Below are 57,671 nucleotides of genomic sequence, written 5' to 3' on the forward strand. Positions count from 1 at the left end.
TTGCCGGCCTGGACGGAATTTCCAAAACAACGCCCAAGAGCAGTGCCGAGTACGATGCGCTGATCGCTGAAACCCTGGTCAATCTCGATAATGCCCAGGAGTCAATCATTCTCAAGCAAACCGAGCTTGGTGGCCGGCTCAACGCAGTGGAGTCCACCACCGCGTTTCTTGAGGATTCGGAACTCTACACCAAAGAGATTCGTTCCCAGCTACAGGATGTCGACTACGCCGAGGCCATCAGCAACCTCAGTTTCCAGAGCTTCGTATTGCAGGCCGCTCAGCAGTCGTTTGCGCAGGTTTCTCAGCTGTCCCTGTTCGATCGACTCTAATTCACTGTGCCGGCGGGTGATTTTTGCCTGCCGGCTGGTTGCTTTCGGGCTCTGGCTCAGTATAATCCCTCCCACTCTCCGATGGCGGCGTGGTGAAATTGGTAGACACGACGGATTCAAAATCCGTTGGGGTAAAACCCGTGGCGGTTCGAGTCCGCCCGCCGCTACCACTTATAGGCCGCAACCTGCGGCATCGTGAATAGCCCGGCCCATGAACGTCTCCGATTTTCATTTTGATCTGCCGGACGAGCTTATCGCCCGTTATCCGCTTAAAGAACGCAGTGCTTCACGCCTGCTCAGCCTTGACGGCCTTTCCGGCCAGACCACTCATCTGAAGTTTACTGACCTTCCGGACCTGCTCCAGCCCGGGGACCTCCTGGTATTCAACAATACCCGTGTTATTCCGGCCCGGTTGTTTGGCCAGAAGGAAACCGGTGGCAAAGTTGAAATACTGGTTGAGCGTTTACTGGGTGAAAAGGAATTGCTTGCCCATACCCGTTCTTCCAAATCTCCCAAGGAAGGCCAGCGACTATTGCTGGAAGATGGAACCGCACTGCGAATGCTGGCGCGGGAGGATGCGCTCTTTCATTTCGTCTATGAAGGGGATGAGGCGTTTCTGGATGTGCTCGAGCGTATCGGTCACATGCCTTTACCGCCTTACATGGAACGGGAAGATGAGCAGTCGGATCGTGAGCGCTATCAGACCGTCTATGCCAAGGAGGCGGGCGCCGTGGCTGCACCCACTGCCGGGCTGCACTTTGATGATGTCGTGCTGTCTGCCCTGAAAGCGAAGGGCATTGAGTTTGCATACGTTACGTTGCACGTTGGCGCTGGCACCTTTCAGCCGGTACGGGTCGACAAGATCGAAGATCATGTCATGCACAGTGAAATCGCCCATGTGCCGGAAGAGACGGTAAAGGCCGTTAATCAGGCCCGCGCTCGGGGTGGCCGGGTCGTTGCCGTGGGTACCACTTCCGTCCGCTCTCTGGAGTCGGCCAGCCGGGCAGGGCGTTTGCAGGAGTTCCGGGGCGATACGGATATCTTCATCTACCCTGGTTACCGTTTCCAGACCGTGGACGCCATGATCACCAACTTCCATTTGCCGGAGTCCACACTGATCATGCTGGTCAGTGCGTTTGCAGGCTATAACAACATCATGTCTGCGTATCGCGAGGCGGTGGAGCAAAAGTACCGGTTTTTCAGCTACGGCGATGCCATGTTTCTTACCGCGCAGGAGCCCAGCCGGGGCATGATGCTGGGAACGGATTCCGCCGAGTCACATCAAACCGAATCCCGTGGAGAATCACAGTGAGTGAATCCTGTTTTATGTCCTTCGAGAAACTCGGAGAAGATGGCAAGGCCCGTCGTGGCCGACTGACCTTTCCCCGAGGCGTGGTGGAGACTCCGGCATTCATGCCGGTTGGCACCTATGGCACTGTTAAGGGAATGCTGCCCCGAGACATCGAGGAAATCGGTGCCCATATTATTCTGGGCAATACATTTCACCTGATGCTGCGACCCGGCACAGAGGTAGTGAAAGCCCACGGCGATCTGCACGACTTCACCCAGTGGCAGGGGCCAATTCTGACGGATTCCGGCGGTTTCCAGGTTTTCAGTCTGGGCGAGATGCGCAAGATTACCGAGCAGGGTGTGACTTTCCGGTCTCCGGTTGATGGCTCCAAAGTCGAGCTGTCACCGGAAATCGCGATTCAGGTTCAGCGTGATCTGGGCTCTGACATCGTGATGATTTTCGACGAATGCACGCCGTACCCGGCAACGGAAAAGCAGGCGAAAGAGTCCATGGAGCTCTCGCTGCGCTGGGCCGAGCGCAGTAAGAGAGCCCATGAGGGCAATCCGGCAGCGCTGTTTGGCATCGTGCAGGGCGGCATGTATGAGTCGCTCCGGGACCAGTCCCTGGAGGGTCTGGAAAAGATTGGTTTCGATGGCTATGCCATTGGCGGCCTGTCGGTGGGCGAGCCGAAAGAAGACATGATCCGGATCCTGGATCACCTGCCGCCGAAGATGCCGGAAGACAAGCCACGCTACCTGATGGGCGTTGGTCGCCCTGAGGATATCGTTGAGGCGGTGCGCCGCGGTGTCGATATGTTCGACTGTGTGATGCCAACCCGTAATGCACGCAATGGCTATCTGTTTACCTCCACCGGTATTGTCAAAATCCGCAATGCCAAAAGCCGTCACGACACCGGACCGCTGGACGAGCGTTGTGACTGCTATACCTGTAAGCATTTTTCCAAGAGCTACCTGCATCATCTTGATAAGTGCGGAGAAATGCTCGGGTCGCAGCTCAATACCATTCATAACCTGAGGTTCTATCAGAACCTGATGAGTGGATTGCGTGGGGCCATTGAAGCAGGTACATTGTCGGACTTTGTAAGCGAATTCTATGCCTTACGGGGTGAAACCGTTCCGCCTCTGGGCGATTCCTGAACAAATTTTGCTTTAAATCTGTCAATAAACGGAGAACCTGAATGAAATCAGTCAAATTGCTCATCGCTGGCCTGCTGTCTCTGATGCCTGCTCTGGCCTCGGCTCAGGAAGCGGGCGCTCAGGGAATGAGCGTGATGGGTCAGATCATCTTCTTCGCCGGCTTCATCCTGATTTTCTATTTCCTGATCTGGCGTCCGCAGTCCAAGCGTGCAAAAGAGCATAAGGCCCTGATGTCCGGCCTGAACAAGGGTGATGAAGTGGTTACCTCTGGCGGCGTTGCTGGCAAGATTACCAAAGTGACCGACGACTTCATTGTTCTGGAAGTTGCAGATAACGTTGAAATGAAGGTTCAGAAAGTTGCCGTTGCTGCGGCTCTGCCGAAAGGCACTCTCAAGGACATCTGAGCTGGTTTCCAGGCGCATCCATGATGCGCCTGTTCATTTTCTGACTGGCTGAAACACCAAGACCGGCACGTCTGCCGGCTCGAAGGATTCTCATGCTGAACAAGTATCCTCTCTGGAAAAACCTGGTCATCGTGTTCGCACTGGTGATTGGTTTTATCTACGCCTTACCGAACTTTTTCCCTGACGATTACGCTATCCAGATCACCGGCGCCCGTGGCAGCACCGAAGTTGAGCAGCGAGTGCTTGATCGCGCCCTTGCCAAGCTTGAGCAGGAAGGCATCGAAGTCAAATCAAGCCTGTTGGAAGAGCGGGACGCGCTGATCCGCCTCACCAGCTCTGATGACCAGCTGCGGGCACGCCCCGCTGTTCAGGCGGCCCTTGGCAACGAATACCTGGTGGCCCTGAATATGGCGCCGTCAACGCCAGGCTGGCTGCGCAGCCTTGGAGCAGGCCCAATGAAACTGGGGCTGGATTTACGTGGTGGTGTTCACTTCCTCCTGGAGGTGGATATGGAAACGGCATTGAATCAGCGTCTGGAAGCGTTGTCTGGTCAGATCAAACGAGAGCTGAGGGAAGAGCGCATCCGCTACCGCGGTGGCGACATTGAGGATCAGACCCGCATTGTACTGAGCTTCCGTGACGAAGCTGCACGTAGCGAGGCGTTTGAGCTGGTTCGCGATCAGTACAACGAATTCCTGTTGGATGAGACAACAGAAGGTGAAGAGTTTCTGCTGACGCTGACGCTGTCCGAAGCAGAAGTTCGGAACATCCAGGAATACGCTCTTGAGCAGAACCTGACCACCATCCGCAACCGGGTGAATGAACTGGGCGTGGCCGAGCCACTGGTTCAGCGCCAGGGGGCAGACCGCATTATTGTAGAGCTGCCAGGTGTGCAGGATACCGCCCAGGCCAAGCGTGTACTTGGCGCGACGGCTAACCTGGAATTCCGGATGGAGGCTCGGCAGGATGCGCCGTCCGCCGAGACCGAACAGTTTCCTTTCCGGGATAATCCACAGCGTACCGCTCGTCTTGAGCGGGATGTCATCGCCACTGGTAACAATGTTGCCAATGCCCAGCAAGCGTTCGATGAAAATGGCCAGCCGCAGGTCAATATCACCATGGACTCCGTTGGTGGTGACCTGATGAATCGGGCGACACGCAATAGCATTGGCCGCCGCATGGCGGTGTTGTTCATTGAATACCGCACCGAAACCGAGACCCGGGAAGTCAACGGAGAAATCGTTGAAACTGAAAACCGGGTCGTGGAAAAAGGCATTATCAGCCTGGCGACAGTGCAGTCAGCGCTGGGGAGCAGCTTCCGGATTACTGGTCTGGATTCCATCCCCGAAGCGGCTGAGCTCGCACTGTTGCTGAGGGCCGGTGCTCTGGCCGCGCCCATGTACTTTGTGCAGGAGCGCACCATCGGGCCAAGCCTGGGGCAGAAGAATATCGATGCCGGGATGATGTCGGTGATGCTCGGCTTTGGGCTGGTGTTGCTTTACATGCTGGTGTTCTACCGCGGCTTCGGGTTGGTGGCCAATGTTGCGCTGACGCTTAACCTGATGTTGCTGGTTGCATGCATGTCAATCCTATCTGCCACGCTGACGTTGCCGGGTATCGCGGGTATCGTTCTGACGGTGGGTATGGCCGTTGATGCGAACGTTCTGATCTTTGAGCGTATCAAGGAAGAGCTGAAGGCGGGGGTGCCGCCACAAAGCGCCATTAATGCCGGTTATGGTCGCGCCTTTGTGTCGATTTTCGATGCCAATATCACAACCCTTCTGGTTGCCGTCATTCTGTTTGCCATGGGCTCCGGACCGGTGAAGGGCTTCGCAGTTACCCTGTGTATCGGTATTCTCACTTCCATGTTCTCGGGCCTGATGGTGAGCCGCGGTATAGTGAATCTGGTTTATGGCGGTCGCAGGGTCGAGAAATTGTCCATCGGGGGGAAGCTTGAAAATGCCTGATATGGAAAAGCAGCCGTTTGATTTCATGGGCTTGCGGAAGATAGCTTCCGCACTTTCTATTGTTCTGGTGGTGGCCTCCATTGCGCTGCTGGGGGTACGTGGCCTGAATCTGGGTATGGACTTTACCGGGGGAACCTCGGTGGAGCTCGAATACGCTGAAGCTCCGAGCCTGGACGGTATCAGAAACACCCTTACCGAGGCGGGCTACGAGCAGTTTGCGGTTCAGAATTTCGGAGCCGATACCACCGTACTGATCCGGATGGCAGAGGCCGGGAATGACGAGCTGGCTCTGGAAGTGGCCGGCGTGCTGACGGCGGATGGTGCTGATCTTGAGTTGGTCAGCTCTGAATTTGTCGGTTCTCAGGTGGGCGAAGAGCTCAAAGAGGACAGTGGGCTGGGGCTGCTGATCGCGCTCGCGGTGGTTCTGATCTACGTGGGTATGCGCTTTCAGTTCAAGTTTGGTATCGCCTCGGTGATTCCTCTGGCGCACGACGTGATCATTGTGCTGGGCGTGTTCGCGCTGTTTCAGTGGACCTTCGATCTGACAGTGCTGGCGGCGTTGCTGGCGGTTATCGGGTATTCCCTGAACGACACCATTGTTGTGGCTGACCGTATACGGGAGAACTTCCGTAAGATGCGCGTGGGTGAGCCTTGGAACATCATCAACCAGTCTATCCACGAGACCATTACTCGAACCATTAACACTTCCGGTACTACCCTGGTTGTGTTGCTGGCGCTGTATTTCCTCGGTGGCGAAGCGATCAATAACTTCGCGCTTGCCCTGATTATCGGTGTCGTTGTCGGTACCTATTCGTCCATCTACGTGTCCGCGAACATGTTGATGGTGATGGGCGTGACCCGCGAAGATCTGATGGTTCCCGCGAAAGAGGGTTCCGGTGAGGAAGAAGAGGAGCAGCCGCCGGAGTGGTTGAACCGGATGTAAGCTCCGGGTCTTTTCCGGGCCACAAAAAAACCGCCATCCGTGAGGACTGGCGGTTTTTTTGTGGCCCTGTCTTTCTTAACGCGGCAGTCGACCCCGGAATGGGTGCAGCGTTTTGAGCAGTTCCCGGAACAGCTTTGGATTGGCGACGACCAGTTGCCTGGCGGCTCCAACTGCTGGGTTGCCGGAGAAGTCGCCGGTCAGGGCGCCGGACTCCATGGCCAGTGTTACGCCCAGATCAAAATCTGCTGCCTGTGGTCGGAAGATCACGGCCGCATCCAGCAGACCAGCAGACACTCGCGCGATATCCAGTGTTACGCAGCCCGAGGTGCGGAACATGGCGGTGTCGCGAGCCAGGACGGCTGCCATCTCGCCCCAGATCATCGGGTCATCGCCCTGGCGGGCCTGGTCGAGGAGGTTGGTGGCCAGTGCTGCCTTGGCGGGCACTTTTACTTCGGATGTGCGCACGCGGCGGCTGTTCAGGACAGCGCCGTGGCCTCGGCTGGCGGAGTACTCTTCGCCGGTAATCGGGTTAACCAGCAGCAGGTTTTCGGTGCGATTGTTCTTTTTCTGGGCCAGGGCAAGAACAAATTCGGGAATGCCTCGCACAAAATTGTCGCGGCCGAGAACCGGGAATATGTGCCAGCTTTTTTCGTGGTTGCCGGCGTCGGACTCGCCCAGAGGTGCGATCACATGATCCTTGTAGGCCTTTTCCAGTTGTTCGGTGAAGTTGTCGTAAATGGACTGCTCCACTCGCTCCAGTTGCCGATGGCGTTCGGACTCATCCTTACCGTTAGGCTCCTGGCGCTCGAAATGGGCTTTCAGGTAGTCAGATCCCTGGCGGGCAACGCGCAGGGCCATTTTAATTGCTGGTTGCATCTGAGTGTTCATTATCCGGGTGTGTGAAGGCCGGCCATGATAGCAAAAACTGCCCCGCCTTGTACGTTTTTTGGCTTAGCAAAAGCACGGATACCACGGGGTTGCGGCATTTCCGGAGAGCAGGTTGGCCGGTAATTCTGGTATCATGCCGCTCTTTTATCACTTTTCTTGAAGTAACAGGCCCGATGACCATGAACAAGCCCGCGCTGCCGGTGGAAAGCACTGATACCTACAATGATCAGGTTCGCATTGTCCTGGTGGAAACTACCCACTCGGGCAATATCGGCGCCGTCGCCCGCGCCATGAAAAACATGGGGCTTGGAAATCTCTGGCTGGTGAACCCAAAGTCGTTTCCGGACGAAGCCTCCTATGCCCGGGCTTCATCGGCGTCGGATGTGCTGGATCGGGCTCAGGTAGTTTCCAGTCTTGATGAGGCGTTGTCAGACTGTGTCCTGGTGATGGGTACCAGCGCACGCGGGCGGAAGGTCCCCTGGCCCGTTATTTCCCCGCCCCAGGCTGCCGTCACCGCGGCGGAAAACAGTGCTCGTGGTCCAGTCGCCCTGGTGTTCGGGCGTGAGAGCAATGGGTTGTCCAATGAAGAGCTTCAGCGCTGCCATTATCACATCCATATTCCCTCGAACCCGGACTACAGCTCACTGAATCTGGCAATGGCGGTGCAGGTGGTTTGTTATGAATTGAGGATGCATTATCTTCGTGGGCTTGAAGAGGTGGAAAGCAGTCCCTACCTTGAGTCCATGGTCGAACCCGGGGACCGCGGATGGGATGTGCCGCCCGCGACGGTGAATGATGTTGAAGGATTTTTCGGTCATCTCGAGCAGGTATTGCAGGATGTGGATTTTCATCGCCGGGAGAACCCCAGGCAGTTGATGACACGGTTGCGCCGGTTGTTTCAGCGGGCAAAGCTGGACCAGATGGAAATCAATATTCTCCGGGGTATTCTGACATCGGTTCAGAAGGCCGCCGGTGCCCGCGAAGGGGTGGGCAGGAAAACGACAGCGGCTGGCGCCGTGGATGAGGGGCAGGAATAACACCATGTTTGAGCGTTTACGGGAAGATGTAAAAAGCGTATTTCACCGGGATCCGGCGGCCAGGAACACCTTTGAAGTGTTGACCAACTATCCGGGATTGCACGCGCTGTTGTTTCACCGCTTCTCCCACTGGCTGTGGAGCATGGGGCTGAAGTGGCTGGCGCGGATGATTTCGACGCTGGCGAGATGGTTTACCGGTATAGAGATTCATCCTGGCGCAACCATTGGTCGCCGCTTCTTTATCGACCATGGCATGGGTGTGGTGATTGGTGAAACCACGGTGATTGGAGACGACGTCACGCTTTACCAGGGCGTGACGCTTGGCGGCACCAGCTGGAACAAGGGCAAGCGGCATCCAACCATCGGTAATGGTGTGGTCGTGGGCGCTGGCGCGAAGATTCTTGGGCCATTTGAGGTGGGTGAGGGTGCGAAGATCGGCTCCAACTCTGTGGTGACCAAGGCGGTTCCGCCTGGCGCAACCGTGGTAGGCATCCCGGGAAGGGTCATCGTCAAGCGTAAAGGTGAAGACGACGTGCGCCGCAAGGAGATGGAGGAGCGTATGGGCTTCGACGCCTACGGCGTAACCGAGGAAATGCCGGACCCGGTCGCAAGATCGGTCAGGGCATTGCTGGACCACATGCATGCGGTGGATGATCGGATTGAGAATATGTGCAAGGCGCTTCGCAAGGTGAACGCCGAGTATCAGAATGGCGAGCTGCCTCCCTTGCATGATGAGGATTTCGACTGCGTTCGCGATGAGTCTGATGAGCGGGAGCGTGGCTGAATACTTGACTGTTTTAGTTGGTCAATTCATACTCGCTCCAGTGAATCGAGATTCAATCCCATCATTGGGGCTGAGGTTATGAAACTGACCACGAAAGGCCGCTATGCCGTTACGGCAATGCTGGATCTTGCGCTGCATGCAGGGCAGGGGCCGGTGAGTCTGGCGGATATTTCAGCCCGACAGGAAATATCCCTTTCTTACCTGGAGCAGCTGTTCTCTCGACTGCGCAGGCAGAAATTGGTGGTAAGTGTACGCGGCCCCGGTGGCGGTTATCGCCTGAGTCGCTCCGCAGATGAGGTTTTCGTGGCCGAAGTGGTCGACGCTGTGAGTGAGTCCCTTGATACTACGCGTTGCGGTAACAAAGGTGACTGCCAGAACGGCGAGAAATGCCTTACCCACCATCTCTGGTCTGATCTCAGTGACCAGATTCATCAATTCCTGAGTGAAATCAGTCTCGGGGATCTGATGCGCAAACACGAAATCCGGCAAGTGGCTGATCGTCAGAACCGCAAGCAGTCTGATGAAAGTGCCGACGCTATCAATACCCAAAGACTGACTGACCAGGCCACGGCCTGATAACCCGACCTCTTTTGCCTATGAAAAAGCCCGTCTATCTGGACTATGCGGCGACGACGCCCGTTGATCCCGCCGTTGCTGAAGACATGATGAAGTACCTGACCCTGGATGGGGTGTTTGGCAATCCGGCTTCCCGCTCTCATGGTTATGGCTGGCAGGCCGAAGCCGCCGTTGAAAATGCTCGTCGACAGGTGGCGGATCTGATCCACGCAGACCCCCGGGAGATTGTCTGGACTTCCGGAGCCACAGAATCTGACAATCTTGCCATCAAGGGTGTGGCGGAGCTACGCGATAATCCCCATATCGTGACATCCCGCATTGAGCACAAGGCTGTCATTGATACCTGTAAGTGGCTGGAGCAGCAGGGCATTGAGGTTACCTGGCTGGAGCCGGGAGTTGATGGCAGGGTGTCCGTTGAGGCGGTCGAATCCGCCCTTCGGGATAATACGGCCCTGGTCAGCCTGATGATGGTCAACAATGAGCTTGGGTCGCTGACCGACATCCGCGCAATCGGCCGGTGCTTGAGAAAGCGTGGCGTGCTGTTTCATGTTGATGCCGCCCAGGCCGCCGGCAAGCTGCCAGTGGATGTTGCGGATCTTGAGGTGGATTTGCTCTCTCTTTCGGCTCACAAGGTTTATGGCCCGAAAGGCGTAGGGGCGCTGTATGTCCGGCGAGCGCCGGAGGTTCGCATTGCAGCACAGATGCATGGCGGCGGACATGAGCGCGGCATGCGATCGGGCACACTGGCCACGCATCAGATCGTGGGCATGGGGCGGGCCTTCGAGCTGGCACGTACCGGGCTTGATGCCGAAATAAGTAAACTGGAACAGATGCGCGCGGCGTTCCTGGACGGGCTTGAGGGGCTTGATGGAGTTCACTTTAATGGCAGTCGGGAACATCGTGTGCCGGGTATTGTCAATCTGTCGTTTGAGGGTGTTGAAGCCGAGTCGTTGATGCTCGGCCTTCGCAACCTTGCGGTGTCCTCGGGCTCCGCCTGCGCTTCAGCAACGGTCGAGCCTTCTTATGTATTGCGAGGAATAGGCGTCAGCGATGAGCTGGCTCACCGGGCGCTCAGGTTCTCCTTTGGCAGGTTCACCACCGAAGAGGAGGTTGCATTTGCCTGTTCCCAGATTGTTGAAGTTGTGGAGCGACTTCGCTCGGTGCGGTAGGCAGTTGCACCCTGACTGCGTATAATCCCACCTCTGAATTTTCAACCCTGAACTAACTGGAGAAATACCATGGCAAACGAGCGCACGCTCTCCATTATCAAGCCCGACGCAGTCGCCAAGAACGTGATCGGCGAAATCTACAGCCGTTTCGAGAAGGCGGACCTGAAAATCGTTGCTGCCAAGATGATGCACCTTACTCAGGAGCAGGCTGAGGGCTTTTACGCCGAGCACAAAGAGCGCCCGTTCTTTAATGATCTGGTTGCATTCATGACCTCTGGCCCGGTTGTGGTTCAGGTGCTGGAAGGCGAGGGCGCTATCCTGAAGAATCGTGAGCTGATGGGTGCTACCAACCCTAAAGAAGCGGAAGCTGGCACCATTCGTGCGGATTTTGCTTCCTCCATCGACGCCAACGCTGTCCATGGTTCTGACTCTGCTGCCTCCGCTGAGCGTGAAGTGGCTTATTTCTTCAACGACAACGAAATCTGCCCGCGCGGCTGAGGTTGTTGTTCCAGGGGTGCCCGGCAGGGTGCCCCTGAATTGGTTATCTGATCGAGGTTATGTGATGACGGGCGCCGCCGAAAAAGTCAATCTTCTGGGAATGCCCAAGGCAAAACTGGAGGCGTTTTTTGAAACCCTGGGGGAAAAGCGTTTCCGTGCCCAGCAGGTTCTCCAGTGGATGCATCAGCGTGGTGTTGATGACTTCGATCAAATGACCAATATGAGCAAGTCGCTGCGCGAACAGCTCAAGGAAGTTGCCGAGATTCGTGGCCCCGAGGTCGTCTATGATGAGACATCAAAAGACGGTACCCGGAAATGGGTCATGCGCATGGATAACGGCAACAGCGTTGAAACCGTCCTGATTCCGGATGGCGAGCGTGGAACCCTCTGCGTGTCCTCGCAAATCGGTTGCAGTCTCGACTGTACCTTCTGCTCCACCGGCAAGCGTGGTTTTAACCGCAATCTGACGGCCGCCGAGATCATTGGTCAGGTATGGGTTGCACGACGGGCGTTCATGCCGTTCGATCCCAATGACCGACCTATCACCAACGTGGTGATGATGGGGATGGGCGAGCCCCTGCTTAATTTTGAGAACGTGGTCGATGCCATGAATCTCATGATGGAAGATCTCGCTTACGGCATCTCAAAGCGTCGGGTGACGCTCAGTACATCCGGAGTGGTGCCGGCACTGGATCGTCTCGGCGAAGTTACCGATGTTTCACTGGCCATCTCACTCCATGCACCTAATGATGAATTGAGAAACCAGTTGGTTCCCCTGAACAAGAAATACCCGATTGCCGAACTGCTGGCCGCGACCCGGCGCTACCTTTCACGACTGCCGGACAAGCGCAAAGCCACGATTGAGTACACGGTGATTGAAGGAGTGAACGATCAACCGGAACACGCCCGGGAACTGGTCGTGTTGTTGAAAGGGTTGCCCTGCAAGATCAACCTGATTCCGTTCAACCCGTTCCCGGAAAGTGATTTCCGCCGGCCAAGCATGAACGCAACCCGGAGGTTCCAGACCGTGCTTAACGAGGCCGGTTATGTCACGACGATCCGCACCACCCGTGGGGACGATATCGATGCCGCCTGCGGTCAGTTGGTAGGGCGGGTCGAAGACCGCACGCGCAGAAGCCAGCGTTATATCGCAGTACAACAGGTCAACCCCTGATAGCCGTCGGGTGAGACCACAGGAGAAGGTGTTTGTTGATGGCAAAGGACGTTACCGTGAAACTCGTTTCCGCTGTGGTTCTGGTTATCGGGGTCATGTTATCGGGCTGTGTCACCACCACCGATAGTCGGTTCAGCCGTGAAGCCGACCGACAGAAAGCCCTCAACAATTATGTTCAACTGGCGACTGCCTATATTGGTCAGGGGAATCTGGATCGTGCCCGTGACCACCTGGAGCGGGCGTTAGAAATCGACAGCCGAAGCGCACCGGCACTTGCTGCCCGGGGCCTGGTGTTGAGCGCGGAGGGTGAGGAAAGCCTGGCGGAAAAAAGCTTCCGGGATGCCATTGCCTCAGATGGAGACTATACCCGCGGAAGAGTGTATTACGGTGCTTTCCTGTATAGCCTCAAACGGTTTGAGGAGGCCCGGGACCAGTTCCGGATAGCCTCACGTGATACGGAGTACAAAGACCGGGGAGCCGTTTTTTATAACCTCGGGCTGACAGAAGAACGGCTTGGTTCGCTGGAATCGGCCGAAGCCGCTTATCGGCGTGCTGTGGAGCTCACGCGGGGCGAGGCCCGCACCCTGTTGTCCCTCTCTCGGGTGCTAGTTGAGCAGGGTGACTTTTCTCAGGCCTCTCGATACTACAGCCGTCTTCAGACCATGATACAGCGCAATACCCGGTTGACGCATTCACCGGAGAGTCTGTATACCGGTATCCGGATTGCCCGGCATTTCCAGGACAGGGATCAGGAAGCCAGCCTGGCACTATTGCTCAGAAACGAGTATCCGGAATCTGTCGAATATCAACAATATAAGGTACTGATTGCCAATGACCGGTGAGGAGCAGTCACAGCCAGCTTCCGAGGCCTCGGTTGGCCAGCAGCTAAGGCGCGCCCGGGAAAAGCTCGGGCTCAGCGTTTCAGACATTGCAGATCAGCAACACCTGCGCCCTTCGGTAATCCAGTCCATCGAGGAAGGGGATTACAGCAAGGTTGATACCGAGTTGTTTCTCAAAGGGTATGTTCGAACCTATGCCCGCCAGGTGCAACTGAACGCAGACGCCCTGATTGCAGCGCTCGACTCGGAACTTGAGCCCCTGCGTCAACAGCGGGAGCAGGAGCACCAGTCCAATCCTCTGGTTGATATCGAGCGCAAGAAAAAACGCAAGCGGCAGATTGCCAAACTGGTTGTGTTGCTGGCATTCCTCGGGGTCGTTGGTTTTCTGGCGTATAGCTATCTCGTAAAACCGGTGTCGGAACCGGTTCAAAGTAATGCCGACGGAATCTCGGAGTCTCTGGAAGCACAGAGTGGCGAGGCCGTTAGCGATGCCAGTCCTGAACCGGAAGAGGCGCCCTCCGTTAGCGAAGAGGCTGAACAGCCGGCCGAACCGGAACAGATGGATTCAGGCACCAGTTCAGTCGGAAACGTTGAAGCAGAGAATGGCGCTGTGACGGATACTGAAGCTCTGAGCGAGCCGACCGAGGGCGGAAGCCTCGGTCAGGAAGAGTTGCTGTCAGAGCAGCCTTCGGTGGAACAGCCGCCCGTTGTTGCGCAATCCCCGGATCCCGCTCTGACTGAGTCTGAAGTGATGGAGGCCCCGGTTGAAACCGTGAGGTTGGCCATGACGTTCAGTGACGACTGCTGGATTCAGGTCACAGATGGTGCGGGCAATCGGTTGGCCAGCGCGTTACGCCGAGAGGGCGATGCCCTGGACGTGAGCGGGCAGCCACCGCTCAGAGTTGTGGTGGGCGCCATGAGCGCGGTGGAGTCCCTGGAATTTCAGGGCGAACCGATGGATCTTGGTAATTTTCGCGTCGTAAACAATCGGTCAGAGTTTACGCTCGAGCCCTGAGCAGAATTTTCTTCCCAAAGATTTCTGGTTGAATCCCATGAAACAAGAGTCTCCGATCAAAAGACGTAAATCCCGTCAGATCATGGTAGGTAATGTTCCCGTTGGCGGCGATGCGCCCATTGCGGTGCAGAGCATGACCAATACCAATACCTGCGATGTAGACGCAACAGTCACACAGATCAAGGCTATCCAGGAGGCCGGAGCGGATATCGTGCGGGTGTCGGTTCCGTCCATGGAAGCGGCTGAGGCCTTTGGCAAGATTCGCCAGCAGGTCTCGTTACCGTTGGTGGCCGATATCCATTTTGACTACAAGATAGCGCTCCGAGTTGCAGAGCTTGGTGTGGACTGCCTGCGCATCAATCCCGGTAACATTGGCCGGGACGATCGGGTCAGTGCGGTAATCAGTGCTGCCCGGGACCGCAACATTCCGATCAGGATCGGCGTAAACGCAGGTTCACTGGAAAAAGCGCTTCAACGCAAATACGGCGAGCCCACGCCGGAAGCGCTGGTAGAGTCGGCCATGCGTCATATCGACATCCTGGACAAACACGATTTTCAGGACTTCAAGGTCAGCCTGAAAGCGTCTGAAGTGTTCATGACCGTCGCGGCCTACCGCCTTATCGCCTCCCAGATTGAGCAACCGCTGCACCTGGGTATCACTGAGGCCGGTGGATTCCGCTCTGGTACGGTCAAGTCCTCCATTGGCCTGGGCATGCTGTTGATGGATGGCATTGGGGACACCATTCGGGTTTCCCTTGCCGCCGACCCGGTTCAGGAAATCAAAGTCGGCTTCGACATTCTCAAAAGTCTTCGGTTACGCAGCCGCGGCATTAACTTTATAGCCTGCCCAAGCTGTTCCCGACAGAACTTCGATGTTATCCAGACCATGAATGATCTGGAGGCCCGGCTTGAGGATGTGAACACCTCCATGGATGTGGCCATTATTGGCTGTATTGTTAATGGTCCCGGTGAGGCAAAGGTAGCGGATATCGGTCTGACCGGTGGCACACCGAAAAATCTGTTCTATATGGCCGGAAAGCCAAACCAGAAGCTGGACAACGCGACGCTGGTGGACGACCTTGAACGCCTGATTCGCGAGGAAGTGTCACGGCGCGAGGACCAGGACAGCGCAGTCATCGCCAAGTCCTCAGACTGATCAGAACCGATTTCAGAAACCTATCAGGATATTATTTTGGCAAAGATTCAGGCAATCCGGGGGATGAACGATATTCTCCCGGACCAGACACCGGTCTGGCAGTACGTTGAATCCACCGTTCGACGGGTTCTCGGGCAGTACGGCTATCAGGAAATCCGTATGCCAGTGGTCGAACATACCGAGTTGTTCAAACGATCGATCGGTGAAGTCACTGACATCGTCGAAAAAGAGATGTATACCTTTGAAGACCGCAACGGCGATAGCCTTACACTGCGGCCCGAAGGTACGGCCGGGTGCGTGCGTGCAGCGGAAGAGCATGGGCTGCTCTTTAATCAGACCCGGCGGCTTTGGTACACCGGTCCGATGTTCCGGCATGAGCGGCCACAGAAAGGCCGTTACCGCCAGTTTCATCAGATTGGTGTGGAATGCTTCGGTATGGCCGGCCCTGACATTGATGCTGAGCTGTTGATCCTGACGGCGCGCCTGTGGAGCGCCCTGGGGTTGTCCGACCATGCCAGACTCGAGATCAACTCCATCGGTACCAGCGACTCCCGGAAAGTCTACCGTCAGGCCCTGGTTGCCTATCTGGAGCAATATCAGGATAAGCTCGACGATGACAGCAAACGCCGGTTAACCACGAATCCTTTGCGGATACTGGACAGCAAGGATCCGGCCACGCGGGAGATTTTGCAGGGCGCACCGAGCCTGGACGACTATCTGGATGATGAATCGCGCCAGCATTTTGAACAACTGAAAGCGATGCTGGATGCGGCAGGCGTTGCCTACACGGTAAACCCGGCCCTGGTGCGCGGACTGGACTATTACGGCAAAACCGTGTTCGAGTGGATTACCGACAGCCTGGGTGCCCAAGGCACGATCTGTGCCGGTGGCCGTTACGATGGTCTGGTGGAGCAACTTGGAGGCAAACCCACCGTAGCGGTGGGCTTCGCCATGGGGCTGGAGCGACTGATTCTGTTACTGGAAACCCTGGAACTGGTCCCCGAACATGTGAACAATCAAGCCGATGTTTACGTTACAGCCATGGGAGACCAGGCGGTAGCCCCGGCGATGGCGTTGGCAGAAACGCTACGAAATGAATTGCCGGGCCGGATTGTCGTCTCACACTGCGGTGGCGGCAGCTTCAAGAGTCAGATGAAAAAGGCAGACCGCAGTGGCGCACGCTTTGCGGTGATTCTGGGTGAAAACGAAATCGCTCAGGCCACGGCGGGGCTCAAGCCGTTACGTGACGATCAGCCCCAGCAGGAAGTTGCTCAGGCAGACCTGGCAGCTGTGCTTGCCGGTTTGTTGTAAGCAGAGTCTATATAAACAGGCAGTTTAACGAATAACAGGAGTTTTCATGGCGGAGTTGCGCACCGAAGAAGAACAGGTCCAGGCAATCAAGGACTGGTGGAAAAATAACGGAAGCTCGCTGCTCATCGGTATTGGTGCGGCTCTGGCCATCGTCTTTGGATGGCAGGCCTGGCAGAACCATCAGGCGCAACAACGCGCCGAAGCCGCTAATCAGTTTGCCAACCTGCTGAACGCGTTCTCCTCCGCAGATGATGAGTCGGCCGACACTGTGGGTTTTGTGGCGGAGACACTGCGAGACGAACACGGCGACAGCGCCTATGCCATCTATGGCAATCTGGTTCTGGCACGGCAGCAGATGGTTGAAGGTGAGGATCCCGCGGCCGCTGTTGAATCACTGAACTGGGCGCTGGAGAAATCAGCGGGTCATCCGGCTCTGGAGCTGGTGATTCGTAACCGTCTTGCCCGAGCCCAGTTTGCCGCTGGCGAACACGATGCCGCGCTTGCCACTCTGGACAATGCAGTAGACGCCGATGCCTTTGCGGCCATCTTCTCCGAGCTGAGAGGCGATGTTCTGTTGGCCAAGGGCGACCGGGACGGTGCGCGTGAGGCGTACCTGGCGGCACGTGAGCAGAGCCAGCAGGGTCGTAGCGGTGTTCTTGAACTGAAGCTGTCAGACCTCGGTGTCGGGGAGGACGCCTGATGTTCGTTGGGCGCGCGCTCAAGGTCGGGGTTGGCTCCGTTTTTTGTGGTCTGTTGGTCGGAATCTCCGGGTGCAGTAGTACAGACACTTTTGAGCAACCTGCTCCGGTGCCTGAAATCAGCGAAACCGTTGAACTGGATACGGTATGGAGTATGTCTGTTGGCGATGGTCATGACGATCAGCTGCTTCAGATCGCGCCTCTTTACGCCGGCGACGTGATTTACGCCGCTTCCGCTGACGGGATTGTTGCGACAGTCAGGCCGGCGGATGGCGAGATCATCTGGCAGAAAGACTACGATGAACAGTTTTTCGCCGGACCGGGCGCTGATGCCCGGCATCTTTACATGGTCACCCGGGATGCGGAACTGGTGGCCGTGTCCTCGGAGGACGGCACCGAGGCCTGGCGGGTACCTCTGCCCACGGAAGTTCTGGCTGCGCCTCAATCCAACGGTAACCTCGTGGTGGTGCAAACCACCGATGGCCGTGTGATTGCCCACGACGCAGCGACCGGAGAACGCCGCTGGCAATATGAGGCTCAAGTGCCGGTGCTGACCGTGCGCACCGCAGCTGCACCTTTGGTTGGCGGCGACATTGTGATCTCCTCGTTTGCCAACGGTCGTGTCATTGCACTCACCGCCTCGGACGGACAGCCAGTGTGGCAGTATGAGGTCGGTCAGCCCCAGGGTCGTACCGAACTGGAACGCCTGGTGGATATCGGCGGCCAGCCGCTGGTTCTGGATTCGGCCATTATGGTCGTCGGTTATCAGGGTAAGCTGGCGCTGGTGGATATTCGTTCCGGGCAGGAAATCTGGAGCCGTCGGGCATCAAGCTTCTACTCGCCCGCGATTGGTAACGGCAATATCTTTCTGTCCTCCGCCAATGGCGATATCGTAGCGCTCCGTGGCAGCGACCGGCGAGAGCTTTGGGTTCAGGATAGCCTGTCCTGGCGCCAGCTGACCCGGCCGGCTGTTTCCGGTGATTACCTCGTGGTAGGCGACTTTGAAGGCTACCTGCACGTGCTGTCGACCTCCGATGGCAGTCTGCAGGGCCAGCGTGAGTTCGATAGTGACGGTATCCGCGTACCAGTTCAGGTGATCGAAGATGGTAACCTGCTGGTTTATGGAAATGGCGGAAAGATGGCCGTCCTGAGAATTGAACAGGACGACTGAGTACGCCCCGACAAGTTTATGCCCGGCCCAGGCTTTAGCCTGCGTGCCGGGTTTCTGGTTTCTTGAATAGCAGATCAATATGACCCCAGTTATCGCCCTTGTAGGCCGCCCCAACGTTGGTAAGTCCACGTTGTTTAACCAGATGACCCGCTCCAGGGATGCTCTCGTAGCGGACTTCCCCGGGCTGACCCGGGACCGAAAATACGGTGAGGGCAACTACGAAGGCCAGAAGTTCATCGTTATCGATACGGGCGGCCTGACTGGTGACGAAGCCGGTATTGACGCCGAAATGGCTCGCCAGTCAATGCAGGCGGTAGAAGAAGCGGACATTGTCCTGTTTCTTGTGGACGGTCGGGCAGGACTGACCGCCGGCGATGAAATGATCGCGGATTATCTGCGTAAATCGGGCAAACAGGCCCACCTGGTGGTTAACAAGACCGATGGCCAGGATCCGGACGTGGCGGCGGCGGACTTCTACAGTCTGGGGTTTGAATCCACGTTTCTGATTGCGGCGGCCCATAACCGCGGCATCCTGTCTTTGCTGGAAGCGCTGCTGCCGGAACCGGAAAATCCGGAAGACCAGGATAGGGCGGATCGTTACCCGGGTATCCGGATTGGTGTGGTAGGGCGGCCGAATGTGGGCAAGTCTACGCTGGTTAACCGCATGCTCGGTGAAGATCGGGTGGTGGTGTACGACATGCCAGGAACTACCCGTGACAGCGTTTACATTCCCTATGAGCGCCAGGGGCATGAGTATACCTTGATCGACACTGCCGGGGTTCGTCGCCGAAAGAATGTTCGCGAGGCGGTGGAGAAGTTCTCAATTATCAAGACACTGCAGGCGATTGATGACGCCCATGTCGTGATTCTGGTGATCGATGCCCGGGAGGGGCTCGTGGACCAGGATCTGCACCTGATCGGGTTTGTACTGGATGCGGGCCGCTCACTGGTGATCGCCATCAACAAATGGGACGGCATGGATCCGGAAGACCGTGACCGGGTAAAAGAGCAGGTGGCCAGGCGCCTGGATTTCCTGGATTACGCGGACAAGTATTATATCTCGGCACTGCACGGCACGGGCGTGGGAACCATGTATGAGTCGGTCCAGGCCTGCTATGAATCCGCGATGTCAAAGTGGCCAACCAACCGGTTGACTGCAATCCTCCAGGATGCCGTTGCTCAACACCAGCCGCCGATGGTTCATGGTCGCCGCATCAAGCTGCGATACGCTCACCAGGGTGGCTCCAACCCGCCGGTTGTGGTGGTGCATGGTAATCAGGTGGATTCACTACCCGGTGCTTACAAGCGTTACCTTGAAAACACCTTCAGAAAGGTGCTGAAAGTCGTGGGCGCGCCGATACGGTTTGAATTCAAGTCAGGCGAGAACCCCTTTGCAACCAAGGTCGACCGTCTGACGCCTCGGCAAAAGGTCAAGAAGGACAACGACCTGAAGAAAGGCCGTCGGATCAAGAAGACCCGGCAGAAAAGCGTTAAACGCTGATCTGCCGGGGCTAGTCCCTGCCAGGAGCCCTGATCAGGCGGCTCCTGCATCCGCGACCTGTTTTGCCTGTACTGCCGTCAGGGCAATGGTGAAGACAATGTCTTCCACCAGGGCCCCGCGGGACAGGTCGTTTACCGGTTTTCGCAAGCCCTGGAGCATGGGCCCCACGCTGACGACATTGGCACTGCGCTGCACCGCCTTGTAGGTGGTGTTGCCCGTGTTCAGGTCCGGGAACACAAACACGGTAGCCTTGCCGGCCACCTTGCTGCCCGGGGCTTTGGATTTTGCCACGCTCTCAATCGCCGCAGCATCGTATTGCAGCGGTCCGTCAATGAGTAGATCCGGGCGCCGTTCCCGGGCAATGCGGGTGGCTTCGCGAACCTTGTCGACATCCTCACCGCTGCCGGACTCGCCGGTACTGTAGCTGATCATTGCAACCACAGGTTCAATACCAAAGGCTTCAGCAGATTCGGCACTCTGTATGGCAATATCGGCCAGTTCCTCGGCATTCGGGTCTGGGTTGATGGCGCAGTCGCCATATACCAGCACCTGTTGCGGTAACAACATGAAGAATACCGATGACACCACCTTGGCGTTGTCATGGGTCTTGATCAGCTGGAGGGCAGGGCGCACGGTGTTGGCCGTGGTATGAATAGCGCCGGAGACCAGTCCGTCGGCTTCGTCCATGGCCACCATCATGGTACCCAGAACGACGTTATCCTCCAGCATGGCTTCGGCCATATCAGGTGTCAGGCCCTTGTGTTTCCTCAGCTCCACCATGGGCGCCACATAACGCTCGCGCACCGATTGCGGGTCTATGATTTCCAGGTCATTTGGCAGTTCCACGCCCTGGGAGGCGGCGACTGAGCGAATCTCGTGTGGATCACCGATCAGCGCGCAATGAGCCAGGTTACGTTGATGGCAGATAATGGCTGCCTGAATAGTTCTGGGTTCACTGCCTTCTGGCAAGACGATCCGCTTGGCTGCAGCCCGGGCTCTTTCCGATAGCTGATAACGGAATGCCGGAGGCGAGAGCCGACGTTGGCGCTGAACTTTCAGATGCTCCTGCAGCCACTGGGTATTGATTCGCCGGGCCACGGATTCCATGGCTTCTTCAATACGCTCCGGGTCGTCAATGGGAATGGCTGAAGACAGATTTGCCAACAGGTGGGCGCTCTCGTAGGTATTGGTTTCCGAGCTCAGCACTGGCAAGCCGGTGTCCAGTGCCCGTCGACACAACTCTATAACCCGTTCGTCCGGCATCAGGCCGCCTGTCAGCATCAGTCCGGCAAGCGGGACACCATTGAGAGCGGCAACGGCCGTGGCCACTACGATATCCTCGCGATCACCAGGGGTGACCATCAGGGTGCCTGGCTTGAGGGTGTCGGTCATGTTACGGATGGATCTGGCGCACACTGATACCCGCTGCACCCGCCGTGAATGCATTTGCCCTTCGTGCAGTACCGGAACACCAAGCTCTCGCGCTACATCAGAGACCCGGGGTGCCAGCAGTTGGGGTTGCCAGGGAATCTGCGCCAGCAACTGGAAGCGGCCGTTCGCGAATACTTTGCAGGAGGTGTGATAATCCGTTTCGGTGGCTTCACTTGCCGGCGGATGATCCAGTGCCATACCGGACTTCTGTGGTTCTCCCACCTTGTTAAGAATGACCCCAATCACGTCCGGATCCGACGGTGCCGCAAACAGGCGCGAGGAGAAATCCAGGTCATCATCGAGCTCGCTGGCAGTACAGCTCTTCGGTGTGCTCACCAGGATCACTTCGGAACCGAGATTGCGGGCGACTTCCACGTTCAGCCGCGCGATATAGGCTTCGGTTCTGTCCGGAACCAATCCTTCAATGATGACCACATCCGCTTCGTTGGCGACTTTCTGGTATTCACCGACGACGTTCTCCATCAGCAGGTCGGCTTTGCCGTGGTTCAACAGCTGCTGGGCTTGTTTCAGAGGAATCGGGTCGGGTGGTTCGAGGTGGCTGCGGGCACGCACAAAGGCCACCGAAGAATCCTTGCCGTCGTTATGAAGCGCTTCGCCTCTGTGTACGGACTGACTGAATGGTTTGTAAAAGCCGACGCTCACTCCTTCCCGTTCCAGGGCACGCAGAAGACCAAGGCATACGGATGTCAGGCCGGAGTCAAGAGAGGTTGGGGCTATGAAAAGACTTTTTGCCATGATTGTTCCAGGTTTCATTCTTCGGAGTGTTCGGTGCCGGCAGCGGCCAGGCGGGCGGCTTCTCGGGCAATCACCAGTTCTTCATTTGTGGGAATGACCAGCGCCGGATAACGCGAGTCCGGAGAACTGATGCGGCCATCACTCCAGCGGCCGTGATGCTCGTTGAGGTCCGGATCCAGCTCAATCCCAAGCAGGTGCAGATGTCGGGTTGTGTCCTGGCGAATGCGGGCACTGTTTTCACCGATGCCGCCAGTAAAGACCAGAGCGTCCAGTTTTGTCAGGGACGCGGTCATCGCTCCAATATACCGCGCCAGGCGGAAGCAGAATACGTCAATTGCCAGCTGTGAGGGTTCGTGGCCATGGTCAGCCAGCTCACACAAGGTTCGCATGTCGTTGGTCTGGCCTGAGAGTCCCTGTAATCCGCTTTCTTTATTCAGCATCTCGTGGACGTCACCGGCACTCATACCCCGGCTTGCCAGGTAGTCGAACAGCCCGGGGTCCACATCCCCGCTGCGGGTGCCCATCACGAGTCCCTCAAGCGGAGTCAGACCCATGCTGGTATCAACGCTGAGCCCATTCTGGATCGCTGTGATGCTACAACCGTTACCCAGATGGGCAGAGATAATTGAGGTGGTGGCCGGTGTCTTGTCCAGCAGACGAGCGGCCTCGTGTGCCATGAAATAATGACTGGTGCCGTGGAAGCCGTAACGACGCACTCCCCAGTTGCTGTAGCACCGTTCCGGTAGTGCGTATCGGTAAGCGCGCTCGGGCAGGGTCTGATGGTAAGCGGTATCAAACACCGCGACCTGTGGAACGTTCGGGAACAGCGCCTGCATGGCGCGAATGCCCGCGAGGTTTACCGGATTATGCAGAGGTGCCAGCGCAGCGCAGGCTTCAATGGCGGACACCGTTTGATCATCAATCAACGAAGCTTCACGGAATGTTTCGCCCCCATGCACCACTCGATGGCCAACAGCCATGGGTTCGCCCGTCATCAGAGCCCGGTCTTTAAATGCGTTGACGAGCGCCGCCAGCGCCTGGCTGTGGCTGGCACCGGAAGGTAAGTGAACCGGTGTTTCATCGCCATTGATGCGTGCAAAGGCATCGGATTGATTAAGTCTTTCCGCCAGGGCGGAGGTGATTTTCTGGTGGTCGTGATCAAACAGCGCGAGTTTCAGTGATGAACTGCCGCAGTTCACGACCAGGATTGAGTCGTCCATGGTTGTGCCGTATTGATTACTTTAGATTGGCCCGCTCATTGGTTTCGAGCCAGTGAATGAAGTCCTGCTCGGGCAGGGGGCGACTATAGAAGTAACCCTGGGAGTAGTCGCAATGCTCCGCTTTCAGGAAGTGAGTCTGGTCCTCTTCCTCAACCCCTTCGGCAACCACTTTCAGGCCTAGGCTGTGGGCCATGTTGATGATCGCGCGGACAAGGGAAGCATCTTCGTTTTCTTTCAGGACATCCTGAACAAATGACTTGTCGATTTTCAGGGTATCGAACGGATAGCTTTTCAGATAGCTGAGTGCCGAATAGCCAGTTCCGAAATCGTCGACCGACAAGCGGATTCCAACTTTGTCGAGTTGTTTGAGGATATCAGCGGTTTCGATGGAATTGTCCAGAATCAGCCGTTCCGTGATTTCCAGTTCCAGCAGTTCCGGCCGTAAATTGCTGTCGTTCAGCGCGCGCATGATGGCGTCGGTAAACCCGGGGTCCCGGAACTGGCGTGGTGATACATTGACGGCAATGCTGATCTCACGCCCGGTCATCGCCTGCCAGCAGTACGCGGCTTGACAGGCTTCCTTGACGACCCATTCGCCGATCGGAATGATCAGGCCGGTTTCCTCGGCCAGCGGAATAAAGCGATCTGGCATCACCATGCCCATGGCCGGATTGTTCCAGCGAAGCAGGGCTTCAGCCGCCACCAGGCCACCACTGGCGGTGTCGACAATGGGCTGGAAGTAGAGCTCGAATTCACCCAGCTCCAGGGCCTTGCGCATGTGAGATTCCATTTGCAGACGCTCGTGAGAAACCTCGCTCATCTCCGGAGTAAAACGGGCATAGGCGCTCTTGCCTTTGTGTTTCGCCTCGTACATGGCCGCATCGGCGTGCTGGAGCAGGGTGCCGCTGTTATCCGAGTCGTCCGGGAAGGTGGCGATGCCAATACTGGTTGTGACAAACACTTCCTGGCCGCTGAGCATGAACGGCGGTGCGAAGGTTTTCAGAATACGTTCGGCAACCTGGGAAGAGGCGTCCGGCCCGTTCAGCCCCGGCAGCACCACAAGGAACTCATCACCACCCAGCCGCGCAACGGTACTGGTGCCGCGCAGGCAGCTGGAGATCCGGCGTGCGGCTTCAATCAGCAGGGTGTCACCGGCGTCGTGGCCGAGGGTATCGTTGATGTGCTTGAAGTTGTCCAGATCCAGGAACATTACCCCAACCTTGGACTCATCACGCCTTGCCTGGGCCAGCGCCAGTTTCAGGCGGTCCAGCGCAAGCATGCGGTTGGGAAGCCCGGTCAGGATGTCGTAATTCGCTTGCCGCAACAGCTGTTGCTCGTAACGTTTTCGGATGCTGATGTCTTCCCCGAGTATCAGGTAACCGGTGGTTTCACCGTTATTGTCCTTGATAGGGGTGACCACAAGCTGTTCCCAGTAGCGCTCGCCATTTTTCCGTGTGCTGTTGACTTCGCCTTGCCAAACGCCCACGCGCTGTACCTGAAGCCTGATGGATTTCCATAGTTGTCTGGCTTCGTGGGAATCCACACCGGGGTCAATAAGTGACGAGGGATGCTTGCCGATGATTTCAGACGGGCTGTTCCCCGTCAGTTGGCTGAATTTCCGGTTCGCATATTCAATGCGCCATTGCCGGTCGCAGATCAGAACCGAAGACGGGCTCTGGTCGATGGCTTTGGAGAATTTCCGGATTTCGGCTTCATCCCGTTCCCGCCTTGCAACGTCATCGGTGAGCCGTTCGCGCATCTGGTTGATGGCTTCGGTCACCATACCCAACTCATCGCGCTGGTAAGCAGGAGTATCCGGCCTATCCAGCTCCAGCGGGCGTGAAAGATTTCGCAATGACAGATCCCGGGTGTAGTCGGCCATGTCCGCCAGGTGGCGAGTGACCAGATGGCGGAATATCCACAGAATCAGAATGGAAACAACAAATATGATCAGGAACTGAGTGGCAAGAATGAAGCCCACCCGGCGCCTTAGTTCATCATACACCCGTTGCAGACTGGCGGTGATGGTGAGCTCGCCCAGCCGGAATTCCGCATCGTCCCGGTAGATCAGCTCGAAACTGTGGGTGAGGGTATCGGTGTCTCGTGGGAGTTCGCCCATGACCAGTTCGGAGTCTGGTTCAATTCTGAGCCGTAGATGTTCGATATCGGGCAGGCTGAGAATGCCGTCCATCTGGGTTTGCAGGTGTTTTTGATCCAGCGCCCACAGACTCTGGGCAAGACTGGAGCGGTAACCGGACTCAATTACCTGCATCCGCTGTTCTATCTTGGACAGGTCCTCGCGGTAGTCTGAGTAGATCTGAATGCCGGACGCGAGCAATGTAAAGGCAGAGCTGAACAGAAGGATCCATGCCACCAGCCGGAATGATAAAGGAGAGGCTGCACGAAAACGTTTCAAACGCGTCGCAATGTCTGGCATGTCTTTGATTTTTCGACCATCCAAGGAAGTATCGGACATAGCAATTACAGAAGCGATCCCTGAAGTTGTTACCTGTATTCCCTTGCCTACGACTATAGCAGCAGTTTACGGCAAATGCGCTGCAAACTCAGGATAAACCGAGAGAAATGGGGCAGGGCGTCTCACTTTGGCAATTATTGCAATGACGAAATGAGCTTGATGCAGATCAATACGGGGCAGGCGGTGCCGGCGTAACCTGAGCTTAATCAAGTTTTACAGGTACAGGAGACATAGCCATGTATATGGACGCAGTTGTAATCGCCGGAATCGCCACAGTATTGCTGATGATTGGCTTCTTCGTCGGAGTCGGCATCTTCGTCATGAAGGATCAGAAGAGCCATGCTGCTAAAGGAGGAAAGCACCACCAGGGTGGTCATGGCAGCTGACGAGCAGACAGCTTTGAAATTGGCGTCCCCTAGGGGGTTCGAACCCCTGTTGCCGCCGTGAAAGGGCGGAGTCCTAGGCCACTAGACGAAGGGGACGCAACGTTTTCAAAAGCTTGCCTCGTCGAGGTGGCGCGTATATTAAGTAAGGTGCCTGGGGCTGTCAACGCTTTTTCTTAAAAAAATTATGTTCCCACACTTTCCCTCAACGCGGCTTCCAGTTCCGCAAGCCGGAATTCAAAACCTTCACGTTTGAGCCGTTCCGGTATCGCCTTCTGACCGGTCAGTAACAGCCCGGCCATTTCCCCCAGCATCAGTTTCAGTGCAGGCGCTGGAGCCGGTATAACGGCAGGGCGGTGTAGAACCTGTGCAAGCGTTCTGGTGAATTCCGCATTGGTGACCGGGTTCGGGCTGACCATATTGTAGGGGCCGCTTGCCGTTGGCGTATCCAGCATCCAGAGCAGGCCGGAAACCACGTCGTCCCTGTGAACCCAGGGCATGTATTGCCGTCCGGAGCCCAGCTTTCCGCCAAGTCCGAGCTTGAAGGGCAGGACCATGCGTTGCAGAAAACCGCCGTTACGGCCGGCCACCACCCCGGTGCGGGACAGGCAAACGCGTACGCCATCAGCTTCAAGTTTCAGTGCCTCCTGTTCCCAGTCCCGGCACAGTTGGTGTGTGAACTCATCATGGGGTTCTGTGTCTTCGGTAACCAGGTGATCCCCCTGGTTACCATAAAAGCCAACGGCAGAGCCGGATACCAGAACCTCCGGCATGTTGCTCCAGGTTCTTACCACTCCGACCAGGGTGCGGGTGAGATCAATGCGGCTGGCACGCAGCTGTTCCTTGCGGGCATGGCTCCACCGTTTGTCGGCAATGCCTTCCCCGGCCAGATTGATAACTGCATCGAAGCCCGGGTGTGCGCGCAACTTTTCCAGATCATCCGTGACTTCTACCCGGCCGCAGATGGAGCGCACGGCATCCGGCTTCTGACGGCTGAGAACCGTTAGCCCATAACCGCGTTCAATTAGCTCACGGCACAGTATGTGGCCGATAAACCCTGTGGCGCCGGTAACCAATATACGTTTGTCCATGGGTTCCCTCCTGCGATCGGAATCCGTCGTTGGTTCTTTGTCAGTGTTCAGAGCGCTCGAGTTCCTCCTTAACCACATCACGGATGGCCAGTCCAAGCCTCGGATTTTTCCCGATTGGTTCAGCCAGGCGGATAGTAACGCCGTGTTCCGCCTCCAGCCTTTCGATCATGGCCGGGACATCTTTTCGCAAGTGGCGGCCCGCAGCGAGAAATAACGGGACGACCGTGAATTGCTCCACGCCTTGCCCTTTGGCCCGGTTCACAATGGTATCCAGTGAGGGTTCTGCCAGTTCCATGTAGGCAATGGCTGCATTCTCGATTGACTCTACGGTCGGTTCGGCCAGTTTCTCGAAGGTCTCGCACCAGCGTGCGTCGCTGCTGCCGTGGGCCAGTAAAATAATCTGGTGTGGTTGGGTCATAACATCTCCGATCTGGTCGTTTGTGTCGGTGCGACCGTAAACTTGACGACAGTGGGTCGTTTAAAGTGATCCTGACAATCAATGTATCAGGGAGTTGTCAGATGTTCGATTGGAAAGAGCTTCTGGATTTCTGGTTCGGTGAATTAGATGAAAACGGTATTCCTGATCGCGATCATCGCAACCGTTGGTTTCGCAGTGACCGTGCCTTCGATCAGGAAATCCGGCGCAGGTTTCTGTCTCTGGTGCTGTTCGCCTCAGAGCAGGGGTTGGATCACTGGCGCATAGCCGCCGGAGGCTCGCTTGCTGAGATTCTTTTGTTGGATCAGTTCACCCGCAATATTTTTCGCGGGGGCGCCATGGCCTTCGATAACGACCGTCTGGCCCGGCAATTGTGTCGCGGCGCGATGCAGCGAGGGCAGGATCTGGAGTTGCCGCCGGTTCAGCGTGCTTTCATCTATATGCCGTTACAACATTCCGAAAAGCTGGCGGATCAGGATCTTTCGGTAGAATGCTATCAGCAATTGTCTGCCACCACAGATGGCGTTCTGGGAGACTTTCTGGGCAGTTTTCTTCAGTCGGCTCGCGATCATCGGGATATTATTGCCCGTTTTGGCCGATTTCCTCATCGCAACAAAGCCCTGAAGCGCGCGTCGTCGCAGGATGAACAGGCTTATCTTGAGGGCGGGCCGCGCTTTGGCCAGTAGAGCTTGCCAGTTTGATGATCGGTTCAACGAATTGACTGTCGATAACGGGCACACTCCCTTACAGCGATAACAAGAAAAGCAGCGGAGCAAGAACAGGATGTCATCTACCAACCCGGCGGTGAGCGATAACCCGGGCGCTAATAAACCTATCTCCAACAATAACAGGGCCCCAGGGCGGGGTGGCAGAACCACTCGTGCGAAAAGTGAAATCCGGCGTCATGCCATTCTCAAGGCAACCATCCGGGTAGCGGCGAAGGACGGTATCAAAGGTATCAAGCATCGTTCCGTCGCCAGGGAAGCAGGCGTACCCCTGGCAGCAACCACCTATTATTTCCGAGACATCAACGAGTTGATCAGCGACGCCTTCATGCTGTACGCGAAGGAAGCCGGTGCGGAACTGAAAGCCTTCCACGACACCCTGAATCTGGTGCTCGATGGTGTGCCTGCGGAACAATTGCGCCGCGGCGCTGAGTTCCGTCCGGAGCTGTGTCAGCGCCTGACCGACTTTGCCCGGGCCTGGATGCAGGAGCAGTTTACACGCCGGAGGGAGCAGGTGCTGGCAGAGCAGGTGTTTTTGATGGAGGCCCTCAGAGATGACCGTCTGGCCAGGGTGGCTCGTCGGTATCGGCAGTCCTGGATTGATGGTCTCGAGCAGCTCCTGGTACGACTGGATTCGCCGTGCCCTCGTCAGGACGGTACCCTGATCGTCAATGTAGTGCTGGGTATGAGCTACGATCTGCTGCTGGAAGTGCCCGGCACCGAGGCTGAGGTATTGAGTGCATCCGTGGCCAGAATTGTGCAGTTGGCCCTAGGGGTGGAACCCGAAGACCTGCGAGCACCATGATTATCAGCGGTTGTTAAATTTTTTCACGAAAGTGTTGACGGCCCCCGAGTTATCAGTAGAATACGCAGCCGTTGTCAGGCAACGCCCGGCAGCAATCAGCGGGAATAGCTCAGTTGGTAGAGCACAACCTTGCCAAGGTTGGGGTCGCGAGTTCGAATCTCGTTTCCCGCTCCAGAATTCGGAAACCCGGCCTAAGGCCGGGTTTCTTCGTTTATAGCCTCGCAAAATCACTCACTACCTCTGTCTCGTCAGTTATACTCGGCAGCCATTTCCTGAATAATCCGGCAACTGAGGAAGGCGAAGCCATGAAGGTGAAAACCCTCTATATCTACCCGGTCAAATCGTTGGCTGGAATCGAAGTGTCCCGTTTCAGCTTGGATGATTTCGGCCCGCAAGGTGATCGCCGCTGGATGATTGTTGATGGGGATAACCGCTTCGTCACTCAGCGTCGGTTGCCTCAGCTCGCCAATGTTTACACTGCTCTGCAGGAGGGTGTGGTGGTTATTGATGTGCCTGGCGAGGGGCTTTTCCCGCTTACGGCCGGCACAGACGCCGTGGAAGTAACGGTTTGGAGAGATCAGGTGGTTGCCACTGCCGGAGCTGATCGTGCTGCCGAGGCCTTGAGCCGCTATTGCGGAGAAACGCTCAGGCTGGTTTATATGCCTGATAGCTGTTTCCGGCGGGTGGATCCTGGTCGTGTCAGTGCTGAACGCCGAGTGGGTTTTGCCGATGGCTTCCCGTTGCTGGTGGTTAACCAGTCGTCTCTGGATGAGCTCAATTCCCGTCTCGAATCCCCGGTCGATATGCGTCGCTTCAGGCCGAACATTGTGGTTGAGGGGGCGGGGGCCTGGGCGGAAGACACCTGGCGGAGCGTCAGCGTTGGTGAAAGCCGGCTGGATCTTGTCAAACCCTGCTCCCGTTGTGTGATGACCACGGTCAACCCGGATACTGGCGAGAAAGATTCCGCCACTCAGCCCCTCAAGACTCTGGCCAGCTATCGAAAGACCCGGGACGGCGTTATTTTTGGGCAAAATGCCGTGCACCAGAAGCCCGGCGAGATATCTGTGGGCGATGAGGTAACCGTTTTGAATCAGGAGAATTGATACAGTGCCACTGTTAACGCTAGACAGGATTTCGCTCGCCTATGGCATGCATCCATTGCTGGATGAGGCCAGCCTGACCATCGAGCCCGGTGAACGGGTGTGTCTGTTGGGGCGAAACGGTGAGGGGAAATCCACGCTGCTGAAGATCGTCAGCGGGGAAGTGACGCCGGACGGCGGTGTGGTGCGCATGGAAGATGGCTCAGTGCTGTCGGTGTTGCCTCAGAGTTTGCCATCGGACGACACTCGTACGGCCTATGATGTGGTGGCTTCCGCATTTCCGGAAACCGGTGACCTGTTGGCGGAATTCCACCGGCTGTCTCAAAGGGCGGACGAATCCAGTCTTGAGCGTTTGATGAAGGTTCAGGAACGGCTGGAATCTCTGGATGGCTGGCGGCTTGACCAGAAGGTAACCACGATTCTGGGGCAGTATGGAGTGGATCCGGATCGGGTACTGAATACGCTTTCCGGGGGGTGGCAGCGGCGAGTGCTTCTGGCCAGGGCGTTGGTGGCAGACCCGGATATTCTGTTGCTGGATGAGCCAACCAACCATCTGGATGTGCCCGCCATTGCCTGGCTGGAAGAGGCGTTATCGCAGTTCCGGGGGGCCATGTTGTTTGTCAGTCATGACCGTGCCTTTATCCGGCGAATGGCCACTCGCGTCGTGGAGCTGGACCGGGGGCAGCTGGTGAGTTTTGCGGCCAGTTATGACAGATATCTGGAGCTTAAGGAAAAAGCGCTGGAGGAAGAGGAGCGCCAGAACGCGCTTTTCGACAAGCGCCTGAAACAGGAAGAGGCCTGGATCCGCCAGGGTATCAAGGCTCGCCGCACCCGGAATATGGGGCGGGTGAGAGCGCTCAAAGCGATGCGGGAAGAGCACAGGCAACGCCGGGTGAGGGGTGGCACCGCCAGTTTTGCCGTAGAGCTGGCGGATATTTCGGGCAAGCTGGTTGCGGAAGCGAGCAATGCCGGATTCTCTTATGTCGATGGCGAGCCAGTGGTTCGCAATATGGATCTCACCATTCTCCGGGGCGACAAGATCGGACTGGTTGGTGAGAACGGCACGGGCAAGACGACCCTCGTGCGCCTGTTGTTAGGTGAGCTGACACCCACTGAGGGAAGTATTCGGCTGGGAACGAATCTTCAGGTCGCCTACTTTGACCAGCTTCGGGGAGAGCTGGATCTCCAGAGAAATGCGTTGGATAACCTGGCTGAGGGCCGGGAATTCATCGATATCAATGGTCAGAGCAAGCATGTTTTGGGTTATTTGCAGGAATTTCTTTTTACCCCGGAACGGGCACGCTCTCCTGTGCGTGTGTTCTCCGGTGGTGAGCGGGCGAGACTGTTGCTGGCCAAATTGTTCAGTAAGCCAGCCAATATTCTGGTACTGGACGAACCTACCAACGATCTTGACGTCGAAACCCTGGAATTGCTGGAAGAACAGCTTTCAGAGTTCAAGGGTACCGTGATTGTTATCAGTCACGATCGGGAATTTCTCGATAACGTGGTGACCGATACCATCTTCCTGGACGGTTCCGGGGCGGTGATGGAATACGTGGGTGGATACACCGATTGGCGTCGGCAAGGCGGTCGTTTTCCCTCTGAAACATCGGGAAGCCGACTGGACAAACAGGATAAGCGTGATAAACCCGACAGTTCCGCTAAAAAGCCAGGTCAGGATGGCGGTACTGTGGGGCAGTCGGCAAAATCAAAGCCCGTCAAACTGAGCTACAAGCTTAAACTTGAGCTGGAACAATTGCCCGGCAAAATCGAACAACTGGAGCAGCAGGTAGCTGAGCTTCAGGATAAAATTTCTGCACCGGATTTTTATTCAGGCCCACCGGAAGATGTATCGGCCACTCTGGAACAGCTGGCGGAAACGGAGTCTCGCCTGGAGTCGGTGATTGAACGGTGGATGGAGCTGGAAGAACAGGCGAACCAATGAACATAAATTACAATTTCAAATTTCAGGATGGCCGTGATATCGAGTTCAAGGTAACTGGGGAGTCCTCCTCGCCGCCGCAGGGTCAGTCACTGCCGGCCTGGGTTCGTCTCGAACACTGTCAGTGTTCGAACTGCCCGCTGAAGCCTGGCGAGACCCCGTATTGCCCGGCGGCAACCGAGATTCTGCCGGTCGTAGAGGCGTTTCAGGCGGAAGACGCGTATCAGAAAGTGGATGTAACCGTGACGGATGAGCGCCGCTCCTATTTCAAGCAGACGACGCTGGAAGAGGCGTTGCGTTCTCTGCTGGGGCTCAAGATGGCTACCAGTGGCTGCCCTGTGCTTTCGGAGCTCAAGCCGATGGCGCTCCACCACCTGCCGTTTGCCAACAGTGACGAATTTGTGATGCGCAGTGTGGGGTATTATCTGCTTCAACAGCTTTTCGCAAAGCGGAATCAGCAGGAAGCGGACTGGGAACTGAAAGGTCTGGTGGAGCGTAATCAGCGATTACAGCTGGTGAATCAGGCGCTCTGGCAGCGGATACATGCTGTTTGCAAGGGCGACAGTAATCTGAAGGCACTGCTCAACTTTTTCTCAATGGCCTCCAGTGTCAGCGTTTCTCTGGAAAGCCAGCTCAGGAAGCTTCAGGCCAGGATGAAGGGGGAGGGCTAGGGCCGTCCCCCTTCCATCACGAGTCTCAATGAATACGAATGGCCAGTACATCGCACTCCGTGCCGTGAAGAACGCCGTTGGCAGTTGAGCCAAGCAGTAACTGGAAGCCTTTACGGCCATGGCTTCCCACGATCACCAGGTCAACGTTGTGCTCCTTGGCCAGCCGGTGGATTTCCGATTCTGGCCGGCCGACGGTTACCACCTGGTTGGCCGCCGCAATACCATATTCATCCCCATACTTGCCCAGCTGTTCACGAGCGGCTTTGTCCAACTGATCCTGCAGTTCAGACAGATCCATAGGAATATCGCCACCATAGGCGTAGCCAACCGGCTCAACAACGTGAACCAGCAGCAACTCGGCTCCCTGGGCATCGCACATCGCCTTGGCTTTGTTCAGAACCTGTGGTGCCTCTTCAGTCAGATCAATGGCAACCAGCATTTTCTTATAGGTGGACATAACTTAGCGCTCCTTCGTACTTGGGGAATATGTTCAGAATAGTACCGAGAGTATACCGGGGAAAGTGTTTTGTCATGCTGACCGGTATCAACCGGGGGAGGGATTTGGCTGGGGTGAGCTGGCCGCTCACCCCGGAAGAGCGTCAGGCGCTGGCGCGTAGCAGGTCAATAGCGTTGGTCAGGCCTTCAATGATGCCTTTCGAGTAGCGATCAATCACAAAGCCCACGTTGTTCTCGTTGTAGTTGATGTACGAGCCACGGATGAATTGCCATTTGGAAGCGACATCGTCCAGGGCAGTCTTGAGTTCGCCGTTTGTTGAGCCGGCCCTGAGTGAGGAAAGGAGTTGATCGAAAGTCTTGGCCTGCTCGTCGAGCGGAACTTCGCTGGAAGCTCCCTGGAAGGTCTGGGCGACGGGCGAGTGCGTTCTGGCGGCATAACGGGCCATCATCTGGGCCATGACTACAGCGGCTGAACGAGCCGACTCAATACGGGTATCCGCCTTAATTCCGCTGCTTTCCTGTGCTACCGAATAGAGCTCGGTAGCCAGGTTATTCATACTTAGGGCCTGGTTTGCCAGGTCGGCCATCAGGCGAAGATCCGGATAGCCCCGGTCGCGTACCTCATTGATGTTGCCGCGCATCAGATTCTTGAACTGGTCGAAGGCCTGGTTCAGTTCCTCAATCTGCTGTTCAGAAAGAACGCCGCTGGTGCTCGCCACTACGGAATTCATGGCGTCGTTGGAGTTATTGATTCCGACAACGATCCGGTTCAGTGTGTCGGTATCGCCGATCGCACTGAAGCTGTAAAAGGCATCGAGAGCAAGGTAGTTATTGACCCGGAAATCGTGGAGGTCAGACAGAAACTCTGCCCCGGTTTCCTGGGCCTTTGCGCTCAAAGCCGTCAGGGCGAGTAGAATGAACGCGGCAATCAACGACTGGATCCGCAGGCGGGCGTCTTTCATCGGATGAGTCTCCGTAATGCAGTTTTATTATTGTGGACTAAAGTCGTAACCCGAAGTTAAAGTAAGTCTGCCGGCTAATCAAGTAGTTTCCGGCGCTTACAGAGTCAGCTCCCTTTTTTCTGCAGGTTTCATTCAGAAACAAATTGACAAACGCGTCTTTTTTTTTCATCGTGTGCCCTCACGATTCAAACGACTGTATGAATTTTTGGATCGGAAGATCGGGCAGTGACCGAAATCTCGCTGCACAAACAGCCGGCATGGTGGCCAACGCCCGCCGGTTGTCAGCAGTTCCAAACACAGACTGGAGATCAGTTGATGATTTACGAAGGTAAAGCCATCACGGTTAAAGAGATCGAAGGCGGGATCGCTCAGTTGGACTTCGACTTGCAAGGCGAGTCAGTCAACAAGTTCAACCGTCTCACCATCGAAGAACTGGGCGCCGCAGCTGAAGCACTCAAATCCCAGAAGAACCTGAAAGGCCTGGTAGTAACCAGCTCCAAGGACAGCTTCATTGTCGGTGCCGATATCACCGAGTTTACCGAGCTGTTTGCTGGTTCCGAGGAAGACCTCGTGGCCAACAACCTCAGGGCCAACGAAGTATTCAACGCCATTGAAGACCTGCCGTTCCCGACGGTTACCGCTATCAACGGTATCGCTTTGGGTGGCGGTTTCGAAATGTGCCTGGCGACCGACTATCGTGTCATGGCTCCCAAGGCCAAGGTAGGTCTGCCGGAAGTGAAGCTGGGTATCTTCCCGGGCTTTGGCGGTACGGTTCGCCTGTCCCGCCTGGTCGGTGTGGACAATGCGGTTGAGTGGATTGCTGGTGGTACTGAAAACCGCGCTGATGCCGCTCTGAAAACCGGTGCTGTTGACGCTGTTGTTGGCGCTGACAAGTTGGTTGAAGCTGCCGTTGCGATCATCAAGCAGTGCAATGAAGGCAAGCTGGACCACATGGCTCGCCGTGAAGAAAAGAAAGGCAAGATCAAGCTCAATGCCATGGAAAGCATGATGGCATTCGAGATTTCCAAGGCGTTCGTGGCCGGCAAGGCTGGCAAGAACTACCCGGCGCCGGTGGAAGCGATCAAGACCATGCAGAAGCATGCCGGCATGACCCGCGACAAGGCGATTGAGGTAGAGGCCAAAGGCTTTGCCAAGATGGCCAAGACCAACGTTGCCGCGTGTCTGGTTGGTCTGTTCCTGAACGACCAGGCCCTGAAGAAGAAAGCCAGTGCCTGGGAAAAAGAAGCTTCTGATGTGAATCTGGCCGCCGTACTGGGTGCCGGAATCATGGGTGGCGGTGTTGCGTTCCAGTCTGCACTGAAGGGCACACCGATCATTATGAAGGACATCAATCAGGACGGCATCAAGCTGGGTCTGAATGAAGCCAAGAAGCTGCTGTCCAAGCGTGTTGCCAAAGGCAAGATGGACGCCGGCCAGATGGGCGACGTGCTGAACGCGATCACTCCGACCCTCAACTACGGCGACTTCAAGAACGTCGACCTGGTGGTTGAAGCGGTTGTTGAGAATCCGAAGGTGAAAGATGCTGTTCTGCGTGAAACTGAAGATGCAGTTCGCGAAGACACCATTCTTACCTCCAACACCTCCACTATCTCCATCAACCTTCTGGCCAAAAACCTGAAGCGTCCGGAGAACTTCTGTGGCATGCACTTCTTCAACCCGGTGCACATGATGCCGCTGGTTGAGGTTATCCGTGGCGAGAAGACCAGTGACCGGGCTATCGCGACTACGGTTGCCTACGCCAAAGCGATGGGCAAGACCCCGATCGTCGTCAACGACTGCCCGGGCTTCCTGGTTAACCGTGTTCTGTTCCCGTACTTCGGTGGTTTTGCCGCGCTGGTACGTGACGGCGCCGATTTCCAGAAGATCGACAAGGTGATGGAAAAGTTCGGCTGGCCCATGGGCCCGGCTTATCTGCTGGACGTTGTCGGCATGGATACCGCCAAGCACGCCAACGAAGTTATGGCTGACGGTTTCCCCGAGCGCATGAAGGCCGACTTCAAGTCTGCCATTGACGTGATGTTCGAGAACAACCGTTACGGCCAGAAGAACGACAAGGGCTTCTACAAATACGAAGAAGACAAGAAGGGCAAGCCGAAGAAGGTTGTCGACGAAGAAACCTACAAGCTGATCGAGCCTGTGGTTGACGGCAGCAAAGACTTCGATGAAGAAGAAATCATCGCCCGCATGATGATTCCTCTGTGCCTGGAAACCGTTCGCTGCCTGGAAGACAACATTGTTGAAGACCCGGCCGATGCAGACATGGGCCTGATCTACGGTATCGGCTTCCCTCCGTTCCGTGGTGGTGCATTGCGCTACATCGACGACATGGGCGTCGACAAGTTCGTCGAACTGGCAGACAAGTACGCAGATCTTGGCCCGCTGTACGCGCCGACCGAGAAGCTGCGTGAAATGGCCAAGACTGGCAAGAAGTTCTTTGGCTAACCCTAACGAGATTTCCGAACGGAGAAAGATCTATGAGCCTTAATCCGAGAGACGTTGTCGTCGTCGATTGCGTGCGGACTCCGATGGGTCGTGCCAAAAACGGCTGTTTCCGCAACGTACGTGCCGAGACTTTGTCGGCTGCGCTGATTGAAGCACTGTTTGAGCGCAACCCGAAGCTCGACCCGAAAGAAGTAGAAGATGTGATCTGGGGCTGTGTAAACCAGACCAAGGAGCAGGGCTTTAACGTGGCGCGGCAGATTTCCCTGCTGACCCGTATCCCGCACGAGTCTGCTGCCCAGACCGTAAACCGTCTGTGTGGTTCCGCCATGAGCGCTATCCACACCGCGGCGCAGGCTATCCAGACTGGTAACGGTGATGTGTTCCTGGTCGGTGGTGTTGAGCACATGGGCCACGTACCCATGACCGAAGGTTTCGACCACAACCCGGCTGCTTCCAAGTACTCCGCCAAGGCGTCCAACATGATGGGCCTGACCGCGGAAATGCTGGCCAAGATGCACGGTATCACCCGTGAGCAGCAGGACGAGTTCGGCGCCCGCTCCCATCGCCTCGCCCATGAAGCCACTCAGGAAGGTCGTTTCAAGAACGAAATCGTTCCGATTGAAGGTCACGACGAGAACGGCTTTGTGAAGCTGATCGAAGAAGACGAGACCATTCGTCCGGAAACCACAGCTGAGTCCCTTGGCCAGCTGCGCCCGGCGTTCGATCCGAAAAATGGTACGGTGACTGCCGGTACCTCTTCCCAGTTGACCGATGGTGCGTCTGCCATGGTGCTGATGTCCGCCGAGCGGGCAGAAGCTCTGGGTCTGACCCCGATTGCCAAGATCCGCAGCATGGCCGTGGCTGGTTGCGATCCCGCGATCATGGGTTACGGCCCGGTACCGGCCACCAAGAAGGCCCTGAAGCGTGCAGGCCTGAAAGTTGAAGATATCGACTTCTGGGAACTGAACGAGGCCTTTGCTGGCCAGTCCCTGCCGGTTCTGAAAGACCTGAAACTGCTGGGCGTCATGGAAGAGAAGGTGAACCTGAACGGCGGCGCGATTGCTCTTGGCCATCCGCTGGGCTGCTCCGGTGCCCGTATCTCCACCACACTGCTGAATATCATGCAGGCCAAAGGCGGTAAGCTTGGTGTATCCACCATGTGTATCGGTCTTGGTCAGGGCATTGCCACTGTGTGGGAGCGTATCTGATCAGGAGTATCTGATTAGTGAGCTCAGTCAGGAGGCCCGGCATATGCCGGGCCTTCCTGTTTCCGGACGCGCAAAATGCGACGGAACCCGGAAAAAAGGCTGATTGAAATCAAAGAATGGGTTGTCTTGCCAATCTTGACCCTGTAAAACAGTGAGCCTATACAGAATGGCAGCCTTTGTGTTTTCCAGTTGCCTGATTTTTATGCGAGTTTACGGTTCTGTTCAGATATTGACCGATTGATCGCCAAGGATACAGATCTCCGATATGGGTAAAAGTCTCGTTATTGTCGAGTCGCCAGCGAAAGCGAAGACCATCAACAAGTACCTGGGCTCGGATTTTATCGTGAAGTCCAGTGTTGGCCACATCCGTGACCTGCCCGTAAGTGGCAGCGGCAGCCAGTCAGACCCGAAAGAACGGGCGAAACAGGCGGCGGCCACGCGCAAGATGAGCCCGGACGAGAAGGCCGAGCACAAGAAGCGTAAGGCCCGGGAGCAACTGGTAGCCCGCATGGGTGTTGATCCCGACCATGACTGGAGCGCCCGTTACGAGATTCTGCCTGGCAAGGAAAAGGTGGTCAGCGAGCTCAAGCGTTTGGCCAAGTCTGCCGACCACATCTATCTGGCAACGGATTTGGATAGAGAAGGGGAGGCGATTGCCTGGCATCTTCAGGAGACCATTGGCGGCGAGCCGGACAAATACCGTCGTGTGGTGTTCAACGAGATTACCAAACGGGCGATTCAGGAAGCTTTCAAGGATCCGGGCAACCTCGATAACAACCGGGTTAACGCTCAGCAGGCCCGACGGTTCCTGGACCGCGTTGTGGGTTATATGGTCTCGCCGCTGTTGTGGGCAAAGATTGCCCGCGGTCTGTCAGCGGGCCGTGTGCAATCCGTCGCCGTACGACTGATTGTGGAACGGGAACGGGAGATCCGTAAATTTGTGCCGGAAGAGTTCTGGCAATTGCATGCAGACCTTGCTGCCGAGGGCGCCAAAGACCCGGTCCGGTTCGAAGTAACCCGCTATAACGACAAGCCCTACCGCCCTGTCAACGAAGCTCAGAGCAAGGAGCACGTTGAGCGGCTCAAGGCTGGCGGCTTCAAGGTGGCCAAGCGCGAAGACAAGCCGACCCGATCCCGTCCGTCTGCACCCTTTATTACCTCCACGCTGCAGCAGGCGGCCAGTAACCGCATGGGTTTCAGCGTCAAGAAAACCATGATGCTGGCCCAGCGATTGTACGAGGCCGGTTTCATTACCTACATGCGTACGGATTCCACCAATCTGAGCCAGGATGCCGTATCCAGCTGTCGTGACTTCGTCCAGAAGCAGTTTGGCGAACGTTATCTGCCTGAGAAGCCGCGGGTCTATGGCAGCAAGGAGGGCGCCCAGGAAGCTCACGAAGCGATTCGCCCGACCGATGTTGCTCGCAGGCCAACGGATATTACCGGCCTGGAAAAAGACGCAGAGAAGCTCTACGACCTGATCTGGCGCCAGTTTATTGCCTGTCAGATGGCAGATGCCGAATTCCTGAGTACGTCTATTGTGGTGGCCAACGGCGACTACGAGCTGCGCACCCGGGGTCGAATCGTCAAGTTTGACGGCTTCCTGAAGGCTGCGCCGCAGTCCACCAAGAAAGATGAAGACGTGGCATTGCCGGATATCAAGGTGGATCAGCCCCTGGATCTCAAGAAACTGGATCCAACCCAGCATTTTACCAAGCCGGCGCCCCGGTACACCGAAGCCAGCCTGGTCAAAGAGCTCGAAAAGCAGGGGATCGGCCGGCCGTCCACCTATGCCTCCATCATTTCTACTATTCAGGATCGGGGCTACGTAAAGCTTCAGAATCGCCGCTTCTACGCGGAGAAGATGGGGGAGATAGTGACCGAGCGACTGGCGGAATCCTTCCCGAATCTGATGGATTACGATTTTACCGCGCGCCTCGAAGATGAGCTGGACGAGATCGCCGAGGGTGAGGTTCAGTGGAAAAAAGTGCTGAACGACTTCTATGCCAAATTCCGTAATCAGCTGGAAAGAGCTGAAAAGACGGATGGCGGTATGCGCGCGAATACTCCCACGGAAACCGATATACCGTGCCCGAGCTGTGGCCGGAATATGCAGATCCGGGTGGCCAGTACCGGGGTATTCCTGGGCTGCTCCGGCTACTCGTTGCCACCCAAGGAACGCTGCAAGACCACCATTAACCTGGTGTCTGGCGACGAAGTGGTGAGTGCTGATGACGATGTGGAAGGGGAGGGTGAAACCCGGCTGCTCCGGAAAAAACGCCGCTGTCCGAAATGCGGCACCGCCATGGACAGCTACCTGATCGACGAGAAGCGCAAGCTGCACGTGTGTGGTAACAATCCGGACTGCTCAGGGTACGAGGTTGAAGAGGGTACGTTCCGTATCAAAGGTTACGATGGGCCGACGCTGGAATGTGACAAGTGTGGCTCCGAGATGCAGCTCAAGACCGGCCGATTCGGCAAGTACTTCGGTTGCACCAACAGTGAATGCAAGAACACCCGTAAGTTGCTGAAAAATGGTGAGCCGGCACCCCCTAAAATGGACCCGGTGCCAATGCCAGAGCTCAAGTGCGATAAGGTGGACGATACCTACGTACTGCGTGATGGGGCGTCCGGCCTGTTTTTGGCAGCCAGTAAATTCCCGAAAAATCGGGAAACGCGGCCGCCATTAGTGATGGAAATCAAGCCACACCGTAAGGAAATCGATCCGAAATACGATTACCTGATGGATGCCCCTGAAAAGGACCCTGAAGGCAATCCGACGGTGATACGTTACAGCCGAAAATCAAAAGAGCAGTACGTCATGTCGGAGAAAGACGGCAAGGCTACGGGGTGGTCAGCGTGGTTTGAAAATGGTCGCTGGGTCCCGCGCGACAAGAAAAAGTAAGATGGTCGGTGGCGCCCCCTCGCCTTTGAGAAGGCGAGGGGGCGTTATTCTCGTATACGCTGGCGCGTTAACGGAACTTGCGTAGTCGCTGTATGAGAGACGATGTGTCCCAGCGTCGTCCGCCCATGGATTGCACATCCGCGTAGAACTGGTCTACCAGTGCGGTAACCGGCAGCGATGCATTCACTTTTCTCGCTTCCTCCAGGCAGATTCCCAGATCCTTTCGCATCCAGTCAACCGCGAACCCGTGATCGAACTCACCGTCAATCATGGTTCCCGAACGGTTTTCCATCTGCCAGGACTGGGCCGCACCTTTGGAAATCACATCTACCACTTTGCGTACATCCAGCTCTGCCTGTTCGGCAAAGTGCAGCGCCTCTGAAAGCCCCTGAACCAACCCGGCAATTGCAATCTGGTTAACCATCTTGGTTTTCTGCCCGCTGCCCGCCGGGCCCATCAGGTTGAGCGCACGAGCGTAGTGCGCCATGACCGGCCTGGCTTTTTCGAACGCCTGCTCGGCGCCGCCACACATGATGGTGAGTGCGCCATTCTGGGCGCCTTGCTGACCACCCGAAACCGGCGCATCGATAAAAGCCTGTTTGCGGGCGCCAGCGGACTCGGCCAGGCGTTCGGCAATCCCCGCAGATGCCGTCGTGTGGTCAATCAGGATGGCGCCCTCTGGAGCGTTTGCGATGATTCCCTCGTCGCCTTCAAATACTTCGATCAGATCTTTGTCAGCGCCAACACAGGTTATGACAAAATCTGCGTCTCTGACAGCGATTGCGATCGAATCACAGGCAGCGCCTGAATGTTCTGACGCCCATTGTGTTGCCTTCTCGCCAGACCGGTTCCAGACACGGACAGAAAGTCCTGCGTTTGCCAAATGCCCCGCCATGGGATAACCCATAACGCCCAGGCCAATAAACGCTACCGTTGTTGTCATTGATTTACTCCAGTCGGTGAGTGTCAGTGTGCTTTGATTATGAAATCGAGCCGAAAGGATTGAAACCCTTTTCGACCGTTCGCGGGGTATCCATTGGTCTGGGCTCACAGAATGCTCAACGCAGGCATGACGCCAATCACAGACCGGTAAACTATCTGCCTATTTCAGGCGCATACGATAGCAGGCGCTTCCAGGCATTCTTATACTTAGCAGGCTAGCCGCATGGATGCTTACAGGCCGTGAGAAACCAGTTTTTAGGTCTCCCGGTGCTTCTTATCCTTGTTGTTCAGCGAATGGGGGAGGCCGTGATGCCGCCTGTAGTTTATTCGTGAGGGAAGTAAATGAATCTGGTATACAAACATGAAAAACCGTTGTTGCTGGTGACGGCGGTGCTTGCTGTGGCCATCTGGCTGGCTCTGATACTGGGGACGCTCGGTATTGTATTGCTGTATCTGTTGGTGGGGTACGTGTTCTTTCTCTTTGCCCATTCGGCTTTCATCTCACACCTGAAGGGGTCTGGGGTGCGGATCAGTCGCGAGCAATATCCGGATCTCTATGACCGGCTTATTCGTTGTTGCGAAAAGGTTGGGGTAAAGGAGGTGCCGGAAGCCTACCTCCTGCGGACGGACTTTTTCAATGCACTTGCGACCAAGTTTCTTGGACGGCATTTTGTTGTGCTGTTCACGGATGTTGTTGATGCGTTGGAAGAGCGCCCGGACGCTATTGATTTCTACATCGGTCATGAGTTGGGTCATATTCACCGGCGCCATCTTTCCTGGGGGCCGGTGCTGGCACCCGCTGCCTGGCTGCCTGTAATCGGGCCGGCGTTGCGGCGTGCCGAAGAATACACGTGTGATCGCTACGGTGTAGCCTGCTGTCAGTCACCGGAGGACATCAAGGCAGCGCTGGCAGCAATCGCTGCTGGCGATACCCGCTGGCAAACCATCAACGTGGACGCATTTGTAGGGCAAGTGGCTGTGACCAACGGCTTCTGGATGTCCTTTAACGAAATAACGGGAGACTACCCCTGGCTCACCAAGCGGATGGCAGCGGCCATTGCCCTGTCGGAAGGGCGTGAAGTATCTCACCCGGGGCGGAGCAAGTTAGCCTGGTTTTTCGCTCTGTTCGTCCCGAGGCTCGGGGTTGGGGGAGGGGCTGCGTCCTTGCTCGTGATGGTTGCCATTGTCGGCATACTGGCCGCTGTTGCGATTCCTCAGTATCAGGAATACGTAGAGAGAAGTCGTTATCAGGATGCTTACCTGGAAGGCTTGGGGGTTACGGATTCTGTCGATTCCTATGTCAGTGAACACCAGGCCTGGCCGAGCTCGATGGCGGAGCTTGGTTATGGCGGTACCTTCGGGGGCTCTGGCGAAAACTATACTATCGATGTCTATGACGGTGGTGTGATCGGCATTGAGATGGGGGTTGATGAAACCGGAGAGTCGGAATACATCGTTCTGGAGCCGGAGGTCACCGATAGCGGGTTATTCTGGAGTTGCTATGGTCAGAACGCTGTTGAAAAACTACTGCCGGCGGACTGTCGTTAGCATGGTGAAAGACTGACCGGGAAATGAAAAAAAGCCGCTGAAGTCAGCGGCTTTTTTCTGGTTGAAGGCAAGTGGTGTGCTTACTTCTTCGGGTAGTCCCGCTTCGGCGAGCCGGTGTACAGCTGGCGCGGGCGGCCGATACGGTTGGCACCGCTGACCATTTCGTTCCAGTGGGAGAACCAGCCGATGGTACGGGACATGGCGAAGATAACGGTAAACATGGAGGTCGGAATACCGATGGCCTTCAGGATGATGCCGGAGTAGAAGTCGACGTTCGGATACAGCTGGCGCTGAACGAAGTACTCGTCTTCCAGGGCGATCTTTTCCAGGCGCTGGGCAATTTTCAGCAGCGGATCGTTTTCCAGGCCGAGTTCGCTCAATACTTCGTGGGCAGTCTGAGCCATGACTTTGGCGCGTGGATCGAAGTTCTTGTAAACCCGGTGGCCGAAGCCCATCAGGCGGAACGGATCGTCCTTGTCTTTTGCCTTGGCAATGAACTTCTCGATGTTGGACTCGTCGCCGATCTCGGCCAGCATGTCCAGTACCGCTTCGTTCGCGCCGCCGTGAGCCGGGCCCCAGAGTGCGGCAATGCCGGACGCAATACAGGCGTATGGGTTGGCGCCGGTAGAGCCTGCAAGGCGAACGGTGGAGGTGGACGCGTTCTGTTCGTGGTCAGCGTGCAGAATGAAGATCTTGTCCATGGCGTTGGCCAGAACAGGATTTGGCTTGTACTCTTCGCACGGAGTGCCAAACATCATGTGCAGGAAGTTCTCTGCGTAGGACAGGTCGTTCCGTGGATACATGAACGGCTGTCCCATGGAATACTTGTAGCACCATGCCGCAATGGTCGGCATTTTCGCGATCAGGCGATGGCCGGTGATTTCACGTTGCTTGGGATCGGAAACGTCCATCTGGTCGTGATAGAACGCAGACAGCGCGCCCACAACGCCACACATGATGGCCATTGGATGCGCGTCACGGCGGAAGCCGTTGAAGAAGTTGCGCATCTGGTCGTGCAGCATGGTGTGGTTTTTGATGGTGTCGTGGAACCGCTTGTTTTCTTCTTCGCTGGGCAGTTCGCCGTTCAGCAGCAGGTAGCAGACTTCCAGGAAGTCGGAGTGCTCGGCCAGCTGGTCAATGGGGTAGCCGCGGTGCAGCAACACACCGTTGGCGCCATCGATGTATGTGATGGCCGATTCGCAGGCTGCGGTGGATACAAATCCGGGGTCGTAAGTGAAAACGCCTTCCTGTACCAGGCCGCGTACGTCAATAACGTCAGGGCCGACGGTGCCGGAATAAACCGGTAGCTCAATGGACTTATCTCCCACCGAGAGCGTGGCTTTCCTGTCGGTCATGGTGCTCTCCTGTCTGATTAGCTATAACAGCTTTTCTGCATGTGTAGATGCGCCAGAAAGCGCGTATTATCGCAAAACTGGCGGCAAAATATAGGGCGTCAGCTTTTTTTGTCAATGCACTGGCGGAGAAAACGGCAAATTTCTTCCCGTTTGTAAATGAGGGATATCCGGAATATCGGGCCCCTAGGGCGGAAATTGGTTTTGTCAATAAGCCTTATAGATGGGTAGAGGCTGCAAGCTGCAAGGCCTGGAGGGCGATTGCAAGTTTGTAATTACCGGGGTGTCTCCTTATAATCCGTAGCCCGGAATCGGGGATGCACCGGCTTATGGGCTTGAGTATAGCAAGCTACCGGGTAGTCATCCGCCCTCCTGAACCAATCGGTTATCGGTATCGTACCGATTCTCCGGTCCCAACATACCAACCATCCGCCACCGTTTTGCGGTCCCGCGGAACCAAGAGAGAGTGTGAGAGCGCTGTGAATAGCAAACGACCAGTAAATCTCGATCTCGGCAAGTTTCATTTCCCGCTGCCAGCCATTACTTCGATCCTGCATCGCATCAGCGGCATCATCATCTTCGTAGGTGTTGCCTTCCTGATGTACGGCCTGGATCTCTCCCTTTCCGGAGAAGATGGCTTTAACCGGGTGAATGAGCTGCTGGACAGCTTCCTGGCGAAGCTGATCATCTGGGGCATCCTGTCTGCTCTGCTGTACCACCTGGTTGCAGGTATCAAACACCTGTTGATGGACGCTGGTATTGGCGAAGAGCTTGAAAGCGGGCGCCTCGCCGCGAAAGCCACGATTGCGGTTTCCGTTGTTCTCATCGTTCTGGCAGGAGTCTGGGTATGGGCATGAACAGTGTAACGAATATTGGTCGTAACGGTATTCAGGACTGGATCATCCAGCGCGTAACAGCCTACGTATTAGCTCTGTACACGCTGTTCCTGCTTGGCTTCTTTGTGACCACCGATGTTGACTACCAGGCGTGGTCTGCATTGTTTGCTCAGGGATGGTTCAAGATCTTCAGTCTGCTTGCGCTGCTGTCCATTGCCGGGCACGCGTGGGTTGGCTTGTGGACAGTTTCTACCGACTACATCAAATCCGCGATGCCGCGTTTTCTGCTTCAGGCAGCCTGTGTGCTCGTAATGTTTGTATATGTCGTGTGGGGCATTCAGATTCTTTGGGGGCTTTAATCGATGGCTAACATCAAGACCATGTCGTTCGACGCGATTGTTATCGGTGGTGGCGGTGCCGGTATGCGAGCCGCCCTCCAGCTGACCGAATCCGGTCTCGATACCGCGTGTATCACGAAAGTATTTCCGACCCGTTCGCACACGGTATCCGCCCAGGGCGGTATTACCTGTGCGATCGCAAGCGCTGATCCCAACGACGATTGGCGCTGGCACATGTACGACACTGTGAAAGGTTCTGACTACATCGGTGACCAGGACGCGATTGAGTATATGTGCTCGGTCGGTCCGCAGGCAGTGTTCGAGCTCGAGCACATGGGCCTCCCGTTCTCCCGTACCGAGCAGGGTCGTATCTATCAGCGTCCGTTCGGTGGTCAGTCCAAGGACTACGGTAAGGGCGGTCAGGCTGCCCGTACCTGTGCCGCAGCCGACCGTACCGGTCATGCTCTGCTGCACACGCTATACCAGGCTAACCTCAAAGGCGGCACTTCGTTCCTGAACGAGTGGTACGCCGTGGACCTGGTCAAGAACAGTAAAGACGAAGTGGTCGGTGTTGTCGGTATCGAAATTGAGACCGGTGAAGTCTGCTACATCAAGGCCAAGGCGACCGTTCTGGCAACCGGTGGCGCCGGTCGTATCTATGCGTCAACCACCAATGCCCTGATCAACACCGGTGACGGTATCGGTATGGCCCTGCGTGCCGGCTTCCCGGTTCAGGACATGGAGATGTGGCAGTTCCACCCGACCGGTATCCACGGTGCCGGTGTGCTGGTAACTGAGGGTTGCCGGGGTGAGGGTGGTTACCTGATTAACTCCGAAGGTGAGCGTTTCATGGAGCGTTATGCTCCGAACGCCAAAGACCTCGCTGGTCGCGACGTTGTTGCCCGCTCCATGGTTCTGGAAATTCTGGAAGGCCGCGGCTGTGGTCCCGACAAGGATCACGTACTGCTGAAGCTGGATCACCTGGGCGAAGAAACGCTGAACCTGCGTCTGCCGGGTATCTGTGAGCTGTCCCGTACCTTTGCTCACGTTGATCCGGTCAAAGAGCCCGTGCCTGTGGTTCCGACCTGTCACTACATGATGGGCGGCATTCCGACCAACGTTGGTGGTCAGGCGTTGACTCAGGATGAAAACGGCAATGACAAGCCGATTCCGGGCCTGTTTGCCTGCGGTGAAGCCGCTTGTGTGTCTGTACACGGTGCCAACCGTCTGGGTGGCAACTCTCTGCTGGATCTGGTGGTCTTTGGTCGTGCGGCTGGTCTGCACATTGAGGAGCAGCTGCGTGGTGGTTTCGAGGTCGACGGCGCAAGCGACGAAGACATCAAGCGTGCCATGGCTCGTCTGGAGCGTCTGGACAGTGCAAGTGAGGGTGAGGATGTGGCTCAGGTTCGTAAAGACCTGCAGAACTGCATGCAGCTCTACTTCGGCGTGTTCCGTGACGGCGAAAGTATGGAGAAGGGTCTGAAGCTGCTGGAAGAAATCGGTGAGCGGGTTCGTAAGACCAAGCTGACTGATACCAGCAAGGCATTCAACACCGCCCGTATCGAAGCACTGGAGCTGGACAACCTGTACGAAGTTGCCTATGCGACCGCCAAGTCTGCGATTGAGCGTAAAGAAAGTCGCGGTGCCCATGCCCGTAACGATTTCACCGAGCGTGACGACGAGAACTGGCTGAAGCACTCCATGTACTTCCCGCTGGACAAGCGCGTTGGCAAGCGTGACGTGAACTTTGCACCGAAAACGGTTCCGACCTTCGAGCCGAAGATCCGGACCTACTAAGGGGGTATCCTGAAAATGTTGGTAAGTCTGTACCGTTATAACCCGGAAACTGACAACGCCCCTTACATGCAGGACGTTGAGATTGAGTTGCCGGAAGGCAAAGATCTGATGGTTCTGGATGTTTTGGCGCTGGCCAAGGAAAAGGACCCGACTGTCGCATTTCGCCGTTCCTGTCGTGAGGGCGTTTGCGGCTCAGATGGTATGAACATGAATGGCAAGAACGGCCTGGCTTGCATCACACCGGTTTCCGATGTGGTCAAGAACAACAAGCTGGTTTTGCGCCCGCTGCCTGGTCTTCCGGTCATTCGTGATCTGGTGGTTGATATGGGCCTGTTCTACAAGCAGTACGAAAAAGTGATGCCGTACCTTGTGAATGACAACCCCGCGCCAGCCATCGAGCGTCTGCAGTCTCCGGAAGATCGTGAGAAGCTGGACGGCCTGTACGAGTGTATTCTCTGTGCCTGCTGCTCTACCGCTTGCCCGTCTTTCTGGTGGAATCCGGACAAGTTCATCGGTCCGTCTGGTCTGTTGCAAGCTTATCGCTTTCTGGCCGACAGCCGTGATACCGCCCAGGCAGAGCGTTTGGCGAACCTGGACGATCCATTCAGCGTGTTCCGCTGCCGTGGCATCATGAACTGTGTCAGTGTGTGTCCGAAGGGCCTGAACCCCACAAAGGCAATTGGCCATATCCGGAACCTGTTGCTGCAAAGAGCCACCTGACCGGCAAAATTCGCAGCACCAGCTATACTGGTGTTCTGACACCAGTTAGTACCCCTGAAGGCCTCGCTATATGCGGGGCCTTCAACCAAAGGCTTATAGTCAAAAGTCTTACCGGGGTGCAAACTTATGCACGCTGTTTCGGTGCGCTTATCCAGTCACCGGACAGTATTGCTGAGTATAAAAATCACTGGGGACGGAAAACATCCTTGCCGGGTGTGGTGGCCAAAGTCATGCCGTAATAACCCGTATTGACTGAGAATTACCCCTGGCCGACCATACTGGCTCCCCCGCACCAGCCCAAGGTGAGCTATTCAAAATGCACGAAAGCATCATGGAGCAGTTATGGCAGACTTCCCACCTGCAGGGTGGCAATCTTGCCTATGTTGAACAGCTTTTTGAAACCTACCTGACAGACCCCAATGCAGTTCCAGAAGAGTGGCGGAGTTACTTCGACAAACTCCCGAGCGTCGATGGCTATCAGGGCCGCGACATCGTTCACTCCACCATCCGCGAGCAGTTTGAGCACATCTCCCGCAATCAGCGTTTTCTGGCGACCAATGGCGTGCCTGCCAGTGCTACGTCCGACGCTGATAAAAAACAGATCCGTGTTCTGCAGCTGATCAACGCTTTCCGTTTCCGCGGTCACCAGGAAGCAAAGCTTGATCCTCTGGGTGTCTGGCAACGTCCTCAGGTAGAAGATCTGGACCCGCGATTCCACGAATTGGGCGAATCCGATCTTGATCTGGAGTTCCAGACCGGCTCTCTGAACTTTGGTTCCGAGAGCATGAAACTCGGCGATATTGTCCAAGGCCTGCGCCAGACCTACTGCGAGAGCATCGGCGCTGAATACATGCATGTGGTAGACACGCGCATCAAGCGTTGGTTCCAGCAACGTATGGAGCCGGTTCGTTCCCGTCCGGAATACGAGACCGAAACCCGCAAGCATATTCTTGAGCGCCTGACGGCTGCCGAAGGGCTGGAAAAATACCTGGGTTCCCGTTATCCGGGCGTCAAGCGTTTTGGTCTCGAGGGCGGTGAAAGTCTGATCCCCTGCCTGGACGAGCTGATTCAGCGTGCGGGCTCCTATGGCGCCAAAGAGATCGTGCTGGGCATGGCCCACCGCGGTCGACTGAACGTGCTGGTCAACACCCTGGGCAAAAATCCGAAAGAACTGTTTGATGAATTCGAGGGCAAGAAGCTCGCGGATTCCGGCTCCGGCGACGTGAAATACCACCAGGGCTTCTCCTCAAACGTGATGACGCCAGGTGGCGAGGTTCACCTGGCCATGGCCTTCAACCCGTCTCACCTGGAAATCGTATCCCCGGTAGTGGAAGGCTCGGTACGCGCCCGTCAGGACCGTCGTGGCGATACCGATGGCAGTACCGTGGTACCCATTGTGATGCACGGCGACGCTGCGTTTGCCGGGCAGGGCGTAGTGATGGAAACCTTCCAGATGTCCCAGACCCGGGGCTTTGGTGTTGGCGGTACCATCCACATCGTGATCAACAACCAGGTTGGCTTCACCACTAGCAAACAGGAAGATGCTCGTTCCACCGAGTATTGCACCGACGTTGCCAAGATGGTTCAGGCGCCGATTCTGCATGTGAACGCCGACGATCCTGAAGCGGTGATGTTTGCCACCCAGATGGCGATGGACTACCGCAACGAATTCAAGCGCGATGTAGTGATTGATCTGGTTTGCTACCGTCGTCGTGGCCACAACGAGGCGGATGAGCCGGCAGCGACCCAGCCGCTGATGTACGACAAGATCCGCAAGCTGAAGACCACTCGTGCGATCTACGCGGATCAGCTGGTTGAAGCCGGTGTGATCACCGAAGATGAAGCCAAGCAGATGGAGACTGATTACCGGGACGCCCTGGACAAGGGTGATCACGTGGTCAAGTCCCTGGTTAAAGAGCCTAACAAAGAGCTTTACGTGGACTGGGCTCCGTATCTGGGCCATGAGTGGACAGCGAAGTGCAAGACCAGCGTTGCGCTGAAAACCGTCCAGAAACTGGGCAAGAAGCTGACTGAAGTGCCGGAAGGGTTCAGCATACAGCGCCAGGTTTCCAAGATTGTTAATGATCGCGAGAAGATGACGGCTGGCGCGCTGTCCCTGAACTGGGGCTACGGCGAAATGATGGCCTATGCCACTTTGCTGAACGAAGGCCACCCGATCCGCCTGACTGGTCAGGACGTGGGCCGGGGCACCTTCTCGCACCGTCATGCTGTTCTGCATAACCAGAAAGATGGGTCTACTCATATTTCCCTGCAGAATCTGAAAGACGATCAGCCGAAGTTCGACATCTATGACTCACTGCTGTCTGAAGAAGCGGTGATGGCGTTCGAATACGGTTATTCCACCACGACGCCGAACGCGCTGATTGTCTGGGAAGCCCAGTTTGGTGACTTCGCCAACGGTGCCCAGGTGGTGATTGATCAGTTCCTGACCAGTGGTGAGCATAAGTGGGGTCGACTGTGTGGCCTGACACTGCTGCTGCCACACGGTTATGAAGGGCAGGGGCCGGAACACAGTTCCGCCCGTCTGGAGCGTTTCCTGCAGCTGTGTGCCGAACACAATATTCAGGTCTGTGTGCCGACTACACCGTCTCAGGTATTCCACATGTTGCGTCGGCAGGTGAAGCGTCCGTTGCGCAAGCCGTTGGTTGCCATTACGCCCAAGAGCCTGCTGCGCCATAAGGAAGCCATTTCGGGTCTGGACGACCTGACATCCGGTACATTCCAGACAATTCTGCCGGAGAAAGAGCCGTCCGATCCGAAAAAAGTGACTCGCCTGATCCTCTGCAGTGGCAAGGTCTACTATGATCTTCTGGAGAAGAAGAAGGCGGATGAGCGGGACGATGTCGCGATTGTTCGTATCGAACAATTGTACCCGTTCCCGAGCGATGACCTGGACGAACTGCTGAGCCAGTACAGCAAGCTCAAGCATGTGGTCTGGTGTCAGGAAGAGCCGATGAACCAGGGAGCCTGGTATTGCAGTCAGCATCACATGCGGAACGCACTGCAGCGCCTGAATCCCAAGCTATATCTCCAGTATGCCGGTCGTGAGGCTTCTGCTGCTCCTGCCTGTGGACACATGTCTGTTCACATTGAAGAGCAGAAGAAACTGGTTAACGACGCGTTTGAAATCTGACGAGCTACCGAACTAAGGATCCGTAATGTCAACAGAGATTAAAGCCCCCGTTTTCCCTGAGTCGGTTGCCGAAGGCACCGTCGCGACCTGGCACAAGCAGCCGGGTGAGGCCTGTTCCCGTGACGAGCTGATTGTCGATATCGAAACCGACAAGGTTGTGCTCGAAGTGGTTGCGCCGGCGGATGGTGTGATCGAAGAAGTTCTCAAGAACGAAGGCGACACCGTGGAAAGCGGTGAGGTGATCGGCAAGTTCAAAGAAGGCGCGGCAGGTGAATCCAAGCCAGCCGAGAGCAAGTCCGAAGCGAAAGCCGAAGCACCGAAAGCCGAAGAGAAATCCGAAGCTGCTTCCGGTGATGCCATTCTAAGCCCGGCTGCCCGCAAGCTGGCCGAAGAAAACAACGTTGACCCGAGCGCGGTAAAGGGCACCGGTAAAGACGGCCGTGTTACCAAGGAAGACGTTCAGAACTACGTGGACAGCAACAAATCTTCCGGTGGAGCGGCTGCCTCCAAGCCGGCAGCGATGCCTGAGGTGAACGTTGCCCAGGGCGAGCGCGCCGAGAAGCGGGTTCCGATGACCCGCCTGCGTGCCAGCATCGCCAAGCGTCTGGTTGATGCCCAGCAGACAGCAGCCATGCTGACCACCTTTAACGAGGTGAACATGGCGCCGATCATGGAACTGCGCAAGCAGTACCAGGACAGCTTCGTGAAGCGCCACGGCATCAAGCTGGGCTTCATGTCGTTTTTCACCAAAGCGGCTACCGAAGCTTTGAAGCGCTTCCCGGCAGTAAACGCCTCCATTGATGGCAACGACATGGTGTACCACGGTTACCAGGACGTAGGTGTGGCGGTATCCACCGACCGTGGCCTGGTGGTACCGGTTCTGCGTGACACCGACGCTATGGGTCTGGCCGACATCGAGAAGAAGATCGTCGAGTACGGTACCAAGGCGAAGGAAGGCAAACTGGCCATTGAAGATATGACCGGTGGCACCTTCACCATCACCAACGGTGGTATTTTCGGGTCTCTGATTTCCACGCCGATCCTGAATCCGCCCCAGACTGCCATTCTGGGTATGCACAAGATCCAGGAGCGCCCGATGGCGGTAAATGGCAAGGTTGAGATTCTGCCGATGATGTACCTGGCGCTGTCATACGATCACCGTATGATCGATGGCAAGGAAGCGGTGCAGTTCCTGGTGGCCATCAAGGAAATGCTGGAAGACCCGGCACGTATCCTGCTGGATGTGTAATCTGACACTCAACGAATTCGATAACAGGAAAGATTATGTCCGATAAGTTCGACGTTATTGTCATTGGTGCAGGCCCCGGTGGTTACGTTGCTGCCATTAAAGCCGCTCAGTTGGGTCTTAAGACCGCCTGTGTTGAGTCCTGGACTGGTAAAGACGGCAAGAGCCAGGTGCTCGGTGGCACCTGTCTGAACGTAGGCTGTATCCCGTCCAAGGCCCTGCTGGAAGTGACTCACAAGTTTGAGGAAGCCAGCCACGATTACGATTCCATGGGCATCCTGGCCAAGGACGTGAAAATCGACGTTGCCAAGATGATGGAGCGCAAGGCTGGTATCGTTAAGCAGCTGACCGGTGGCATTGCTGGCCTGTTCAAGGCCAATGGCGTCACCTCGATCCACGGCCACGGCAAGCTGTTGGCCGGTCGTAAGGTGGAAGTCACCGACAAGGATGGCAAAACCAAGACCTATGAAGCCGACAACGTGATCATCGCCACCGGTTCCCGGCCGATCGAGATTCCGCCGGCGCCGTTCGACGGTGAGTACATCGTCGATTCCGAGGGTGCGCTGGAGTTTACCGAAGTGCCCAAGCGTCTTGGTGTGATCGGTGCCGGTGTTATTGGTCTGGAGCTGGGTAGCGTCTGGGCCCGCCTGGGTTCAGAAGTAACCGTGATCGAAGCGCAGGACAGTTTCCTGCCGGCGGTTGACCAGCAGTGTGCCAAGGATGCGTTGAAGCAGTTCCAGAAGCAGGGCCTGAACATCGTGATGGGCGCCCGCATGACTGGCGCGGAAGTCAAGCGCAAGCTGGTTAACGTCAGCTACGAAGACTCCAAGGGTAAGCAAGACGCCAAGTTTGACAAGCTGATCGTGGCTGTTGGCCGTCGTCCGTACACCGATGGTGCACTGGCTGAAGACTCCGGCGTGACCATGGATGAGCGGGGCTTTATTTTCGTAGACGACAACTGCAAGACCGAAGCACCGGGTGTCTGGGCCATCGGTGATGTGGTTCGTGGTCCAATGCTGGCCCACAAAGCGTCTGAAGAGGGCGTGATGGTTGCTGAGCGTATTGCCGGGCATAAGCCTCAGGTCAATTACGACTGCATCCCGAATGTCATCTACACCTTCCCTGAGGTTGCCTGGGTCGGCAAGACCGAAGAGCAACTGAAAGCTGAAGGCGAAGAATATAACGTGGGAACCTTCCCGTTTGCGGCGAACGGTCGTGCCATGGCTGCCAATGCCGCTTCCGGTATGGTCAAGATCATCGCAGATGCGAAGACCGACCGTATTCTTGGCTTCCACGTGGTGGGTCCGCAGGCGTCTGAAATCGTTGCCCAGGGCGTGATCGCCATGGAATTCGGTTCAAGCGCAGAAGATCTGGCCCTGACCTGTTTCGCGCACCCGACTCTGTCCGAGTCTGTGCACGAAGCGGCCCTGGCCGTTGCTGGCGGTGCGATTCACGTCGCCAACCGTCGCAAGAAGAAGTAACGCATTGCCGGAATACGGGGCGCCAACTGGGGCGCCCCGCTGCCATCATAACGGCGGCTTTTCGCATGCGTGACCGGCAGGCCGAGGCGATCCCTGGCCTGCCAGAACGAATTCGTTCCAGCTGCACCAATGGCGGTGCACTGACGGGTTCATTTCCGTACGTGGTTATCCTCCATCAATAGACGGGACATTAACTATGAATTTGCACGAATATCAGGGCAAGCAGCTGTTCGCTGAGTACGGCCTGCCCGTATCCAAAGGCATTGCCTGCGATACTCCCAAGGAAGCCGTAGCAGCGGCAGACGAAATCGGCGGTGACGGCTGGGTAGTGAAAGCCCAGGTTCACGCCGGTGGTCGCGGCAAGGCCGGCGGTGTAAAGCTGGTCAAGAGCAAAGAAGAGATCCGTGAATTCGCCGAAAAGTGGCTGGGTAAGAACCTGGTTACCTACCAGACCGACGAAAACGGCCAGCCAGTCAGCAAGATTCTGGTTGAATCCCTCACCGACATCGATCAGGAACTTTACCTGGGCGCTGTGGTAGACCGTGGTTCCCGTCGTATCGTTTTCATGGCCTCCACTGAAGGTGGCGTGGAAATCGAGAAGGTTGCCGAAGAAACTCCGGAAAAGATCCTGAAAGCCGAAATTGATCCGCTGGTCGGCGCGCAGCCGTACCAGGGTCGTGAACTGGCATTCAAGCTTGGCCTGGAAGGCAAGCAGATCGGTCAGTTCACCAAGATTTTCCTGGGCCTGGCCAAACTGTTTGAAGAGTGCGACCTGGCTCTGGTTGAGATCAACCCGCTGGTGATCACCCCGGCTGGTGACCTGCACTGCCTCGACGCCAAAGTAGGTGTAGACGGCAACGCACTGTACCGTCAGAAGAAAATCCACGAGATGCACGATCCCTCCCAGGAAGACTCCCGGGAAGCGGAAGCGGCCAAGTGGGAGCTCAACTATGTTGCGCTGGAAGGCAACATCGGCTGCATGGTTAACGGTGCTGGCCTGGCCATGGGCACCATGGACATCATCAAGCTGTCCGGTGGCCAGCCTGCCAACTTCCTGGACGTAGGCGGCGGCGCAACCAAAGAGCGCGTATCCGAAGCGTTCAAGATCATCCTGTCTGACGACGCGGTACAGGCCGTTCTGGTTAACATCTTCGGTGGTATTGTTCGCTGCGACATGATCGCAGAGGGCATCATCGGTGCGGTTAAAGAAGTCGGCGTTAAAGTGCCTGTTGTGGTTCGTCTGGAAGGCAACAACGCGGAGCTGGGTACCAAGGTACTCGCCGAAAGTGGCCTGAACATCATCGCCGCCACCAGCCTGGCGGACGCCGCAGAGCAAGTCGTTAAAGCCGCAGGGGGTAAATAATGAGCATCCTGATCAACAAAGACACCAAGGTTATCTGCCAGGGCTTTACCGGCGCACAGGGTACCTTCCACTCTGAGCAGGCCATTGCCTATGGCACCAAGATGGTAGGTGGTGTCAGCCCCGGTAAGGGCGGCACTGAGCATCTGGGTCTGCCGGTGTTCAACACCGTACGTGAAGCGGTAGAAAAGACCGGCGCTGAAGCGACCGTCATCTACGTTCCGGCTCCGTTCTGTAAAGACGCCATCATCGAAGCGGCCGACGCCGGTATTCAGCTGATCGTTTGTATCACTGAAGGTATTCCGACCATCGACATGCTGTACGCCAAAGAATACGTTGATCGTAAAGGCGTTCGCATGATCGGCCCGAACTGCCCGGGCGTGATCACTCCGGACGAGTGCAAGATCGGCATCATGCCTGGCCATATCCACAAGAAGGGTAAGGTTGGTATCGTGTCCCGTTCCGGCACCCTGACCTATGAAGCGGTCAAGCAGACCACGGACTTCGGCTACGGTCAGTCCACCTGTATCGGTATCGGTGGCGACCCGATTCCTGGCTCCAACTTCATCGACATTCTGAAGCTGCTGCAGGAAGATCCGGAAACCGAAGCCATCGTCATGATTGGTGAGATCGGTGGTACCGCTGAGGAAGAAGCGGCTGCGTTCATCAAAGAGAACGTCACCAAGCCGGTGGTTTCCTACATTGCCGGTGTCACTGCACCTCCGGGCAAGCGTATGGGCCATGCTGGCGCCATCATCTCTGGTGGTAAGGGTACTGCGGACGAGAAGTTTGCCGCCCTGGAAGACGCCGGTGTTAAAACCGTGCGCAGCCTGGCCGAAATCGGCAAGGCCCTGAAGGAAGTGACTGGCTGGTAAAGCAGCCCTGAGCTTCACCAAAACCCCCGGATTCGCGAGAATTCCGGGGGTTTTGCGTTCTAGGGCTCCGGTTTTGTGCCGCATTGCTTAACGCCGGCGAGTGTAAAGACTATAATGCCCGGTCAGCCTGATTTCAGCGGCCGGTTTAGGCGCTGATCTCCGGCGCTCTATAAACAGAAAGAAGGAGTTCGTGCTTTGAGTTCTGTCGATTCCCAGCAAAGAGTGTTGTCCGGCATGCGTCCGACCGGCAAGCTGCACCTCGGCCACTACCATGGTGTGCTGAAAAACTGGGTCAAGCTCCAGCACGAGTATGAGTGCTTCTTCTTTGTGGCGGACTGGCACGCCCTGACCACGCAATACGATGATCCCTCAGGCATTGAGCAAAGCGTATGGGATATGGTCATCGACTGGCTGGCGGCCGGAGTTAATCCGGGCTCGTCCACCATGTTTATCCAGTCCCAGGTTCCGGAACACGCCGAGCTGCACCTGTTGTTGTCTATGATCACGCCCCTGGGCTGGCTGGAACGCATTCCCACCTACAAGGATCAGCAGGAAAAGCTGCGGGAAAAGGATCTGGCCACCTACGGCTTCCTCGGTTACCCGTTGCTCCAGACTGCGGATATCCTGATGTATCGTGCCGGCAAGGTGCCGGTTGGTGCTGATCAGGTATCCCACGTTGAGATTACCCGTGAAATCGCCCGCCGGTTTAACCATATCTATGGTCGCGAGCCCGGTTTTGAAGAGCAGGCCGAGGCCGCTATCGTCAAGATGGGCAAAAAAAACGCGAAACTCTATCGCAACCTGAAAAAACGGTATCAGGAAGAAGGCGATTTTGAGGCGCTTGAGACCGCACGGGCCCTGCTGAAAGAACAGCAGAACATTTCGCTGGGTGACCGCGAGCGGTTATACGGTTTCATTGAAGGCGGAGGCAAGGTGATACTGCCGGAGCCGCAGCCGTTGCTGACGCCGGAATCCAAGATGCCGGGGCTGGACGGACAGAAGATGTCCAAGTCCTACAACAATTACATTGGCTTGCGTGAAGATCCGGACAGTGTTGCGCAAAAGATCCGGACCATGCAAACCG

At 56.3% G+C, this 57,671-nt stretch carries 50 protein-coding genes and 3 tRNA genes (2 of these 53 only partly in view); 42 read left to right on the forward strand and 11 right to left on the reverse strand.

Going from position 1 to position 57,671, the window contains the following annotated elements:
• The 7 genes from flgL to secF form a co-directional block, all read left to right on the forward strand.
• Positions 1-329, forward strand: partial view of a flagellar hook-associated protein FlgL gene (gene flgL / locus ACSSVV_RS05210; RefSeq protein WP_023008197.1) — the 3' end only. It extends 961 nt beyond the left edge of the window; the window shows 329 of its 1,290 coding nt (coding positions 962-1,290); its start codon lies off the left edge, out of view; it ends in the stop codon at positions 327-329.
• 83 nt (positions 330-412) lie between these two features.
• Positions 413-499 (forward strand) — tRNA-Leu (locus tag ACSSVV_RS05215).
• A gap of 41 nt (positions 500-540) precedes the next feature.
• Entirely contained in the window at positions 541-1,641 is a 1,101-nt protein-coding gene (gene queA, locus ACSSVV_RS05220; protein WP_454105692.1) for a tRNA preQ1(34) S-adenosylmethionine ribosyltransferase-isomerase QueA, read from the forward strand.
• A gap of 14 nt (positions 1,642-1,655) precedes the next feature.
• Entirely contained in the window at positions 1,656-2,777 is a 1,122-nt protein-coding gene (gene tgt, locus ACSSVV_RS05225) for a tRNA guanosine(34) transglycosylase Tgt (RefSeq protein ID WP_454105731.1), read from the forward strand.
• Between the two features lie 41 nt (positions 2,778-2,818).
• Positions 2,819-3,181, forward strand: coding sequence for a preprotein translocase subunit YajC (yajC, locus tag ACSSVV_RS05230; protein ID WP_011784624.1), 363 nt, complete (start codon positions 2,819-2,821; stop codon positions 3,179-3,181).
• A gap of 92 nt (positions 3,182-3,273) precedes the next feature.
• Positions 3,274-5,148 (forward strand): protein translocase subunit SecD, encoded by a 1,875-nt coding sequence (secD, locus tag ACSSVV_RS05235; RefSeq protein WP_022992496.1) that lies wholly within the window; start codon positions 3,274-3,276, stop codon positions 5,146-5,148.
• A complete protein-coding gene (gene secF, locus ACSSVV_RS05240) occupies positions 5,141-6,091 on the forward strand; it encodes a protein translocase subunit SecF (protein ID WP_022992495.1) in 951 nt (316 codons plus the stop codon). Before secD ends, secF begins: the two co-directional genes overlap by 8 nt.
• Positions 6,092-6,166: 75 nt before the next feature.
• Here the strand turns inward: secF and ACSSVV_RS05245 are convergent, their stop codons facing one another.
• The gene (locus ACSSVV_RS05245; protein WP_023008201.1) at positions 6,167-6,967 is read right to left on the reverse strand and encodes an inositol monophosphatase family protein; all 801 of its coding nucleotides are present in this window, start codon (positions 6,965-6,967) and stop codon (positions 6,167-6,169) included.
• 191 nt (positions 6,968-7,158) lie between these two features.
• Here ACSSVV_RS05245 and trmJ point away from each other — a divergent pair, with 191 nt between their 5' ends.
• The 13 genes from trmJ (at position 7,159) to der (ending at position 19,908) form a co-directional block, all read left to right on the forward strand.
• Positions 7,159-8,016 (forward strand): tRNA (cytosine(32)/uridine(32)-2'-O)-methyltransferase TrmJ, encoded by an 858-nt coding sequence (gene trmJ / locus ACSSVV_RS05250; protein WP_114434904.1) that lies wholly within the window; start codon positions 7,159-7,161, stop codon positions 8,014-8,016.
• 4 nt (positions 8,017-8,020) lie between these two features.
• A complete protein-coding gene (gene cysE, locus ACSSVV_RS05255; protein WP_454105693.1) occupies positions 8,021-8,800 on the forward strand; it encodes a serine O-acetyltransferase in 780 nt (259 codons plus the stop codon).
• A gap of 78 nt (positions 8,801-8,878) precedes the next feature.
• Complete coding sequence (gene iscR, locus ACSSVV_RS05260; RefSeq protein ID WP_011784630.1) at positions 8,879-9,376, forward strand: Fe-S cluster assembly transcriptional regulator IscR; 498 nt, start codon at positions 8,879-8,881, stop codon at positions 9,374-9,376.
• A gap of 20 nt (positions 9,377-9,396) precedes the next feature.
• Positions 9,397-10,545, forward strand: a complete 1,149-nt coding sequence (locus ACSSVV_RS05265) for an IscS subfamily cysteine desulfurase (protein WP_014421740.1) — start codon at positions 9,397-9,399, stop codon at positions 10,543-10,545.
• A gap of 69 nt (positions 10,546-10,614) precedes the next feature.
• Positions 10,615-11,043: a nucleoside-diphosphate kinase gene (gene ndk / locus ACSSVV_RS05270; protein WP_011784632.1), complete on the forward strand. Its 429-nt coding sequence runs from the start codon at positions 10,615-10,617 to the stop codon at positions 11,041-11,043.
• A 64-nt stretch (positions 11,044-11,107) separates the two neighbouring features.
• Positions 11,108-12,217, forward strand: a complete 1,110-nt coding sequence (gene rlmN / locus ACSSVV_RS05275; RefSeq protein WP_011784633.1) for a 23S rRNA (adenine(2503)-C(2))-methyltransferase RlmN — start codon at positions 11,108-11,110, stop codon at positions 12,215-12,217.
• A gap of 38 nt (positions 12,218-12,255) precedes the next feature.
• Positions 12,256-13,059, forward strand: coding sequence for a type IV pilus biogenesis/stability protein PilW (gene pilW / locus ACSSVV_RS05280; RefSeq protein ID WP_114434902.1), 804 nt, complete (start codon positions 12,256-12,258; stop codon positions 13,057-13,059).
• Positions 13,049-14,071 carry a RodZ domain-containing protein gene (locus ACSSVV_RS05285; protein ID WP_113879658.1) on the forward strand — a complete coding sequence of 341 codons (1,023 nt, stop codon included), beginning with the start codon at positions 13,049-13,051 and terminating at the stop codon, positions 14,069-14,071. Before pilW ends, ACSSVV_RS05285 begins: the two co-directional genes overlap by 11 nt.
• Positions 14,072-14,108: 37 nt before the next feature.
• Positions 14,109-15,227 (forward strand): flavodoxin-dependent (E)-4-hydroxy-3-methylbut-2-enyl-diphosphate synthase, encoded by a 1,119-nt coding sequence (ispG, locus tag ACSSVV_RS05290; RefSeq protein ID WP_011784636.1) that lies wholly within the window; start codon positions 14,109-14,111, stop codon positions 15,225-15,227.
• Positions 15,228-15,260: 33 nt separating this feature from the next.
• Complete coding sequence (gene hisS / locus ACSSVV_RS05295; RefSeq protein ID WP_200861803.1) at positions 15,261-16,538, forward strand: histidine--tRNA ligase; 1,278 nt, start codon at positions 15,261-15,263, stop codon at positions 16,536-16,538.
• 46 nt (positions 16,539-16,584) lie between these two features.
• Complete coding sequence (locus tag ACSSVV_RS05300; protein WP_141067669.1) at positions 16,585-17,238, forward strand: YfgM family protein; 654 nt, start codon at positions 16,585-16,587, stop codon at positions 17,236-17,238.
• Positions 17,238-18,407, forward strand: a complete 1,170-nt coding sequence (bamB, locus tag ACSSVV_RS05305) for an outer membrane protein assembly factor BamB (protein ID WP_454105694.1) — start codon at positions 17,238-17,240, stop codon at positions 18,405-18,407. The genes ACSSVV_RS05300 and bamB overlap by 1 nt, the downstream gene beginning before the upstream one ends.
• Before the next feature lie 79 nt (positions 18,408-18,486).
• Entirely contained in the window at positions 18,487-19,908 is a 1,422-nt protein-coding gene (gene der, locus ACSSVV_RS05310; RefSeq protein ID WP_011784640.1) for a ribosome biogenesis GTPase Der, read from the forward strand.
• A gap of 33 nt (positions 19,909-19,941) precedes the next feature.
• Here der and pta read toward each other — a convergent pair whose 3' ends face one another.
• The 3 genes from pta to ACSSVV_RS05325 are packed head-to-tail and all read right to left on the reverse strand — an operon-like array spanning position 19,942 to position 25,791.
• On the reverse strand, positions 19,942-22,095 hold the full coding sequence (pta, locus tag ACSSVV_RS05315) for a phosphate acetyltransferase (RefSeq protein WP_454105695.1): 2,154 nt from the start codon (positions 22,093-22,095) through the stop codon (positions 19,942-19,944).
• Positions 22,096-22,109: 14 nt separating this feature from the next.
• Entirely contained in the window at positions 22,110-23,315 is a 1,206-nt protein-coding gene (locus ACSSVV_RS05320; protein WP_454105696.1) for an acetate/propionate family kinase, read from the reverse strand.
• 16 nt (positions 23,316-23,331) lie between these two features.
• Positions 23,332-25,791, reverse strand: a complete 2,460-nt coding sequence (locus tag ACSSVV_RS05325) for a bifunctional diguanylate cyclase/phosphodiesterase (RefSeq protein WP_014421733.1) — start codon at positions 25,789-25,791, stop codon at positions 23,332-23,334.
• A gap of 236 nt (positions 25,792-26,027) precedes the next feature.
• Between ACSSVV_RS05325 and ccoM the strand changes: the two genes are divergently transcribed.
• A complete protein-coding gene (ccoM, locus tag ACSSVV_RS05330) occupies positions 26,028-26,177 on the forward strand; it encodes a cytochrome c oxidase subunit CcoM (protein WP_022992482.1) in 150 nt (49 codons plus the stop codon).
• A 20-nt stretch (positions 26,178-26,197) separates the two neighbouring features.
• Here ccoM and ACSSVV_RS05335 read toward each other — a convergent pair.
• From ACSSVV_RS05335 to ACSSVV_RS05345, 3 genes are all read right to left on the reverse strand, one after another.
• A tRNA-Glu gene (locus ACSSVV_RS05335) sits at positions 26,198-26,273 on the reverse strand.
• An 86-nt stretch (positions 26,274-26,359) separates the two neighbouring features.
• Positions 26,360-27,265, reverse strand: coding sequence for a TIGR01777 family oxidoreductase (locus ACSSVV_RS05340; protein WP_454105697.1), 906 nt, complete (start codon positions 27,263-27,265; stop codon positions 26,360-26,362).
• A gap of 40 nt (positions 27,266-27,305) precedes the next feature.
• Positions 27,306-27,683 (reverse strand): sirohydrochlorin chelatase, encoded by a 378-nt coding sequence (locus ACSSVV_RS05345; protein WP_011784645.1) that lies wholly within the window; start codon positions 27,681-27,683, stop codon positions 27,306-27,308.
• 101 nt (positions 27,684-27,784) lie between these two features.
• Between ACSSVV_RS05345 and ACSSVV_RS05350 the strand changes: the two genes are divergently transcribed.
• The 6 genes from ACSSVV_RS05350 to ACSSVV_RS05375 all read left to right on the forward strand — a co-directional run bounded on the left by ACSSVV_RS05350 (position 27,785) and on the right by ACSSVV_RS05375 (position 32,944).
• Complete coding sequence (locus ACSSVV_RS05350; protein ID WP_454105698.1) at positions 27,785-28,387, forward strand: DUF924 family protein; 603 nt, start codon at positions 27,785-27,787, stop codon at positions 28,385-28,387.
• A gap of 97 nt (positions 28,388-28,484) precedes the next feature.
• Complete coding sequence (locus ACSSVV_RS05355; protein WP_121206358.1) at positions 28,485-29,231, forward strand: TetR/AcrR family transcriptional regulator; 747 nt, start codon at positions 28,485-28,487, stop codon at positions 29,229-29,231.
• Positions 29,232-29,329: 98 nt separating this feature from the next.
• A tRNA-Gly gene (locus tag ACSSVV_RS05360) sits at positions 29,330-29,405 on the forward strand.
• A gap of 131 nt (positions 29,406-29,536) precedes the next feature.
• Entirely contained in the window at positions 29,537-30,334 is a 798-nt protein-coding gene (locus ACSSVV_RS05365) for an MOSC domain-containing protein (protein WP_022992477.1), read from the forward strand.
• 4 nt (positions 30,335-30,338) lie between these two features.
• Positions 30,339-32,276 carry an ATP-binding cassette domain-containing protein gene (locus ACSSVV_RS05370; RefSeq protein WP_031209832.1) on the forward strand — a complete coding sequence of 646 codons (1,938 nt, stop codon included), beginning with the start codon at positions 30,339-30,341 and terminating at the stop codon, positions 32,274-32,276.
• Entirely contained in the window at positions 32,273-32,944 is a 672-nt protein-coding gene (locus ACSSVV_RS05375; RefSeq protein WP_022992475.1) for a DUF6901 family protein, read from the forward strand. Before ACSSVV_RS05370 ends, ACSSVV_RS05375 begins: the two co-directional genes overlap by 4 nt.
• 25 nt (positions 32,945-32,969) lie before the next feature.
• Here ACSSVV_RS05375 and ACSSVV_RS05380 read toward each other — a convergent pair whose 3' ends face one another.
• On the reverse strand, positions 32,970-33,401 hold the full coding sequence (locus ACSSVV_RS05380; protein WP_011784651.1) for a universal stress protein: 432 nt from the start codon (positions 33,399-33,401) through the stop codon (positions 32,970-32,972).
• A 142-nt stretch (positions 33,402-33,543) separates the two neighbouring features.
• Positions 33,544-34,362 (reverse strand): hypothetical protein, encoded by an 819-nt coding sequence (locus ACSSVV_RS05385; RefSeq protein ID WP_454105699.1) that lies wholly within the window; start codon positions 34,360-34,362, stop codon positions 33,544-33,546.
• Positions 34,363-34,677: 315 nt separating this feature from the next.
• Here ACSSVV_RS05385 and fadB point away from each other — a divergent pair, with 315 nt between their 5' ends.
• From fadB to topA, 3 genes are all read left to right on the forward strand, one after another.
• Positions 34,678-36,825: a fatty acid oxidation complex subunit alpha FadB gene (fadB, locus tag ACSSVV_RS05390; RefSeq protein ID WP_014421724.1), complete on the forward strand. Its 2,148-nt coding sequence runs from the start codon at positions 34,678-34,680 to the stop codon at positions 36,823-36,825.
• Between the two features lie 32 nt (positions 36,826-36,857).
• The gene (gene fadA / locus ACSSVV_RS05395; protein ID WP_011784654.1) at positions 36,858-38,033 is read left to right on the forward strand and encodes an acetyl-CoA C-acyltransferase FadA; all 1,176 of its coding nucleotides are present in this window, start codon (positions 36,858-36,860) and stop codon (positions 38,031-38,033) included.
• Between the two features lie 265 nt (positions 38,034-38,298).
• On the forward strand, positions 38,299-40,938 hold the full coding sequence (gene topA, locus ACSSVV_RS05400) for a type I DNA topoisomerase (protein ID WP_454105700.1): 2,640 nt from the start codon (positions 38,299-38,301) through the stop codon (positions 40,936-40,938).
• 67 nt (positions 40,939-41,005) lie between these two features.
• Here the strand turns inward: topA and ACSSVV_RS05405 are convergent, their stop codons facing one another.
• The gene (locus ACSSVV_RS05405; RefSeq protein WP_454105701.1) at positions 41,006-41,881 is read right to left on the reverse strand and encodes an NAD(P)-dependent oxidoreductase; all 876 of its coding nucleotides are present in this window, start codon (positions 41,879-41,881) and stop codon (positions 41,006-41,008) included.
• A gap of 341 nt (positions 41,882-42,222) precedes the next feature.
• Here ACSSVV_RS05405 and ACSSVV_RS05410 point away from each other — a divergent pair, with 341 nt between their 5' ends.
• Positions 42,223-43,428, forward strand: coding sequence for a M48 family metalloprotease (locus tag ACSSVV_RS05410; RefSeq protein ID WP_023008219.1), 1,206 nt, complete (start codon positions 42,223-42,225; stop codon positions 43,426-43,428).
• A gap of 80 nt (positions 43,429-43,508) precedes the next feature.
• On the opposite strand, the gene gltA is transcribed toward ACSSVV_RS05410, so the two are convergent.
• Positions 43,509-44,783, reverse strand: coding sequence for a citrate synthase (gltA, locus tag ACSSVV_RS05415; protein WP_011784657.1), 1,275 nt, complete (start codon positions 44,781-44,783; stop codon positions 43,509-43,511).
• Positions 44,784-44,830: 47 nt separating this feature from the next.
• On the opposite strand from gltA, the gene ACSSVV_RS05420 reads away from it, so the two are divergent.
• The 11 genes from ACSSVV_RS05420 to ACSSVV_RS05470 form a co-directional block, all read left to right on the forward strand.
• On the forward strand, positions 44,831-45,055 hold the full coding sequence (locus ACSSVV_RS05420; RefSeq protein WP_222180635.1) for a hypothetical protein: 225 nt from the start codon (positions 44,831-44,833) through the stop codon (positions 45,053-45,055).
• A 204-nt stretch (positions 45,056-45,259) separates the two neighbouring features.
• Complete coding sequence (sdhC, locus tag ACSSVV_RS05425; RefSeq protein WP_011784658.1) at positions 45,260-45,637, forward strand: succinate dehydrogenase, cytochrome b556 subunit; 378 nt, start codon at positions 45,260-45,262, stop codon at positions 45,635-45,637.
• Positions 45,634-45,975 (forward strand): succinate dehydrogenase, hydrophobic membrane anchor protein, encoded by a 342-nt coding sequence (gene sdhD / locus ACSSVV_RS05430; RefSeq protein ID WP_011784659.1) that lies wholly within the window; start codon positions 45,634-45,636, stop codon positions 45,973-45,975. The genes sdhC and sdhD overlap by 4 nt, the downstream gene beginning before the upstream one ends.
• A gap of 3 nt (positions 45,976-45,978) precedes the next feature.
• A complete protein-coding gene (gene sdhA / locus ACSSVV_RS05435; protein ID WP_011784660.1) occupies positions 45,979-47,751 on the forward strand; it encodes a succinate dehydrogenase flavoprotein subunit in 1,773 nt (590 codons plus the stop codon).
• 15 nt (positions 47,752-47,766) lie between these two features.
• The gene (locus ACSSVV_RS05440; protein ID WP_011784661.1) at positions 47,767-48,471 is read left to right on the forward strand and encodes a succinate dehydrogenase iron-sulfur subunit; all 705 of its coding nucleotides are present in this window, start codon (positions 47,767-47,769) and stop codon (positions 48,469-48,471) included.
• Positions 48,472-48,787: 316 nt separating this feature from the next.
• Positions 48,788-51,625, forward strand: coding sequence for a 2-oxoglutarate dehydrogenase E1 component (locus tag ACSSVV_RS05445; protein WP_011784662.1), 2,838 nt, complete (start codon positions 48,788-48,790; stop codon positions 51,623-51,625).
• Between the two features lie 25 nt (positions 51,626-51,650).
• Positions 51,651-52,874, forward strand: a complete 1,224-nt coding sequence (gene odhB, locus ACSSVV_RS05450; RefSeq protein WP_014421717.1) for a 2-oxoglutarate dehydrogenase complex dihydrolipoyllysine-residue succinyltransferase — start codon at positions 51,651-51,653, stop codon at positions 52,872-52,874.
• Between the two features lie 35 nt (positions 52,875-52,909).
• Complete coding sequence (lpdA, locus tag ACSSVV_RS05455) at positions 52,910-54,352, forward strand: dihydrolipoyl dehydrogenase (RefSeq protein ID WP_011784664.1); 1,443 nt, start codon at positions 52,910-52,912, stop codon at positions 54,350-54,352.
• A gap of 196 nt (positions 54,353-54,548) precedes the next feature.
• On the forward strand, positions 54,549-55,715 hold the full coding sequence (sucC, locus tag ACSSVV_RS05460; protein ID WP_011784665.1) for an ADP-forming succinate--CoA ligase subunit beta: 1,167 nt from the start codon (positions 54,549-54,551) through the stop codon (positions 55,713-55,715).
• Positions 55,715-56,587, forward strand: coding sequence for a succinate--CoA ligase subunit alpha (gene sucD, locus ACSSVV_RS05465; RefSeq protein WP_011784666.1), 873 nt, complete (start codon positions 55,715-55,717; stop codon positions 56,585-56,587). Before sucC ends, sucD begins: the two co-directional genes overlap by 1 nt.
• A gap of 195 nt (positions 56,588-56,782) precedes the next feature.
• Positions 56,783-57,671 carry the 5' portion of a tryptophan--tRNA ligase gene (locus ACSSVV_RS05470; protein ID WP_011784667.1) on the forward strand. 326 nt of this gene lie beyond the right edge of the window, so only the first 889 of its 1,215 coding nucleotides appear in the window; the start codon lies at positions 56,783-56,785; the stop codon falls past the right edge of the window.

The sequence above is a fragment of the Marinobacter sp. MBR-105 genome, from assembly GCF_053628895.1.

Bases quoted from the DNA above. Each gene is read 5' to 3' on its own strand.
- queA (WP_454105692.1), top strand. From the start codon at position 541: ATGAACGTCTCCGATTTTCATTTTGATCTGCCGGACGAGCTTATCGCC.
- tgt (WP_454105731.1), top strand. From the start codon at position 1,656: ATGTCCTTCGAGAAACTCGGAGAAGATGGCAAGGCCCGTCGTGGCCGA.
- yajC (WP_011784624.1), top strand. From the start codon at position 2,819: ATGAAATCAGTCAAATTGCTCATCGCTGGCCTGCTGTCTCTGATGCCT.
- secD (WP_022992496.1), top strand. From the start codon at position 3,274: ATGCTGAACAAGTATCCTCTCTGGAAAAACCTGGTCATCGTGTTCGCA.
- secF (WP_022992495.1), top strand. From the start codon at position 5,141: ATGCCTGATATGGAAAAGCAGCCGTTTGATTTCATGGGCTTGCGGAAG.
- ACSSVV_RS05245 (WP_023008201.1), bottom strand. From the start codon at position 6,967: ATGCAACCAGCAATTAAAATGGCCCTGCGCGTTGCCCGCCAGGGATCT.
- trmJ (WP_114434904.1), top strand. From the start codon at position 7,159: ATGAACAAGCCCGCGCTGCCGGTGGAAAGCACTGATACCTACAATGAT.
- cysE (WP_454105693.1), top strand. From the start codon at position 8,021: ATGTTTGAGCGTTTACGGGAAGATGTAAAAAGCGTATTTCACCGGGAT.
- iscR (WP_011784630.1), top strand. From the start codon at position 8,879: ATGAAACTGACCACGAAAGGCCGCTATGCCGTTACGGCAATGCTGGAT.
- ACSSVV_RS05265 (WP_014421740.1), top strand. From the start codon at position 9,397: ATGAAAAAGCCCGTCTATCTGGACTATGCGGCGACGACGCCCGTTGAT.
- ndk (WP_011784632.1), top strand. From the start codon at position 10,615: ATGGCAAACGAGCGCACGCTCTCCATTATCAAGCCCGACGCAGTCGCC.
- rlmN (WP_011784633.1), top strand. From the start codon at position 11,108: ATGACGGGCGCCGCCGAAAAAGTCAATCTTCTGGGAATGCCCAAGGCA.
- pilW (WP_114434902.1), top strand. From the start codon at position 12,256: ATGGCAAAGGACGTTACCGTGAAACTCGTTTCCGCTGTGGTTCTGGTT.
- ACSSVV_RS05285 (WP_113879658.1), top strand. From the start codon at position 13,049: ATGACCGGTGAGGAGCAGTCACAGCCAGCTTCCGAGGCCTCGGTTGGC.
- ispG (WP_011784636.1), top strand. From the start codon at position 14,109: ATGAAACAAGAGTCTCCGATCAAAAGACGTAAATCCCGTCAGATCATG.
- ACSSVV_RS05300 (WP_141067669.1), top strand. From the start codon at position 16,585: ATGGCGGAGTTGCGCACCGAAGAAGAACAGGTCCAGGCAATCAAGGAC.
- bamB (WP_454105694.1), top strand. From the start codon at position 17,238: ATGTTCGTTGGGCGCGCGCTCAAGGTCGGGGTTGGCTCCGTTTTTTGT.
- der (WP_011784640.1), top strand. From the start codon at position 18,487: ATGACCCCAGTTATCGCCCTTGTAGGCCGCCCCAACGTTGGTAAGTCC.
- pta (WP_454105695.1), bottom strand. From the start codon at position 22,095: ATGGCAAAAAGTCTTTTCATAGCCCCAACCTCTCTTGACTCCGGCCTG.
- ACSSVV_RS05320 (WP_454105696.1), bottom strand. From the start codon at position 23,315: ATGGACGACTCAATCCTGGTCGTGAACTGCGGCAGTTCATCACTGAAA.
- ACSSVV_RS05325 (WP_014421733.1), bottom strand. From the start codon at position 25,791: ATGTCCGATACTTCCTTGGATGGTCGAAAAATCAAAGACATGCCAGAC.
- ccoM (WP_022992482.1), top strand. From the start codon at position 26,028: ATGTATATGGACGCAGTTGTAATCGCCGGAATCGCCACAGTATTGCTG.
- ACSSVV_RS05340 (WP_454105697.1), bottom strand. From the start codon at position 27,265: ATGGACAAACGTATATTGGTTACCGGCGCCACAGGGTTTATCGGCCAC.
- ACSSVV_RS05345 (WP_011784645.1), bottom strand. From the start codon at position 27,683: ATGACCCAACCACACCAGATTATTTTACTGGCCCACGGCAGCAGCGAC.
- ACSSVV_RS05350 (WP_454105698.1), top strand. From the start codon at position 27,785: ATGTTCGATTGGAAAGAGCTTCTGGATTTCTGGTTCGGTGAATTAGAT.
- ACSSVV_RS05355 (WP_121206358.1), top strand. From the start codon at position 28,485: ATGTCATCTACCAACCCGGCGGTGAGCGATAACCCGGGCGCTAATAAA.
- ACSSVV_RS05365 (WP_022992477.1), top strand. From the start codon at position 29,537: ATGAAGGTGAAAACCCTCTATATCTACCCGGTCAAATCGTTGGCTGGA.
- ACSSVV_RS05375 (WP_022992475.1), top strand. From the start codon at position 32,273: ATGAACATAAATTACAATTTCAAATTTCAGGATGGCCGTGATATCGAG.
- ACSSVV_RS05380 (WP_011784651.1), bottom strand. From the start codon at position 33,401: ATGTCCACCTATAAGAAAATGCTGGTTGCCATTGATCTGACTGAAGAG.
- ACSSVV_RS05385 (WP_454105699.1), bottom strand. From the start codon at position 34,362: ATGAAAGACGCCCGCCTGCGGATCCAGTCGTTGATTGCCGCGTTCATT.
- fadB (WP_014421724.1), top strand. From the start codon at position 34,678: ATGATTTACGAAGGTAAAGCCATCACGGTTAAAGAGATCGAAGGCGGG.
- fadA (WP_011784654.1), top strand. From the start codon at position 36,858: ATGAGCCTTAATCCGAGAGACGTTGTCGTCGTCGATTGCGTGCGGACT.
- topA (WP_454105700.1), top strand. From the start codon at position 38,299: ATGGGTAAAAGTCTCGTTATTGTCGAGTCGCCAGCGAAAGCGAAGACC.
- ACSSVV_RS05405 (WP_454105701.1), bottom strand. From the start codon at position 41,881: ATGACAACAACGGTAGCGTTTATTGGCCTGGGCGTTATGGGTTATCCC.
- ACSSVV_RS05410 (WP_023008219.1), top strand. From the start codon at position 42,223: ATGAATCTGGTATACAAACATGAAAAACCGTTGTTGCTGGTGACGGCG.
- gltA (WP_011784657.1), bottom strand. From the start codon at position 44,783: ATGACCGACAGGAAAGCCACGCTCTCGGTGGGAGATAAGTCCATTGAG.
- ACSSVV_RS05420 (WP_222180635.1), top strand. From the start codon at position 44,831: ATGCGCCAGAAAGCGCGTATTATCGCAAAACTGGCGGCAAAATATAGG.
- sdhD (WP_011784659.1), top strand. From the start codon at position 45,634: ATGAACAGTGTAACGAATATTGGTCGTAACGGTATTCAGGACTGGATC.
- sdhA (WP_011784660.1), top strand. From the start codon at position 45,979: ATGGCTAACATCAAGACCATGTCGTTCGACGCGATTGTTATCGGTGGT.
- ACSSVV_RS05440 (WP_011784661.1), top strand. From the start codon at position 47,767: ATGTTGGTAAGTCTGTACCGTTATAACCCGGAAACTGACAACGCCCCT.
- ACSSVV_RS05445 (WP_011784662.1), top strand. From the start codon at position 48,788: ATGCACGAAAGCATCATGGAGCAGTTATGGCAGACTTCCCACCTGCAG.
- odhB (WP_014421717.1), top strand. From the start codon at position 51,651: ATGTCAACAGAGATTAAAGCCCCCGTTTTCCCTGAGTCGGTTGCCGAA.
- lpdA (WP_011784664.1), top strand. From the start codon at position 52,910: ATGTCCGATAAGTTCGACGTTATTGTCATTGGTGCAGGCCCCGGTGGT.
- sucC (WP_011784665.1), top strand. From the start codon at position 54,549: ATGAATTTGCACGAATATCAGGGCAAGCAGCTGTTCGCTGAGTACGGC.
- sucD (WP_011784666.1), top strand. From the start codon at position 55,715: ATGAGCATCCTGATCAACAAAGACACCAAGGTTATCTGCCAGGGCTTT.